The 57,671-nt window shown below is 45.0% G+C and carries 43 protein-coding genes, 1 pseudogene and 1 riboswitch (1 of these 45 running past the window's edge); of the genes and pseudogenes, 13 read left to right on the top strand and 31 right to left on the bottom strand.

The window, feature by feature from the left end; all coding sequences use genetic code 11:
• The 6 genes from HMPREF9944_RS01115 to HMPREF9944_RS01090 form a co-directional block, all read right to left on the bottom strand.
• Positions 1–776, bottom strand: partial view of a YncE family protein gene (locus HMPREF9944_RS01115; protein WP_008563854.1) — the 5' portion only. The gene continues 343 nt to the left of window position 1, outside the view; 776 of the gene's 1,119 nt are visible here — the first part of the coding sequence; the start codon lies at positions 774–776; the stop codon falls past the left edge of the window.
• A gap of 20 nt (positions 777–796) precedes the next feature.
• Positions 797–2,776, bottom strand: a complete 1,980-nt coding sequence (locus HMPREF9944_RS01110; protein ID WP_008563853.1) for a TonB-dependent receptor plug domain-containing protein — start codon at positions 2,774–2,776, stop codon at positions 797–799.
• Between the two features lie 63 nt (positions 2,777–2,839).
• A riboswitch (cobalamin riboswitch) is annotated at positions 2,840–3,026 on the bottom strand.
• A 482-nt stretch (positions 3,027–3,508) separates the two neighbouring features.
• The gene (locus tag HMPREF9944_RS01105) at positions 3,509–3,958 is read right to left on the bottom strand and encodes an HU family DNA-binding protein (protein WP_008563852.1); all 450 of its coding nucleotides are present in this window, start codon (positions 3,956–3,958) and stop codon (positions 3,509–3,511) included.
• A gap of 247 nt (positions 3,959–4,205) precedes the next feature.
• Positions 4,206–5,927 carry a fimbrillin family protein gene (locus HMPREF9944_RS01100; protein WP_008563851.1) on the bottom strand — a complete coding sequence of 574 codons (1,722 nt, stop codon included), beginning with the start codon at positions 5,925–5,927 and terminating at the stop codon, positions 4,206–4,208.
• Between the two features lie 120 nt (positions 5,928–6,047).
• Positions 6,048–6,287 carry a hypothetical protein gene (locus tag HMPREF9944_RS01095; protein ID WP_008563850.1) on the bottom strand — a complete coding sequence of 80 codons (240 nt, stop codon included), beginning with the start codon at positions 6,285–6,287 and terminating at the stop codon, positions 6,048–6,050.
• 632 nt (positions 6,288–6,919) lie between these two features.
• The gene (locus tag HMPREF9944_RS01090) at positions 6,920–7,363 is read right to left on the bottom strand and encodes a hypothetical protein (RefSeq protein ID WP_406674615.1); all 444 of its coding nucleotides are present in this window, start codon (positions 7,361–7,363) and stop codon (positions 6,920–6,922) included.
• 123 nt (positions 7,364–7,486) lie between these two features.
• On the opposite strand from HMPREF9944_RS01090, the gene HMPREF9944_RS01085 reads away from it, so the two are divergent.
• Together HMPREF9944_RS01085 and glgP are read left to right on the top strand one after the other, a co-directional pair.
• Positions 7,487–9,160, top strand: a complete 1,674-nt coding sequence (locus HMPREF9944_RS01085) for a glycogen/starch synthase (RefSeq protein ID WP_044113127.1) — start codon at positions 7,487–7,489, stop codon at positions 9,158–9,160.
• Positions 9,161–9,181: 21 nt separating this feature from the next.
• Complete coding sequence (gene glgP, locus HMPREF9944_RS01080; protein ID WP_008563847.1) at positions 9,182–11,743, top strand: alpha-glucan family phosphorylase; 2,562 nt, start codon at positions 9,182–9,184, stop codon at positions 11,741–11,743.
• Positions 11,744–12,185: 442 nt separating this feature from the next.
• Here glgP and HMPREF9944_RS13545 read toward each other — a convergent pair.
• The 7 genes and pseudogenes from HMPREF9944_RS13545 to HMPREF9944_RS01045 form a co-directional block, all read right to left on the bottom strand.
• Positions 12,186–12,687: pseudogene (locus HMPREF9944_RS13545) on the bottom strand (IS30 family transposase).
• A 200-nt stretch (positions 12,688–12,887) separates the two neighbouring features.
• A complete protein-coding gene (locus HMPREF9944_RS01070; protein ID WP_008563845.1) occupies positions 12,888–13,652 on the bottom strand; it encodes a hypothetical protein in 765 nt (254 codons plus the stop codon).
• 205 nt (positions 13,653–13,857) lie between these two features.
• Positions 13,858–15,912, bottom strand: a complete 2,055-nt coding sequence (gene htpG / locus HMPREF9944_RS01065) for a molecular chaperone HtpG (protein ID WP_008563844.1) — start codon at positions 15,910–15,912, stop codon at positions 13,858–13,860.
• Between the two features lie 411 nt (positions 15,913–16,323).
• On the bottom strand, positions 16,324–16,896 hold the full coding sequence (locus tag HMPREF9944_RS01060; RefSeq protein WP_044113121.1) for a Maf-like protein: 573 nt from the start codon (positions 16,894–16,896) through the stop codon (positions 16,324–16,326).
• 9 nt (positions 16,897–16,905) lie between these two features.
• A complete protein-coding gene (locus HMPREF9944_RS01055; RefSeq protein WP_008563840.1) occupies positions 16,906–17,424 on the bottom strand; it encodes a KdsC family phosphatase in 519 nt (172 codons plus the stop codon).
• A complete protein-coding gene (locus tag HMPREF9944_RS01050) occupies positions 17,417–18,205 on the bottom strand; it encodes a Rossmann-like and DUF2520 domain-containing protein (protein ID WP_008563839.1) in 789 nt (262 codons plus the stop codon). The genes HMPREF9944_RS01055 and HMPREF9944_RS01050 overlap by 8 nt, the downstream gene beginning before the upstream one ends.
• Positions 18,202–18,834, bottom strand: a complete 633-nt coding sequence (locus HMPREF9944_RS01045) for a TetR/AcrR family transcriptional regulator (RefSeq protein WP_008563838.1) — start codon at positions 18,832–18,834, stop codon at positions 18,202–18,204. Before HMPREF9944_RS01045 ends, HMPREF9944_RS01050 begins: the two co-directional genes overlap by 4 nt.
• 147 nt (positions 18,835–18,981) lie before the next feature.
• Here HMPREF9944_RS01045 and HMPREF9944_RS01040 point away from each other — a divergent pair, with 147 nt between their 5' ends.
• On the top strand, positions 18,982–21,267 hold the full coding sequence (locus HMPREF9944_RS01040; RefSeq protein WP_008563837.1) for an NADP-dependent malic enzyme: 2,286 nt from the start codon (positions 18,982–18,984) through the stop codon (positions 21,265–21,267).
• Between the two features lie 202 nt (positions 21,268–21,469).
• Positions 21,470–21,709 (top strand): hypothetical protein, encoded by a 240-nt coding sequence (locus HMPREF9944_RS12900; protein ID WP_008563835.1) that lies wholly within the window; start codon positions 21,470–21,472, stop codon positions 21,707–21,709.
• 326 nt (positions 21,710–22,035) lie between these two features.
• Here the strand turns inward: HMPREF9944_RS12900 and HMPREF9944_RS01035 are convergent, their stop codons facing one another.
• Positions 22,036–24,564, bottom strand: coding sequence for an ATP-dependent Clp protease ATP-binding subunit (locus HMPREF9944_RS01035; protein ID WP_008563832.1), 2,529 nt, complete (start codon positions 24,562–24,564; stop codon positions 22,036–22,038).
• 146 nt (positions 24,565–24,710) lie between these two features.
• Between HMPREF9944_RS01035 and HMPREF9944_RS01030 the strand changes: the two genes are divergently transcribed.
• The 6 genes from HMPREF9944_RS01030 to HMPREF9944_RS01005 all read left to right on the top strand — a co-directional run bounded on the left by HMPREF9944_RS01030 (position 24,711) and on the right by HMPREF9944_RS01005 (position 31,916).
• Complete coding sequence (locus HMPREF9944_RS01030) at positions 24,711–25,382, top strand: DnaJ domain-containing protein (RefSeq protein WP_044113217.1); 672 nt, start codon at positions 24,711–24,713, stop codon at positions 25,380–25,382.
• 841 nt (positions 25,383–26,223) lie between these two features.
• Positions 26,224–26,748 carry a DUF4494 domain-containing protein gene (locus HMPREF9944_RS01025; protein ID WP_008563827.1) on the top strand — a complete coding sequence of 175 codons (525 nt, stop codon included), beginning with the start codon at positions 26,224–26,226 and terminating at the stop codon, positions 26,746–26,748.
• Positions 26,749–26,750: 2 nt separating this feature from the next.
• A complete protein-coding gene (locus HMPREF9944_RS01020) occupies positions 26,751–27,425 on the top strand; it encodes a YggS family pyridoxal phosphate-dependent enzyme (protein WP_008563825.1) in 675 nt (224 codons plus the stop codon).
• A 92-nt stretch (positions 27,426–27,517) separates the two neighbouring features.
• A complete protein-coding gene (locus HMPREF9944_RS01015; RefSeq protein WP_008563823.1) occupies positions 27,518–28,726 on the top strand; it encodes a pyridoxal phosphate-dependent aminotransferase in 1,209 nt (402 codons plus the stop codon).
• Positions 28,727–28,734: 8 nt separating this feature from the next.
• The gene (locus tag HMPREF9944_RS01010; RefSeq protein ID WP_008563822.1) at positions 28,735–29,982 is read left to right on the top strand and encodes an ABC transporter permease; all 1,248 of its coding nucleotides are present in this window, start codon (positions 28,735–28,737) and stop codon (positions 29,980–29,982) included.
• A gap of 266 nt (positions 29,983–30,248) precedes the next feature.
• Positions 30,249–31,916 (top strand): AMP-binding protein, encoded by a 1,668-nt coding sequence (locus HMPREF9944_RS01005; protein WP_008563820.1) that lies wholly within the window; start codon positions 30,249–30,251, stop codon positions 31,914–31,916.
• A 315-nt stretch (positions 31,917–32,231) separates the two neighbouring features.
• On the opposite strand, the gene secA is transcribed toward HMPREF9944_RS01005, so the two are convergent.
• The 3 genes from secA to HMPREF9944_RS00990 form a co-directional block, all read right to left on the bottom strand.
• Positions 32,232–35,558: a preprotein translocase subunit SecA gene (secA, locus tag HMPREF9944_RS01000; protein ID WP_008563819.1), complete on the bottom strand. Its 3,327-nt coding sequence runs from the start codon at positions 35,556–35,558 to the stop codon at positions 32,232–32,234.
• A gap of 124 nt (positions 35,559–35,682) precedes the next feature.
• Positions 35,683–37,068 (bottom strand): alkaline phosphatase family protein, encoded by a 1,386-nt coding sequence (locus HMPREF9944_RS00995; RefSeq protein WP_008563818.1) that lies wholly within the window; start codon positions 37,066–37,068, stop codon positions 35,683–35,685.
• 10 nt (positions 37,069–37,078) lie between these two features.
• Positions 37,079–38,281, bottom strand: a complete 1,203-nt coding sequence (locus tag HMPREF9944_RS00990) for an Lnb N-terminal periplasmic domain-containing protein (protein WP_008563817.1) — start codon at positions 38,279–38,281, stop codon at positions 37,079–37,081.
• A gap of 86 nt (positions 38,282–38,367) precedes the next feature.
• On the opposite strand from HMPREF9944_RS00990, the gene HMPREF9944_RS00985 reads away from it, so the two are divergent.
• The 3 genes from HMPREF9944_RS00985 to HMPREF9944_RS00975 all read left to right on the top strand — a co-directional run bounded on the left by HMPREF9944_RS00985 (position 38,368) and on the right by HMPREF9944_RS00975 (position 41,678).
• On the top strand, positions 38,368–39,672 hold the full coding sequence (locus tag HMPREF9944_RS00985; RefSeq protein WP_008563816.1) for a hypothetical protein: 1,305 nt from the start codon (positions 38,368–38,370) through the stop codon (positions 39,670–39,672).
• Positions 39,673–39,741: 69 nt separating this feature from the next.
• Positions 39,742–40,386 (top strand): LptA/OstA family protein, encoded by a 645-nt coding sequence (locus HMPREF9944_RS00980; RefSeq protein ID WP_008563814.1) that lies wholly within the window; start codon positions 39,742–39,744, stop codon positions 40,384–40,386.
• Between the two features lie 17 nt (positions 40,387–40,403).
• Positions 40,404–41,678 carry a hemolysin family protein gene (locus HMPREF9944_RS00975; protein WP_008563813.1) on the top strand — a complete coding sequence of 425 codons (1,275 nt, stop codon included), beginning with the start codon at positions 40,404–40,406 and terminating at the stop codon, positions 41,676–41,678.
• A 210-nt stretch (positions 41,679–41,888) separates the two neighbouring features.
• Here HMPREF9944_RS00975 and HMPREF9944_RS00970 read toward each other — a convergent pair whose 3' ends face one another.
• The 14 genes from HMPREF9944_RS00970 to rpsF form a co-directional block, all read right to left on the bottom strand.
• Positions 41,889–43,793, bottom strand: a complete 1,905-nt coding sequence (locus HMPREF9944_RS00970; RefSeq protein WP_008563812.1) for a RecQ family ATP-dependent DNA helicase — start codon at positions 43,791–43,793, stop codon at positions 41,889–41,891.
• 8 nt (positions 43,794–43,801) lie between these two features.
• A complete protein-coding gene (gene recJ / locus HMPREF9944_RS00965; protein WP_008563811.1) occupies positions 43,802–45,556 on the bottom strand; it encodes a single-stranded-DNA-specific exonuclease RecJ in 1,755 nt (584 codons plus the stop codon).
• A 172-nt stretch (positions 45,557–45,728) separates the two neighbouring features.
• Positions 45,729–46,934 carry a C1 family peptidase gene (locus HMPREF9944_RS00960; RefSeq protein ID WP_008563810.1) on the bottom strand — a complete coding sequence of 402 codons (1,206 nt, stop codon included), beginning with the start codon at positions 46,932–46,934 and terminating at the stop codon, positions 45,729–45,731.
• A gap of 58 nt (positions 46,935–46,992) precedes the next feature.
• Positions 46,993–48,396, bottom strand: coding sequence for an aminopeptidase P family protein (locus HMPREF9944_RS00955; RefSeq protein ID WP_008563809.1), 1,404 nt, complete (start codon positions 48,394–48,396; stop codon positions 46,993–46,995).
• A 462-nt stretch (positions 48,397–48,858) separates the two neighbouring features.
• Positions 48,859–49,200: a hypothetical protein gene (locus HMPREF9944_RS00950; protein WP_044113117.1), complete on the bottom strand. Its 342-nt coding sequence runs from the start codon at positions 49,198–49,200 to the stop codon at positions 48,859–48,861.
• Positions 49,201–49,275: 75 nt separating this feature from the next.
• Entirely contained in the window at positions 49,276–49,569 is a 294-nt protein-coding gene (locus HMPREF9944_RS00945) for a winged helix-turn-helix domain-containing protein (RefSeq protein ID WP_008563807.1), read from the bottom strand.
• A gap of 165 nt (positions 49,570–49,734) precedes the next feature.
• Entirely contained in the window at positions 49,735–51,492 is a 1,758-nt protein-coding gene (gene aspS / locus HMPREF9944_RS00940) for an aspartate--tRNA ligase (RefSeq protein WP_008563806.1), read from the bottom strand.
• 72 nt (positions 51,493–51,564) lie between these two features.
• Positions 51,565–52,134: a pyridoxal 5'-phosphate synthase glutaminase subunit PdxT gene (gene pdxT, locus HMPREF9944_RS00935; protein ID WP_008563805.1), complete on the bottom strand. Its 570-nt coding sequence runs from the start codon at positions 52,132–52,134 to the stop codon at positions 51,565–51,567.
• Entirely contained in the window at positions 52,131–53,012 is an 882-nt protein-coding gene (gene pdxS / locus HMPREF9944_RS00930; RefSeq protein ID WP_008563804.1) for a pyridoxal 5'-phosphate synthase lyase subunit PdxS, read from the bottom strand. The genes pdxT and pdxS overlap by 4 nt, the downstream gene beginning before the upstream one ends.
• Before the next feature lie 307 nt (positions 53,013–53,319).
• Positions 53,320–55,458 carry an alpha-amylase family glycosyl hydrolase gene (locus HMPREF9944_RS00925; RefSeq protein ID WP_008563803.1) on the bottom strand — a complete coding sequence of 713 codons (2,139 nt, stop codon included), beginning with the start codon at positions 55,456–55,458 and terminating at the stop codon, positions 53,320–53,322.
• Positions 55,458–56,345, bottom strand: a complete 888-nt coding sequence (fabD, locus tag HMPREF9944_RS00920) for an ACP S-malonyltransferase (RefSeq protein WP_008563802.1) — start codon at positions 56,343–56,345, stop codon at positions 55,458–55,460. The genes HMPREF9944_RS00925 and fabD overlap by 1 nt, the downstream gene beginning before the upstream one ends.
• A gap of 149 nt (positions 56,346–56,494) precedes the next feature.
• Positions 56,495–57,001: a 50S ribosomal protein L9 gene (gene rplI, locus HMPREF9944_RS00915; protein WP_008563798.1), complete on the bottom strand. Its 507-nt coding sequence runs from the start codon at positions 56,999–57,001 to the stop codon at positions 56,495–56,497.
• A 19-nt stretch (positions 57,002–57,020) separates the two neighbouring features.
• Entirely contained in the window at positions 57,021–57,293 is a 273-nt protein-coding gene (gene rpsR, locus HMPREF9944_RS00910; RefSeq protein WP_008563797.1) for a 30S ribosomal protein S18, read from the bottom strand.
• A gap of 2 nt (positions 57,294–57,295) precedes the next feature.
• Positions 57,296–57,640: a 30S ribosomal protein S6 gene (gene rpsF, locus HMPREF9944_RS00905; protein WP_019967117.1), complete on the bottom strand. Its 345-nt coding sequence runs from the start codon at positions 57,638–57,640 to the stop codon at positions 57,296–57,298.
• Positions 57,641–57,671: the final 31 nt, after the last annotated feature.

The raw sequence follows: 57,671 nt of genomic DNA, 5'->3' as shown, positions 1-57,671 counted from the left end.
TTGACAACGTCTTTGGCAACAGGCTTACCATTCTCTTCAGTAAGGATTTTCAAGCCTGCGCCAATCTGATTATACTTAGCATCATAACCACCCCAATCCAACACATAGAGACGATTGTTGACAATATAAATCTCTTGTGGGTTCTTTATGCCTTCTATCTTATGGTCGTCAACCTTTCCTGTGGTCAAGTTGATTACAGAGATGGTGCCATTGCCTTTGCCATAATCAGAGTTGGCCACGAACAAATTGTTGCCGCTACCGGCCAGACCTTCGGGATAGGAACCCACCTTATAGCTTTTACGCAACTTAAAAGTAGCCGTATCTACAACTGCAACATAGCCACCATAGGTAGTCACCCAGATAGCACCAGCACCGGCAATGATATGACGGGGCTGATTACCTTCCTTTTTACCCAAAAGATCAGTCGTCTTGATTTGTTTCACCGACTTCAGATTCTTGTCCATGACCTCAATGGTATGCTCTCCCGTCACAACGAGATAGACCTTGCTGCCATAAACAATACCGTCATTGGGCGTATCGCCGAGCCCTCGACCATTTGCTGTGATGAATGCATCATTGGTCATCTTGCCTTTCTTGTAATCCAAGTAGCTTATGGAGCCACCTATCTTACCACTCATATTTCCTGTACACACAACGAATGCGCCATTGCTGGTCGTAACAAGATGCAACTGCGGCGTATCCTCTTCATTATCACACGACGTAAACGAAACTGCGCCCACGAGCAGGACGGCTAAACTTAATAAATACTTTTTCATCTTTCTATTGTATTAATGTATTAAAAATTATAACTGATTACTAACTGATAACTGATGCCCGGCATAGGATAGTTGCCCACGATTTCATATTGCCGGTTAAGCAGATTCTTAACATCTCCGCGCAAGAACAGTACACCTTTATATATAGGAAAGCTTCGGCTGAACGTAAGCCCCATATCCCAATAGCCGTCCAACTTTGTTCCTTTGTGATGCTCATTATTGGGCCATCGGCTGCTGACACCTGTCCCATGCACCACGACATCTACCCACGGATTGCCCCACTTCAAAGAAGCCGACGCCGTATGCAACGGGATATAGGCTATCTGCTTCCCGTAATACGGAGACTCACGGTCGGTATGATTGCTCACTTGCTGATAGCTGTAACTACCGGCAAAAGAAAGATATTGTTTTGCACTGACGCGATAATCTCCTTGCAAAGAACCTTCAATACCTTTCATTTCTACCTTACCAACATTCACATTTGTCCAAATAAACATATTGTAGGGCACAGCAACTATCTTGTCCCTGACATGATTGAGATAGCCATCTATCGTCAGCTGCACCCCTACTCTATTCTCCCATCGTTTCTCCCATGCCAACCCGAGATTATACTGGTCGGTCAGTTCGGGATTCAGTTCCGTACTGCCATAATGGAAGAAATAGCTTTCGTTGAACGTCGGTGCACGGAATATGTTCTTATAGGAAGCCCTAATGTAGAAGTGTTCCGCAGAGAACGGTTGATAAGACACCGACAGCGAGGGCGACCATCTTCGCATGTCCTTGGCAGAAGCCCCTACCCTTGCACGGTTTATATAGTCTGAATACAACAACCTACCCAGCAACGTGATGCGGGAGAAGACATATTTTGCCGACAGTGTTTGCAGCACGGTATGTCTGAAAGGATGCACGTCTGTCTTCAGACTGCTGTTTAAGTTGTTGAAGCTATAATCGGCGGCATAGCTGACCAGCCATTCCTCTGCCGGTCTGAACAACACGGCCACGGAGCCATAGGCCTCGCGCTGCCAATAGTCGGCATCCATCACGCCACCGGGATAATAGGCATCGCGATAGCTTGACGAAGCCCAATTAAACTTCCCCTTCGCCTTCCAACTCCACACTCCCGACGGGCTATGTGCCTGCCAGTTCAGTTGCACAAAAGCATTCCTGTCATGCAGTGTCTCGCCACTGAGGTTCGTATAATACTTCACGATGCCCGGCAATTGTCGGTCGTTATCGTAATAATAGAGTTTACCGTCCAATCGCCCCCTACTGCGCGTCTGCAAATAGAGGTTCACCTCGCCATGCCCGCTGTTCATCCTGCTGTTGGCACGACGCTCACGAGTCTTGTAAATCCCGTTGCGCAGCGTGAAAGGATAATCATTCTCTGCATAAACATATTCTCCCAAAGCCGAAACTGTCACACGCTCGCTCAACGCTTGGACATAACGTACAAACGGACTCACATAGCCGAACGAACCTTGTTTGAGCTGTGCTGTCATATGTGCTCGCTTGTCCTTTGGCACATCTCGCAATGTCTCTATGGAGAATACGGCGACCGAAGCTGCCTCACGGGCCGAGACGAACACATCGCTGCTCCCGCCTACCGCCAACAGCAACGAAGCCACGTTGTCCAACGAATAGCGCGACACGTCGATTGCACCGCTTTGGCAGTCGCTCAACAGCACACCGTCGTAGCTAACCCCCGTGTGCTGCGCACCGAAGCCCCGCACACCGATGGTCTTCATGCCGCCTGCACCGCCATAATCGCGCAGGTTCACACCCGGCATGCGATGCAGTGCATCTGCAATGTCAGTGATGCCCATATCAAGCATGTCTCGCCGCGTAACCTGCCTCACGGGTACTGTCCCCATGGTCTCGCGCCGAGCCGACACCTCTACGCCTCGAAGCTCATGCACATGCAAGCTGTCTGCCGACTGCTGGGCAGAGAGCATGCAACAAGCCATCGGCTGAAGCCACAAGCAAATCGCAATTCTTGCCATGCGATTATCCATTATTTGTCAAACCCTATTCATTACGCTTCCGTCACTCTCCTCGAAGCAACCAAGCATCAACTTGCAACGGCAGGTCTTCTGACTTCACGACTCACGAAGAAACACCTTCCCGACACAACAACCGTCAGTGGCCTTTCGTTTCTTCCAAAACATCGTTCACAGCAGCGGGACTGTCAGGGATTTCCACCCTGTTCCCTTTTAATCAATCACACATTGAACCGATTGCAACCGCGAAATTACGATAAAAACTTCAAACGGCCAAAATAAAAGAAGAAAAAAAGCCCTACCAAAAGCCTCCCCCGAGGGAGGGGAGTAGAAGCCTCTCCCCCAGCCCCTCTCCCAAGGAGAGGGGAGTAATATGCAAATAGACCTTGCGAACACTTTAGTTCACAAGGTCTATTTTGTTTATCATGCATTTTTCATCATTGCCTGCAAGCATGGCCTCTCCCTCCTTCGGAGGGGGTTGGGGGGAGGCTTTTCTTTAAACGGGGAGGGCACACAGACAAGCGAGTTAATCATAAGGTGAATTTTGATTTTGATTAAATACAGGTAAGTCGTGCGCCCTCCCCAAAGGAGCCTCCCCCAACCCCCGGAAACCTCCCCCGCCCCCTCCGAAGGAGGGGAGACCGAGCTTGCACCAAATTAGTTTGCACGCTGTTCGCTCTCCCCTCCCTTCGGGAGGGGTCGGGGGTGAGTGTTAGGGTGTTTGTTGGTGGGCTCTCAATTCCCGTGCTGCCCTATTCCCCCTTCCTCTTTTTTCTTCTTCTTCTTTTCTTCCTTCCGTTTCTCGTTATCCACCTCCACTTCTATCTTCTTCAGTGCCTGACGGATAGAATCCTTCCACGTCACGATGACACGGGGCTTTTTCAGCGAAGTGGCGCACACGTCCTCCTCCTTGGCTTCCATCTTCGAGGGTATTGCAGTACGAATGGAAAAAATGTCGCCGAGGTCGAGCGAGGCACCCAACTTGATGACCTCGATGAAGATGTTGCGCAGCGTGACGAGCACGTTACGCACGTCGCCCTCGCTCAATGACGTTTCGCGCACGATGCGTTCCACGAGCCAGTTGGCCGAGAACTTAGTAATCGACTTGGGTTCGGCATAATATGCCCGCTGCCCTTTTTTCGGCCCGATGCCGAGCACTCTTGATACAACTTTGAAGTTAATCATAATTCATTGTATTTAATTGATTAATAAAAGGTTATTTTCTTATTTCGTCTGTCTTCCCGATGCTCCCCTGTCATCTGTTTTGGAGAGATACTATCTGTCCTTTCCTACACATACTATCTCTCCTCGAGGACATATACTATCTCTCCTCCCCTACACATACTATCTCTCCTCAAGGACATATACTATCTGTCCGAAACGACACATTCCATATATTGCGCAAGGGAGTAACAGCATCGCATATCCGAACTTAAAAATTGACAAATGACCGGACACCAATCTTCAGCCCTGGATATGGGATTTGATTTTTCTGATATCCCATATTGATACGATAGCCTTTTTTTACCAAACCTACAACCCATGCATGTTTGGTATCATACTCCGATGAACTCCAATAAGCATAGAATTCATGATCCCACTGACCACCGGGAAAGGGGCCGGGGTAAGGATGGAAAACAGTATTTCCGCTTTGCAGGGGAGTTCCTCCCACCTGCGTGAAGGCTACGTTTGCCAGCTTTATCTCCCAATTGTTGAGGTCTGTCGGATAAGGTTGCGTGGCAATACCCGTATTCAGCACTTGCAGAGCGGTGCTCCATTGGCCTAACGTGGGCAGATACCATTTGCTGACGTTTGCCCCTGTGACGGTTGTTCCGGGGTCGTAAGTACCTGCAATATAGAAAGCCGGATAGTTCGTCTGGTCGCTTCCCTTGATGATACCGTCTGTGCTGCATGCCGTAGTCCATGTTTCCTCGTAACCATTCATGCGGACATATTGTGTCAGCGTGTTATTATCCATGTTTGTCGAGGTTTGCATATTCGTCTTTCCCCATTGCAGTACATTGTTTCCGCCATTGGCATCTTTCAGCGCGATAGCGAATCTCTTGCTTTGGCTTGCCACCAAGGCGATGGGCGTCTTTGCCGTTGCTGCCGTTGCACCGCCATAGACAGTTTCAGTAATATACCCTATGGTGCCGTCGCTAAACAGGTAGAGGAAATTATACAGCAGCTTGATGTTGAGCACGTAGGCACCGTTTGGGTCCAGCTTCATCGCTTTGAGATTTGCCATATTGCCGGACATGTTTTGTTGATAGATGGTGCCACTGTTGAAGCGGAAGTCCATATAGCCTACTTCTGCCTTCGGCGTGAAATAGACTTCCTCATTGCTTGTTGAAACATAAGTATCGGTTGCTGCTGTGGCAGCATTGAAAGTGAAGGGGATATTTTCTGTTGCATGCTGCGCTGCTTGCCAAGTTGCAGTCGATGCATCATAGGTGGAGCCTGTAATAAATCCCAGGGGGGCTTTCGGAGTCAATACCGCAGTAACTGCCGGGAAGTCCATGTAGCCTGTCAGCTTGAATTTTACCTTTGCAGCCGCATGCTTCATTGTGAAAGGCACCAGCTGATGATAGGGAGTTGCTGTGATGGCTTGTGTGGTGCGGCCGATGAATGCATCGCTGGCGTTAGCACGGGTCACGTTCAGGGAGTTCCCGTTGCGTTGTAGCTTGCTGTTGAAGAGCACGAAGTCATACGTGCCGGGTTCCAACTCTATGGCCTTGTCGCCTGAATAGCTGAACACGCCGCCTGTTATCGTCCCCGTCACTTCGCCTTTGAAAGCATGGGTAGTGTGGTCGTAGGCCAGCATGGTGTAGGTATCGTTAGGCAGCGTACGTGTAGTTGCCGGCTTTGCTTGCTTGGTTGTGTCGCGTTGCAGGGTGCATAGTGCCAGAATACCGTTACCAAGGTTCACGGTCTGCTGCTGAAGCACAGCTCCATTGCTGTTTGTGCGGGTCATGTCTGTCTCGCCATTGTCATTGTAATCGGCAAAGTCGACCTTGAACTCCACAGCCTTGGTCACGTCTACCTTGCCGTTTCGCGTTCCGTTGTTATCTTCGTTGTCATCGTTGCTGCTGCATGCCGCCAGCATTCCCGCCACGAGCAACAGACTTGCTTTAAAAAATATCTTTCTTTTCATTTCCTTTAGTTCTTAATTCGTAATACATTTTTCTTAATTAGCCCTCAAGCTCACGCTCCCTCCCTTTAGGAGGGCCGGGGTGGGTATTCTCCCCTCCTTTGGAGGGGCCGGGGGGAGGCTCTACTCTTCTTCTTCCTCGTCCCACAAACTATTATGCTGCTTTGCCGGTGCCACCGTACTCTTGTCTCCAAAGAGTGCGGTTCCCACGTCGTGCTCGCCCTTGTCTTCGTAACCGGTCTCTACAGTAGAGGCGTTGCCGTTGGGAAGGACGGAATTGCAGATAAAGTTGTCCTCTTCCATAGGAATAACCTTGCAGTGCGGAGCAACATAAGGTAATCTTTCTTTCTCTTCTTTGTTCATAATCTCTAATTTATAGGGTAAATATTCTTTTGCTTTGTTTTCTTTGTCTCGTTGCGTGCATGGTGCATGTAGGGACGCACGGCTCGTGCGTCCGCTCCAACAACTTACTAACTGCCAACTCGTCAACCGTGGTGAGCGGACGCACGAGCCGTGCGTCCCTACATTTTGCTCCCTTATTTCGTTCATTTTTTGCTCGTAAAGGGACACGAAAATGTGAACAAAGGGAACGCTGAGAAGCCCTTTGTTTATTAGTGTTACGCGCTCTTCGCGCGCGCGTACGTGAAGACGTTTAAACGCCAGGTGCGCTAAGTGTGTGTGTGTGTGTTAGCAAATTATTTGGATTAACCAAATAATAAGCGTTAAAAGATGCAGAGAAATCAAAGTTTCTTTGCATCAGGCTCACACCTTCATAATATATAGGATTACTTTTTATCATCGCGTGCAAAGGTAAGGCTAATTCTGCAAATTACCAAACTTTTCTTTGACTTTTGAACATTGGACCTTATGATTAGCCTATTATCAGTCCGCAAGTTCGCACTCCCTCCTTGGATAATTTGGAGAAAATTCTTCTTCTCCCACGATATACCTTTATCTTTACAACAGGTTATTCGAGTTATGCAAAGCACGGTCTGCTATTTCGGTCCGGTAATAGGCGTTACAGACGCACGGAACTGTAGTCGCTTAGGTATCTTCACCCATTTCCGGTTCACGGCAATCTTGATGGTGCTACCATCGTTTTGCTGCAATTCAAAACTACCGTCGGGAAGTCTCCTAAGTACAGCCTCAAGGTCTTCACTACCATAGTCGTTGGTAATCGTAAGCTTAGCCGTAATGGAATCTTTTAGTTCTGCGGTAACAAACAACCATTTGCGTCCGTCGCGTTTAGAGCCGAAATATCCCGGAAGCTCACCGAAGATTTCCTGTCCCGGAACTTTTATGTTATTCCGATAGAAGTCCATGTTGATATAAACCTGATATTCGTCGTTATAAAGATAACCCTTGAAGACGCTCATATGTTGTACTTCTATTGAAAGGACGACCGAAAGGAGGAATGTCATCACCAAAGTTCTTTTCATCATTCGTTTTGTTTTTGTCGGTTGCAAAGATAAGCTATTTCAAAGAACTAAAAGAAAATATAACTGGTAAACTTTGCTTTTTGGAATATTTATATTATCTTTGCGCCGAATATATATTTTTGTATGGGAAGAGATTTGATTGTTCCGGATTACATTTTTGAATCAAGTTGGGAGGTTTGCAATAAGGTCGGTGGTATTTATACGGTACTGTCATCCAGAGCAAAAACACTACAAAATAATATGAAAGACCGAGTGATTTTTATTGGTCCTAACTGTTGGGAGCAATCCGACTGCCCATACTTCATAGAAGATTTAGCTCTGTTTCCCGATTGGTGTATTAAAGCTGAAAAAGAGGATAACCTCAAGGTGAAGGTCGGACGTTGGAATGTTCCCGGGCAACCAATAGCCATCTTGGTGGATCTCAAACCTTTTTTTGCTATCAAAGATCAAATCTATGGTCGGTTATGGGAAGACTTTAAGGTAGACAGCCTCCATGCCTATGGCGATTACGATGAGGCCAGCATGTTCTCCTATGCTGCCGCCAAGGTTGTCGAGAGTTTCTACCATTACAATATAGACCGTAAGGCCAAGGTTATCTATCATGGTAATGAGTGGATGACATGTTTGGGGTTGCTCTACATTCAGAAAGCAGTTCCGGAGATAGCCACTATTTTTACAACCCACGCAACCAGTATTGGGCGCAGCATTGCCGGCAATAACAAACCACTTTATGAATACCTTTGGGCATACAATGGGGATCAAATGGCCGGCGAACTCAACATGCAAAGCAAGCATTCTGTCGAAAAACAGGCGGCATGGCATGTGGATTGCTTTACGACCGTAAGCGATATAACGGCTCAAGAATGCAGGGAACTGCTCGACAAACCGGTCGATTATGTTCTGCCCAATGGTTTTGAAAATAACTTTGTACCCAAGGGAGCCTCTTTCACGGCAAAGAGAAAGCAGGCTCGCAAAGCATTGTTGCAGGTGGCTAATGCACTGACCGGTGACAAGTTTGATAATAATACATTGATTGTTTCGACCAGTGGGCGCTATGAATTCCGTAATAAAGGCATTGATGTCTTTATTGAGGCAATGAACCAGTTGCGCTTCTGTGACAGCTTTCATAAAAAGGTCGTTGCCTTTATCGAGGTGCCTGGGTGGGTGGCAGGCCCGCGTGAAGACCTTCAAGAACGATTAAATAGCGGCAAGAGTTTTGAAACGTCACTCTGCAATCCTACTTATACACATTGGCTCCACGATGCAGACCACGACAATGTGTTGTGCATGATGAAACATCTTGGTATGCATAACCTGCCTAACGACCGTGTTAAGGTCATATTCATTCCTTGTTATCTCACGGGGGAAGATGGTATCCTCAATCTTCCATATTATGATATGGTGCTGGGCAACGACCTATGCGTGTATCCTTCTTATTATGAACCATGGGGATACACGCCGCTTGAGGCCATAGCTTTCAAAGTGCCTTGCATCACGACTGATCTTGCTGGCTTTGGCCTATGGGCCAATACCGTAAAGGGAGCTAATTGTGAGATAGAAGACGGAGTGAAGGTAATTCATCGCACGGATTATAATTATCAAGAGGTGGCAATAGCCATCAAAGAAACCATCTACAAATATGCCACATTCACTGACAGCCAAGTGAAAGCTTGTCGTAGCAATGCTGATAAATTGTCAAAGAAAGCCTTGTGGAATAAATTTATTATTTATTATCAAGAGGCTTATGATTTTGCTTTGCGTAAAGCAGAAGCAAGAAACAATAAAATGAACTTATGAGATTAAAATAAATTGTGATTTATGAAAATTAAAGCTGATTACGTAAATACTCCTCAATGGAAGGAGTTGACTGTGAAGTCCAGACTTCCCGAACAGTTGAAATGTCTCGATGAGCTGGCACACAATCTTTGGTGGGCTTGGACTTACGAGGCAAGAGATCTCTTCAAGAGTCTTGATGAAAGTCTTTATGAAGAGGTGGGCCACAATCCGGTTGTTCTTCTTGAGCGTTTGAGTTACGAGCGCAAGGAAGCCATCGTGAAGGATAAGACCATTATGAAGAATGTGAAGGACGTCTATGCCAAGTTCCGTGCCTACATGGACGTAAAACCCGACAGCAGTCGTCCTTCCGTTGCCTATTTCTGTATGGAATTTGGACTTAGCCAAGTTCTCAAGATTTATTCCGGCGGTTTGGGTATGCTTGCCGGCGACTATCTGAAAGAGGCATCTGACAGCAATGTCAATATGTGTGCCGTAGGTTTTCTTTATCGCTACGGTTATTTCACGCAAAGTTTAAGTATCGATGGACAGCAAATTGCAAAATACGATGCCCAGAACTTCAACTCGCTTCCCATTGAACACGTGCTCGATGAGAACGGAAATCCTGTCGTCGTTGATGTTCCTTATATGAATTATCAGGTCCATGCCTATGTTTGGCGTGCCAATGTCGGTCGTATCAGTCTTTATCTGCTTGATACCGACAACGACTTGAACTCCGAGTTCGACAGACCTATCACTCATAGTCTCTATGGTGGTGATTGGGAGAATCGGCTGAAGCAGGAAATCCTTCTCGGCATCGGCGGTATTTTGGCATTGAAAAAGCTTGGTATTCAGAAGGATATCTATCATTGCAATGAAGGTCATGCGGCGCTTTGCAATCTTCAACGTCTTTGCGACTATGTCGAGAGCGGGCTTACTTTCAATCAGGCCATGGAACTTGTGCGCGCATCTTCACTCTATACGGTCCATACCCCGGTTCCGGCTGGTCATGACTATTTTGACGAGGCTCTTTTCGGTAAGTACATGGGCGGCTATCCTGCCAAACTCGGCATTTCTTGGGAGGAATTTATCGGCATGGGCCGTGAGAATCCTGACGACCATAGTGAGCGTTTCTGTATGAGTACCTTTGCCTGCAACACCTGCCAGGAGGTAAACGGTGTAAGCAAACTCCACGGATGGGTCAGCCAAAAGATGTTTGCTCCGTTGTGGAATGGCTACTTCCCCGAAGAAAACCACGTGGGCTATGTAACCAATGGCGTGCACTTCCCGACATGGGCTGCATCGGAATGGCGCCATATCTATGACAAGTACTTCGACAAGAACTTCATGAACGACCAAAGCAACGAGGAAATTTGGCATGCCATCAATACCGTTTCTGATGAGGAAATCTGGAAGACACGCATGACCCTGAAGCAGAAACTCGTTGATTATATCCGCGAGAAGTTCACCGAGTCGTGGCTCCGTAACCAAGGCGACCCCGCACGTGTGGTTTCATTGCTTCAGCGCATCAACCCCAACGCACTGATGATTGGCTTCTGCCGTCGCTTTGCAACCTACAAGCGTGCGCATCTCCTCTTTACGGATATTGAACGTTTAGCAAAGATTGTCAATGATCCTGAGCACCCAGTTTTGTTCTTCTTCTCCGGCAAGGCTCACCCGGCCGATGGTGCCGGCCAGGGACTGATCAAGAAGATTTATGAAATCAGTCAGCGTCCCGAATTCCTTGGAAAGATTATCTTCCTTGAAGACTATGACATGCAGCTTGCACGCCGCTTGGTTTCAGGCGTTGATATTTGGATGAACACGCCGACCCGTCCGCTTGAGGCTTCTGGGACATCTGGTGAGAAAGCAGAGATGAATGGTGTTGTCAACCTTTCCGTACTTGATGGCTGGTGGGTCGAAGGCTATCGTGAAGGTGCCGGCTGGGCATTGCCCGAGAAGCGCACCTATGAGAACCAGTCTTATCAGGACCAACTTGATGCCGCCACGATTTACGGCCTGCTGGAGAACGACATCATCCCATTATATTATAATCACAACAAGAAAGGCTATAGTGAGGATTGGATAAGAGTGGTCAAGAATTCCATCTCTACCATTGCACCTCATTACACCATGAAGCGTCAACTTGACGACTACTATGACAAGTTCTATAACAGACAAGCGCTTCGTTTCAAGAAGTTGGCAGAGAACGATTCCCGTCTGGCCAAGGAAATAGCACAGTGGAAGGAAGCTGTGGCCGAACGTTGGGATGCGATTCATGTGGTCAGTAAGGATACCTCGTTTATTGACAACGGCGGTGAAACCGGTATGAAATACACAATGACCTATGTCATCGATGAGCAAGGGTTGAAAGACGCCGTCGGACTGGAACTCGTCACGCTGAAGAACAATCTTGGTGGTGACGACCGCGAGGTTTACCGTATCCACCCCTTCAAGATCAAGGCGCACGAAGGCAACCTATATACTTTCGAAGCCATCATCGAGCCTGATGAAGCCGGTGCGTTCCGCAGTTGCGTGCGTATGTATCCAAAGAATGCCAATCTTCCCCACCGTCAGGACTTCTGCTATGTGAAGTGGCTTGATTGACATGTCCTCGTATTTATGATGACACAGATAATAAATGGGAACCGCCTTTTGGTCGGTTCCCATTTTTATAAGCTATTCACTCCCGGCTAACAAACAATTTATTTCATTCCTTAGGGAGGAAAAGATATTTTCATACCACGCTACGGAAGCATATTTGTAAAAGAAACATCAAGGGCATCAAACAGATGTTTATCATCAATTATCGATACGTCAGTTCGGGATAAGAATATTTAGACGGAAACCTCGAAGAGGCGGCAGAACACAGGCGAGGGCGAGTGATGTGCGTAGCTCCCACTGTCGTGACCGGAGCGGCAGGAACCTTGAAGAGGTGACGGAACGAAGCAGGAGTTGTTTCCGCTGGTCCGTCATCCCATCGGAGGTCCCGCCGACACATTTTTTAATTTTTAACGGCGGATGGTGGATTCCATAAGCAAGTGCAAAGTTAGGCAATTTTGTCGTTAATCATACCTGCTGGCTTTGAAAATCCATTTTTCTTTCTGGGTCTGTTGTTGAGTTTCTCTACAATTTTCCTGACGTACCCCCTTGAAATCTCCCTGAGGTCTGTCCTTTTAGGGATATATTGCCTGACAAGCCCATTCATATTCTCTATGGCGCCCTTTTCCCAAGAGCAATATGGATGTGTGAAGTAAACCGTGGTGTTCAATCTCTTTACGATGATTTCATGTGCTGCAAACTCCGTCCCGTTGTCCGTGGTTATGGTCCTTACGGGCAGCCCGCTCCCTTTGAGTAGCCTTGCAACGTCTGACTTTCAACGTTGCCTGACGGCCGTCATACACTCCCTGTACATTGGAGTTGCGCCTTTTCTCCCGCGAAACCGTGCTTACACAAATACCAATGGTCTTGGCGATGAAACTACGTGAGCATTTCTTTTGCAGCAACACACTAATTGTGTACCTTTGTTCCGAGGTTAATTGTTTATACATATGCAATACAAAATTAATTAATCCTAGGGAGGGGAACGAATGTTCTCCTCCTTTTTGCATTGCTTAGGTCTTTCGCCGGGCTCTTCGGGGGCTTCAGGCACCCGGACGCAAGGCAAGCCTCCGTGGTGTTTTTCATGGTGTCAAACACCACCAAGATTTTGCACTTCTATTTGGAAAGAGCTCATGGCCTATATTTCGTCTTAATATCTCATATTCCTGTTCAAATAATTGGAAACAATATAATGTGCCCACGTTGAATTGTGAGGTTTCAAATGCTTTACAAGTTTCTCTATTGCCTTCCGACCAATCTTCTTATCCACCTGATTGAGTACTTCTATGCACGAAACGAAATCATAATAATACTTAGGGTACCATTTTCTTTCATTCAGTTGTCGAAGATACTTTAAAGGACTTTTTGGTAGCATCGGGTCAGGCTGAGCTGTAGAATGCCGTCTTGATTTTGAACCAACCAAAGGTTTCTGTGCCTTATTGCAATATTCAAACGCTACGGAAGCCTCTTCCCATGTGGCCTGATCATAGGTTGCAATCTTATATCTATACCAATCATGTAATGCGATATTGTAGAGATAATAGTCATAAGTTATGGTAACTGTACTGCCATGTGGCTCACGAAATGCCCTGACAATAATCCCGGGATGAGGAGAAAAATAACTCAATTCTCCACCAATGACCGCATCCAACGACTCTGAATCTGTGAAATGCAATGTCTTTCTGTTTCCAAGAACAAGCTTCCCCTCAACAGTTATCTCCGAGAAATACCATGTTTTCGGATCTTCCTCACCTTTTTCATAGTGTGTTTTACAGACCACCGTGAGCCAATCTTCCCGTTTGTCGTTGTCAAAATCACCCTTTATGGTCTGCCTTGATACCTCTATCCGTTGGGAATGACAAGCTACAGCGATACCGATTAACATGGAGCATAAGCAGTATAATCTCTTTTCCATCACATTATTTTAATCGTTTCTGTCTCCCCTTTTATATAGTTTTATCTGCAATATTAAGCGTTTTTATTGAAATATACAAGTAATACATAAAGGAATTACACGTAACAAAAAACCTGCTTGCATTCTTCTTTTAAAGAAAAATACAACAGGCCTTTCGCTTATTCATTTCCATAGGACAAAGTGTCCCTAAGTCTTGTTTCCCTATTTATTTTATCATATCTATCGAACGTTTGAGGAAGACATCGAGTGCCTGTCCTTTCAGCATGCCATTTTGCAACAGTGCAAGGTCAATCAATTGGTGAATGACATCATTACCTTTGGCATAGCCATCAAGCACTTCGGTCTTTTTACTCTTTTGCTCATTGATAGCCTTTTCCGTATTTTGCAAATCGTCTTTCTCTTCCTGTGTCAATTCCTCCGGTTTCTTCTTGTCCTGACTTTGATGCAAAGCCGAAAGACGAGCTTGTAGTCCTTTTAGTTCGCTCAAGATGGGCTTCAATGTCTCGGCAGTGTTGCTGTTACAGTCGGCAAGCACCTGCTTTACAAGTGCATGATCGCTGTTGAGCACCATCGTATAGCTGTCGGGCATCTGCTGATAGAAGCTCATTCCGGGCTGGAACTGACTCATTTGTTTCATACGACGCATGTATTCATTCTGCGTAATAACAACCGGTTGGCCGTTCTCTCCCAAGGCTTGCACCTCTACGTTGAACTCGGTTTTATCGAGTTTCGGCATTTGTGAGCGGAACACCTGACTTAGGTTCTCACGGTCTTCAGCAGCTATTTCGTTCTCTTTGTGGTCATCTTTCATGATGAGTCGCTCCACAATATCGGCGTCAACACGTGTAAAACGAGACTTTTCGAACTTTTGTTCAAGCATGCTTACAATTGGTGTGTCAAGCTGGCCGTCAAGCAATAGCACGTTATAGCCCTTATTCTTGGCCGCTTCAATATAGGTATATTGCTCCTCGGTGTTGTTGGCATAGAGATAAATCAAGGTGCCATCCTTGTCTGTCTGCTCTTCCTTGATGAGGGTTTTGTACTCATCAAAGGTGAAATACTTGCCATCAACATCCTTGAACAAGGCAAAATCCTTGGCACGGTCGTAGAAATCGTCTTGCGAAAGCATGCCGTAGTTGATGAATATCTTGAGATTGTCCCACTTTTCCTCGTATGCTTTGCGGTCTTCCTTGAAGATGTTTTGCAGACGGTCAGCCACTTTCTTTGTGATGTAGCTTGATATCTTCTTCACGTTTGCATCGCTCTGCAAATAGCTGCGACTCACGTTCAGCGGAATATCGGGCGAGTCGATGACACCATGTAGCAGTGTCAGGAATTCAGGAACAATGCCCTCTACTTGGTCGGTGACGAAAACTTGGTTGCAATAGAGCTGTATCTTGTTGCGCTGTAAATCGATATTGTTCTTGATGCGTGGGAAATAAAGGATACCCGTGAGGTTGAATGGATAATCCACATTCAGGTGAATCCAAAACAATGGTTCGTCCTGCATCGGATAAAGTTCCTGATAGAACTTCTTATAGTCTTCATCTTTCAATGTTGACGGAGCCTTGATCCACAACGGTTCTACATGATTGATGACATTATCTTCGTCGGTATCGACCATCTTCCCGTCCTTCCACTCTTGCTTTTTGCCGAAGATGACAGGTACAGCCATGAACTTACAGTACTTATTAAGCAGCTCTTCAATCTTCTGTTTATTGAGGAATTCCTTGCAATCCTCGCTAATGTGGAGCACGATGTCACTTCCACGGCCCTCTTTCTCCACTTCGCTGATTTCATAAGCGGGTGTTCCGTCACACGTCCACTTCACGGCTTTGGCATCATCATGATAAGAACGCGTGATGATATCCACCCGATCGCTCACCATGAAGCTTGAATAAAAACCTAATCCGAAGTGCCCGATAATGGCATTTGCGTTGTCTTTATATTTATCCAAGAAGTCACTGACGCCCGAAAAAGCAATCTGATTGATATATTTCTCAATCTCTTCCTCGGTCATTCCGATACCGTTATCACTGATAGTAATGGTTTTGGCCTTTTCGTCAAGTTTCACGTTGACCTTAAGTTCGCCAAGTTCACCTTTGAAATCACCCTTTTCTGCCAGTGTTTTTAGCTTTTGTGTGGCATCGACAGCGTTACTTATCATTTCACGAAGAAAGATTTCGTGGTCTGAATAGAGAAACTTTTTGATGACAGGGAAGATATTCTCAGTCGTAACCCCGATGTTTCCTTTTTGCATAATCTGTTGTTTTTAGAATTTTTATCCCTCATTAAGCAAACTCCATGCCAACTTTTTGCATTGCAATCTCAGCGATATTGCCGTATAATTTCAGCCATTTCACCGCGTAATATGGCTGACTTTGCCGCGCAATATAGCTGAGATTGCACGGTGAAATAGCTAAGATTGAAAGAAAAGGCATAAGTCGTTGATTATTAATATAGAAGGCGTACGGAATAGATTAAATGTATGTGGTGACATACGGCTCGTGCAGCCGTTCAAACGATCGTGTATTTGTGTCTCATTCACCTTGAGTGGACACAGGAGCCCTGCGTCCCCTACCCTCCTTTCCCGGCCATTTTGTTGGTAATATGGTTGAGGCTACTCTGCTCTTAGCAAAGGGTAAAGACAGAGGACCGCATACATTGGAGTTTAGAATTTCATCAGTTCTTCGTAAATGCGTTGGACAGGAAGGCCCATCACATTGAAATAGCTTCCTCGTAACGATGTTACACCTACATAGCCAATCCACTCTTGTATGCCATAGGCACCCGCTTTGTCGAAAGGCTTATAGTGGTTTACATAATAAGAGATTTCATCTTGAGACAAAGTTTTGAAAGTAACCGCCGTTGATACCTTGAAACTACGCTGCTTACGCAAGGTTGTCAGGCTTACTCCGGTTACTACATGATGCTCACGACCACTCAACAGCCGTAGCATTCTGCAGGCGTCGTCTTCGTCTTTCGGCTTTCCCAAAATCTGCTGACCGACAATAACCACCGTATCGGCTGTTAAAATCAATTCGTTTTCGGTCATGGAGTCAAGATAGGCTGCTGCTTTCAGGCGTGAAAGAAAGAGTGGAACCTCGTCTGAGGGCAGATTGTCTGGATAGGTTTCATTGATTCCTTGTTTCAATCTGACTGTAAAAGGAATATCCAGCCCTGCAAGAAGTTCCTTTCTGCGGGGAGAATTACTGGCCAAAACGATGTTGTATTTCATCTTCATTCTTTATTTTTACCAGCCGAAAGCCTTGGCATCACTAAGCCATTTTCCTTGGGCGCGCAACACTTGCTCGATGATATCACGGCCACAACCATGTCCTCCGGCTTTAGAACTGACATAAAGAGAAATATTCTTAATGTCCGGGGCGGCATCGGCAGGGCAACAAGGGCATCCGCAATGGCACATCACTTCATAATCCGGAATGTCATCTCCTACATAGAGCACTTGTTCATCACCGATTTTCAAGCGTTCTAAAAGTGCTTCGTAAGCTTTTATCTTCACAGAGCAGCCCATCAAAACTTCTTGCACACCAAGATTTTCATAGCGTAACCGTACAGCTTCGGTTTTTCCACCAGTAAGAATAGCTATCTGTAGGCCCATTTTGACTGCCAACTGAATGGCATAGCCGTCCTTGATGTTTATCGTACGCAGCGGTTCCCCATGTTCTGACAGCAAAATGGTCTCTGCTGAAAGCACACCATCAACATCAAAGACTACAGCCTTTATCTTTGTCAAATCATAATTAATCATGTTCTCTTTTTGTCGTTGCTGTTTGATGAATAGAAGCAGTCATTTGCTTATAGATATTCGCCCAAGATGGCTCGTCGGAAAGCAGGGCCTTCTGCCGTTCAATCACGTTTTCGTCGTAACGAACGGCTGGTCCAGTCTGTGCATCTGAAGGCAAAAGCGAATGCACCTTACGTGCAGTTTCATCTATCAAGGGCAGCATTACACTGAAAGGTATATGATGTCGGGCCAGTAATTCCGATGAAATCGCATAGCAATGGTTTACAAAATTACAAGAAAAAACTGCCGCAAGATGGAGATATTGCCTATCGGCAGAAGAGAGTGGGTAGACCTTTGTCGTGATAGAGCGAGAAAGAGCTTGCAACAAGTCTCTTGTCGGTGCATCACAAGCCTCGATAAAGCAAGGAATGGCTTTGAAATCGACCAACCTTTCTTTTGAGAATGTCTGCATTGGATAGAACACACCGTAATGAACTGCGAAACCTGCGAATACGTCCATTGGCAGACTGCCGGCCGTATGGAGAAAAATCTTGTCGGATTTTCCCTTGCATAATGTCGGAAGAATGTTCTGGAGCACACTGTCCTTCAGCGATAAGATATAAACATCCGCATTATCGCTGACTTGTTCTATTTGATGGGTGGGAACAGCCCCCAAACGCGTAGCCAATTCATGGGCATGTTCCATCGTTCGGCTATAGACTTGGACAATCTGATGACCGGCATTCTTCAATGCCACACCTAAATTGGTTGCCAAGTTCCCTGAACCAATAAGAACGATTCTCATTTGATAGACTTCATTTTCTCGTCTAACATCACCAATCCTTTCTCTGTACAGAAACCACGCATAAAGAGAAAGATGATATTATACAGGATATGGTCCATACTATAAAAGCGATAGAGCTGATGCTCCATAACATATTGCATGGAAGCCTCGCTGATTTGTACTATCAGGTCATAGTCCACATCATCGCGAAAGACCCCCTCCTCTACTCCACATTGAAAAAAGAGTTTGCCTTTTTCCTTACGTTCCTTGTGTATCGTATTCAGATAAGACGTAATGCGGGTGTATTTTCGAAGCTCAAAGAAGAAAAGAGGTGAAGTAGACTGGAACATCTTCACTTGCAAACGATAGTACTCGGCCAAGATATCCATCACTGATTGTGCATGTTTGGATTGGAATTCATTGAGATGACGCTCATAATTCATCTCTCCATCCTTAATACCCTCGAATAGCAGTTCCTCCTTATTGCCATATATCTCATATAAGGTACGCTTGGATATACCCAACTTTCGAGCGATATCATCCATCTTTACTTGTTTGATACCGTTCGTCAGAAACTCTTGCATGGCAGTTTTGAGGATACGCTCCTTCAACTGTTCGCGATACTCTGTTGGTGCGTTTGGTCTATGCATAAAAAATCAAAAGAAACTGACTGAATATTCTTTTGCAAAGTTACAAAAAATAACAAAAAAACCATTCCTTATTCAAACGTTTTTTGCTAACTTTGCACATAAAGTGAGGAAAATAAAGAGATGATTTGAACAAAATAAACAATTGAAATGGTAAAAGTTACTAAAGAAGCAGCCTTGGCATATCACGAGAATGGACGCCCGGGCAAGATTGAAGTAAAGCCGACAAAGCCTTACCACACGCAAACGGATTTGAGTTTGGCCTATTCACCGGGCGTAGCATTTCCATGTCTTGAGATACAAGCTGACCCCGATAATGCCTATAAGTATACGGACAAAGGCAATCTTGTGGCTGTTATCAGCAACGGCACGGCCGTATTGGGACTGGGTGACATCGGTGCAATGAGTGGAAAGCCTGTCATGGAAGGTAAGGGGCTTCTTTTCAAGATTTATGGTGGCGTTGATGTCTTCGATATTGAGGTGAATGAGAAAGATCCTGAGAAGTTTTGTGAAGCCGTTGAGAAGATTGCGCCTTCTTTTGGCGGTATCAATCTTGAAGATATCAAGGCACCTGAGTGTTTCTATATCGAAGAACGGCTGAAGAAGACTCTTGACATTCCCGTGATGCATGATGACCAACATGGCACGGCTATCATTTCTTCTGCGGGTCTGATTAATGCGCTCGAGGTTGCTGGTAAGGATATCAGCAAAGTAAAGATTGTTGTCAACGGTGCCGGAGCTGCAGCCATCAGTTGTACTAAGCTGTATGTTGCCCTTGGAGCAAAGACCGAAAATATCATTATGCTTGATTCTAAGGGGGTCATTACTGTAGACCGTGAGAAAATCACTGCGCAGAAAGCTATCTTTGCTACCAAACGCAAGGGCGTTCACACGCTGGAAGAGGCCATTAAAGGCGCCGACGTGTTCTTAGGACTGAGCAAAGGAAATATACTCACACAAGACATGATTCGCAGTATGGCAGACAATCCTATCGTTTTTGCCTTAGCCAATCCCGTTCCGGAAATTTCTTATGAAGACGCGGTTGCGAGCCGTCCTGACGTATTGATGAGCACGGGACGGAGTGATTACCCCAATCAAATCAACAATGTCATCGGCTTTCCCTATATTTTCCGTGGTGCACTCGATGTCCACGCAAAAGCCATTAATGAAGAAATGAAGTTGGCTGCCGTCAAGGCTATCGCCGAACTTGCCAAGCAGCCTGTGCCTGATGTCGTAAATGAGGTTTATCATGTGACCGACCTTACATTCGGCCCGAAATACTTCATTCCAAAACCTGTCGACCCGCGGCTCATTACCGAGGTCAGTGCAGCTGTGGCCAAGGCCGCCATGGAAAGTGGCGTCGCACGTACGCCGATTACAGACTGGGAAACCTACAAAAAAGGACTGCGCCAACTGCTCGGCCAAGAGACTGCGCTCACCCGCAAGCTCCACGACACCGCCCGCTTGCACCCACAGAAAGTGGTGTTTGCCGAGGGCGGACATGCCACCATGATGAAAGCTGCCGTACAAGCCAAGCAGGAAGGCTTCTGCGAACCGATTCTTTTGGGCAACCCCGACAGATTGAACCGACTGGCCAACCGTCTGAAACTCGACCTGACCGGTGTCGAAATCATCGACATGCGTGCCGATCAAGAGCAAGGGCGCCGCGCCATGTTCGCCAAACATCTGGCCGAGAAGCGTGCACGGCAGGGATACACGTTCGAGGAAGCCTACGACAAGATGTACGAACGCAACTATTTCGGAATGAGTTTAGTCGAAAACGGCTATGCCGACGCATTCATCACCGGTCTTTATACGAAATATAGCAACACGATTAAGGTGGCCAAGGAAGTCATCGGTGTCAGGCCCGAATTCAAAACTTTCGGAACGATGCATATTCTCAACACCAAGAAAGGCATCTATTACATGGCCGACACGCTCATCAATCGTCACCCCGACGAGAACATTCTGGCCGACATAGCCAAGCTCAGCGCCCACACGGTGAAGTTCTTTAATGAAGAACCCGTCATCGCCATGCTGAGCTATTCAAACTTCGGTTCTGACGAAGTCGGAAGCCCGCAGAAAGTGCACAATGCCGTCGGGCAGATACAGAAGGAATATCCCGATTTGGCCATTGACGGCGAGATGCAAGTGAACTTTGCCCTCGACAAGGAATTGCGCGATGACAAGTTTCCGTTCAGCCGTCTGAAAGGTAAAGACGTAAATACACTGGTCTTTCCGAACATGAGCAGTGCCAATTGCAGTTATAAACTGCTTCAAGCACTCAATCCCGACAGCGAAATCATTGGCCCCATTCAAATGGGATTGAATAAAGCCATCCACTTCACTGATTTCGAAAGTTCTGTTAACGACGTGGTCAACATAACTGCCATCGCCGTCATCGACGCGTATATTGAGAAGTTGAAGAACAAATAAACTAATTTCACACGATGGAAAACAGCCGATAGGTCTTTTCCTTTCGTGTAATACGATCTAAGACCGGACTGTTTTTGCAGTTCGGCTTTTTTTGTTGTGTCTCGTGTCCGGTAAAAACTCTTGGGGAAAGTGCACATTTTTTTTCGGAAAGTCGGCGTATGGGCAGCTAATAAAATCACTTGACCGTAATAAAATTATTGAGATGAGCCGCAGAAATGTTGCTCTGCACGGCCAGTTCGGGATAACGCCTCATTACCTTTTCCACCTCGCCGGCTGCAGCCTGCACGTCAGCCGCACGGCGATGCTTGGCCGCCCGCACCGTGAATTGCAGGACACGATACGACTCGTCGCAGACAGCGTCGAGCTACCGTATCTCGGTGATATTTCTTATTTTCGTTGTCATATTCCATGGAAGACGAATGCTTTTTGTTTCTTTTTTTAATGTCTTCCATGGAAGAAAAGGGTTATTTCTTACTTTTATTGTCATCTTCCATGGAAGAAAAGAGGTGATTGTTAAAAAAAACTTTATCTTCCATGGAAGACGACCATTCTTTTTACATATTTTTATTTCTCCCGTGGAAGAAAATATTTTCTGTTAAAATATCCTTCATCTTCCATGGAAGACGAGCGTCTTTTTTACATTTTTTTATTTCTTCCATGGAAGACGTGCGTTTTTTCTCTGTTCAACCCCTTTCCACCATGGTGGAAGCCCCGCGCCCCTTTGATTTCCTTATTTCGGGGGGCGCGCGGTTGGCGTTTTACGCCTCTTTATTTGAAAAGCAGTTCTTCCTTACCGGGAGCTTTGCTCACGCTAATCGTGTCACCCTCTCGGAGCGTGTTGGAGAGAATCTTTTCGCATACGCCATCTTCGATATAGTTTTGAATGGCGCGTTTCAGCGGCCGTGCACCAAACTGTACGTCATATCCTTTCGTTGCAACGAATTCTTTGGCCGTGTCCGTGATTGACAGCTGATAGCCCAACCCCTTGATGCGCTTGTAAAGCTCTTTTAGTTCGATGTCAATGATTTTTTTGATGGCCCCGAGGTCGAGTTGGTCGAAAGTGATGATTTCGTCAAGACGATTCAGGAATTCGGGCGCAAACTGCTTACTGAGACTTTTTTGAATAATGCTGCGTGCATATTCTTTGTCCTTGTCGCCCAGGCTAAGCCCGATGCTTCCACTGGCATTGAACCCTACACCGTGTCCGAACTCTTTCAGCTGGCGCGTTCCGGCATTTGAGGTCATAATGATTACCGTGTTACGGAAATCAATGAGCCGCCCGTTGCCATCAGTGAGCCTTCCCTCGTCGAGTACCTGAAGTAGCATGCTGAAGATGTTGCCGTGTGCCTTTTCAATTTCGTCGAGCAGAATGATAGAGTAAGGATGACGCCTCACCTTTTCTGTGAGCTGCCCCCCTTCTTCATAGCCGACATATCCCGGAGGAGCACCGATTAGTCGCGATGTGTTGAAGCTTTCTGAATACTCGCTCATGTCTATCCGTATCAGTGCCTCATCGGAACCGAACATATACTCGGCCAGCTTCTTAGCTAAATAGGTTTTACCGACTCCAGTGGGGCCTAGAAACATGAACACGCCGATTGGATGGTTGGGGGCTTTGATACCTACACGGTTGCGTTGGATAGCTTTCACCATCTTTTCGATGGCGTTGTCTTGGGCTATTACCTGCTCTTTCAAAACCTTGCCCATATTCTTCAACTTTACGTTTTCAGCCTCGGCAATGCGTTGCACGGGGACACCTGCCATCATTGAGACTACATCTGCCACTTCATCGTCGGTGACAACGTGTCGGTTGGCATCTTCTCCCGAAGCCCATCTACGGTTCAATTCGTCGATTTCTTTTTCAAGGGAAGTCTGATGGTCGCGATAGCCCGCAGCAAGTTCAAAGTTCTGGTTTCTCACCGCTTGTTTCTTTTTCAAGATTGTTTCCTCCAGTTCTTTCTGCTTGTCGGATAATTCCGTAGGCATTTCGGTGTTCTGTAGATGTACTCGGGCTCCAACCTCGTCAAGTGCATCAATAGCTTTATCCGGGAAATAACGATCGGAAATATAACGTTCTGTCAGATTGACACACGCTTTGAGTGCCTCGGCTGTATAGCTGACATGATGATGTTGTTCGTATCTGTCCTTGATATTGTGGAGAATGGTCAGTGTCTGTTCGGCCGTGGTCGGCTCAACCATCACATTTTGGAAGCGGCGTTCCAAAGCACCGTCTTTCTCTATACTTTTGCGATATTCGTCGACAGTGGTCGCGCCAATGCATTGAATAATGCCACGTGCCAAGGCCGGTTTCATGATATTGGCGGCGTCCATACTGCCCGGAGTGCTCCCGGCACCAATCATCGTGTGGATTTCATCAATGAAGACAATGACTTCCGGGGCCCGCTCTAATTCATTAATCAAGGACCGGATACGTTCTTCAAATTGTCCTCGATATTTAGTTCCAGCTACAACGGCTGTCAGATCAAGACTTACAACACGTTTATTGAACAGAACGGGCGAGGTCTTGTGCTGCACGATTAATTGTGCCAAGCCTTCGACGATGGCACTTTTCCCTACTCCGGGCTCACCAATAAGAATCGGGTTGTTCTTTTTGCGCCTGCAGAGTATTTCTATGACACGCTGAATTTCTTGTTCTCGACCGACAACCATATCCAGTTTCCCATCGAAGGCAGCCTGCGTAAGGTCTGTCGAGAAATTATCTAATACGGGAGTCTTGCTCTTTGCTTCCCCATTAGCCGTCTTAGTGTAAGTCTGCTTTTTATTACCCGTTGGCATGGCCTCATCTTCTTCCTCCTCATCGGGCATCCCATAACCGTCGGTCGCAGTCTGATTACTGCTCATCTGGGTTTTCAGATAGGAAAGCGTATCTTCGTAGTTCATATTGTTGTATTCCAAGATTTCCTTGGCCCCATTGTTTATTTGGTCATGTAGGATGGCTAAAATAAGGTGCTGTACATCTACCAGTTGAGTGTGTTGTATACGTGCTTCCAGAACAGCAAGTTTCAAGATGTTACTTGCCTGCTCATTAAGCACGAGTTCAGATGTAATGATAGATTCTACAACTTCATCTTTCTTTACTTTCGATTCTAATTCCGACTTTACATTCTTCTCGTCAATATTCATGCGTTGGAAGAGATTACTGAGCAAACTATTTTTCTCACGTAAAATACCCAAGACGATGTGCTCGGGCCCTACTGAGCAACTGGCTAATCGGTAGGCTTCCTCTCTGCTGAAAGCTAATATCTCTGAGACCTTGTGTGAAAACTGACTTGTCATATATTTTGCCTCCTTATATTATTGCTGCTGCAAAAGTAATAAATTTATGGGCAATAAAAGCAAAGGATATGCCAAAAAACAGGTCGGGCATGCTTTTTGCTATGTCAAAAGCTGAAAATGATTCATGTATTAAATTAAAAAAGATTATGGCATTTGTTGATTATTATAAGATACTGGGTGTTGACCGTAACATTCCGCAGAAAGATGTCAGGGACGCATATCGTAAGAGAGCCAAGCTCTTCCATCCGGATTTGCATCCGAACGACCCGAAGGCCAAGGCTAAGTTTCAGGCTCTGAACGAAGCTTACGATGTGATAAACGACCCGGAGAAGCGCGCAAAGTATGACAAATACGGTGAACAGTGGCGAGAGGCCGACGCTTTCCAAGGCAATGCTTCGGGAAGCCACGCCGAAGGCAATCCTTTCGAGGGTTTCGACTTCAGCAATTTCAGTAGCAGCGGCGGTGGCTTCTCGAGCTTCTTTCAAGACTTGTTCGGAGGAGGAGGATTCCATACCTCGGGCTTTGAAGGCGGGACGCGGCCACGTCAAGACAATGGGCAGATGGAAGCCAAAGTCAATATCGACATGTATACGGCGTTGCTCGGTGGCGAAGTCATCATTCAACTCAGCAACGGGAAGAAGATAAAACTGAAGGTGAAACCCGAAACGCAGAACGGGACGAAAGTCCGTGTCCGCGGTAAAGGCTACAGTCGCGGGAACGGCGTCTATGGCGATTTGATTATCGTTTATAACGTCAAGTTGCCCACCGGATTGAGCGAACGGCAGAAAACACTGTTGCGTGAGATGCAAGCCGGCTAAAAATCCCGAGAAAGTTTTATTGCTTTTCCAAGAAAATCCAACCCCGAAGGTTCAAGAAAAGGCGAAATGGAGTGAATGATTGGAGAAAATCGCCTCCCAATGGTCCCATCTGGTCAATAAGAAAGCGAGTCTTTTTATCAGTGGCTCAAACAGAACTTTCCTCTGTCCTTCTATGGTGACAGTGTAAATGTCATTTAAAGTTATTGACAATTGGCGAAGAACATCTGTTTGACACCCTTGATATTTCTTTTACAAACACACGCTCATAGCTCGCTTTTTCTCAACCAAGACCTACTTTTGGCTGAAATACGCGAGTTTTAGGCCTCTTTTTGCAAGCTGCTGTGAACCAAAAGGTTACATCGTTTTTGGCAAAAAGTACGGTAATTTTGGCTGAAAAGTATATACGTTTTAATCAAAAGGCATATACTTTTTGCTTAAAACGTATATACTTTTCTGAGAAAAAGTACGTTCCTTTCGGATAAAACCCAGTAAAACGACCGAAAAAAAGTAATTTTCCGTACTTTGTTTTTCTATTTGATGATGTTTGGAGGTATGGATATATTACAAATTATTTTGACATTCAATGCCCTTTTTCTTAGGATTGGGCGTGCGATGTCTCTGGCCAGGAATCGTCATGCCTGGTCTCTCGAGCATTGGGACGGGTGGTTGGAAAATATAAATATTCAAAATAGAAGTGCAATTTCTTAATGGGTGTGTGATCGTAAGAGTTGACGCTTTAATGTAGTTTTTGTTATCTTTCTGTGGTTTGATTCTGAATAAATTCTTTGTGGGATTCGGATTAAATTCGTAATTTTGCCCGACAATCAAAAAACGAAGAAGTATGAGAAGCAGGACCGCAGTTTGGTTTGAGACCAAAATACGTTATGAGAAGACAATTGACGACGGCATGCAGAAGAAAGTGTCGGAGAGTTATGTGGTAGATGCCTTGAGTTTCACCGAGGCCGAGAATACGATTATTGAAGAGATGCGTGTCTATATCACGGGAGATTTCAAGGTGACCGACCTGAAGCAGGCTGCCTATGGTGAAATATTTTTCAGTGATGCCGACACCGACGACAAATGGTACAAGTGTAAATTGCAGTTCATCACCATTGACGAAAAGACGGAGAAAGAGAAACGTTCCACGGTGACCTATCTGGTACAGGCAGGAAGTCTGCCCGCTGCCGTCAAGCATGTGAACGAGGTCATGGGTGGAACCATGATAGATTATGTCATTGTGGGCATTCAGGAAACCCAAATAATGGACGTGTTCGAACATAACGGAGCCAAGAAGGACGCCATATCACACAATGACGCGCCTGAATATGAAACGGCAGAACAAACTGAGCAAGTTAATGCAGAATAAAAATGACCGTTGATGTAGCAAAGAATTTACATGAGGTGCTGGGCAATCTGCCTCAAGATATCAGATTGGTTGCCATCAGCAAATATCACCCCGATGAATATATCCGAGCAGCCTATGCCGAAGGTCAGCGTGTCTTTGGCGAAAGCCATGAACAGGAGCTGAGCCATAAGGTAGAGATACTGCCCAAGGATATCGAATGGCATTTCATCGGACATCTGCAGACCAATAAAGTAAAATATATTGCGCCTTATATTTCAATGATAGAAGCTGTAGACAGTCTTAAGCTATTGAAAGAAATCGATAAGCAGGCCGCCAAGCACGATCGTATAATCAACGTTCTTTTGGAACTTCATATAGCCAAAGAGGAAACCAAATACGGGTTGACGCTTGATGCCTGCCGTGAACTGTTGAAAGACGGAACGTGGCGAACACTCGGCCATATCCGGATTTGTGGCCTGATGATGATGGCCAGCAATACAGATGACCAAAAACAGATTGCCGCTGAGTTTGATACGGCTACTCGTTTCTTCGAAGAACTCAAGGTATGCTATTTCGCAGATAGCGAAGCATTCAAAGAGCGTTCATGGGGCATGAGCCACGACTATCTGACAGCTATTGCGCACGGTTCGACAATGGTTCGCGTGGGAACAACCATTTTTGGTCCGCGTGTTTATTAAATTCAGTGAAGACATTACGGTTCCAAATATTTTATTACCTTTGCAAGCATGATAACAGATGGTAGGTAATACCATCGCAATTCAAACAAAAGATGCCGGAAATATCAGTTCGCGGATTAGAGATGCCGGAGTCGCCTATCAGAAAGTTGGCCCCTCTTGCTGCAGCCGCAAAGAAGCGTGGGACGAAAGTCTACCACTTAAATATCGGTCAGCCAGACTTGCCTACACCGCAATGTGGGCTTGATGCACTGAAGAAAATAGACCGAAAGATATTGGAGTACTCACCAAGTCAAGGTTATCTGAGTTATCGGGAGAAACTTGTTGACTACTATAAGAAATACAATATCAACGTCGATGCCGATGACATTATCATTACATCCGGTGGAAGTGAAGCCGTGTTGTTTGCCTTTATGAGTTGTCTGAACCCGGGAGATGAGATCATCATTCCGGAACCCGCATACGCCAATTACATGGCATTCGCCATCAGCGCCGGGGCCACTATCAAGACTATTGCAACCACTATCGAGGAGGGTTTCTCTCTGCCTAAAGTAGAGAAGTTCGAAGAACTCATCAATGAGCACACCCGTGCCATCATGATTTGCAATCCAAATAATCCAACCGGCTACCTCTACACGCGTCGTGAAATGAAACAAATTCGTGATCTTGTCAAGAAGTACGATCTTTATTTGTTCTCTGATGAGGTATATCGCGAGTATATCTATACCGGATCACCTTACATTAGCGCCTGCCATTTAGAAGGAATTGAAAATAATGTTATCCTGATAGATTCTGTTTCAAAGCGATATTCCGAATGTGGAATCCGCATCGGCGCATTGATTACAAAGAATGCAGAAGTAAGAAAGGCCGTCATGAAATTTTGTCAGGCTCGACTTTCTCCCCCACTTATCGGACAGATTGTCGCTGAGGCATCTCTTAACGCTCCTGAAGAATATTATCGTGATGTCTATGATGAATATGTAGAACGTAGAAAGTGCCTTATCGACGGGCTAAATCGTATTCCCGGGGTATATTCACCCATACCTATGGGAGCATTTTATACCGTAGCCAAGCTCCCTGTTGACAATAGTGAGAAGTTCTGTCGTTGGTGTCTTGAGGAGTTTGAGTATGAAAGCGAGACCGTGATGATGGCACCTGCCGCTGGTTTCTATACCACGCCGAATGCGGGAATCGATCAAGTACGTATCGCATATGTGTTGAAGAAGAAAGATCTAGAGCGTGCATTATTCGTGTTGAGAAAGGCCCTCGAAGCATATCCGGGGCATATTACCAAAGAACAATAATCCAAATCTTGAATTTACCTCTTTTCATAGCAAGAAAAATCTATGGTGGTAAGACCGATAGTAAACAGGTATCACGGCCAGCCATCAGAATAGCTACGGCTGGTGTGGCTATAGGACTTGCCGTAATGCTGATTTCAGTAAGTGTCGTTCTGGGTTTCAAGCATACGATTCGTGATAAGGTTATCGGATTTGGAAGTCATATTCAGGTGGCAAACTTCATGACCATGCAGACCGGAGACTCTTATCCCATACAAATGGGCGACTCCATGATTACGGTATTGAAATCAACTCCGGGCGTAAAGCATGTACAACGTTATGCCATGAAACAAGGAATTCTTAAAACCGACCATGACTTTTTAGGTGTCGTTTTCAAAGGTATAGGCCCCGAATACGACACAACATTTTTACATCAAAATATAAAGCAAGGAATAATTCCCCGCTTCAGGGATGATAGTAATGGCAATAAGATTTTGATTTCACAAAGCATTGCAGATAAACTGGGCGTAAAATCAAACGATAAGATTTATAGTTATTTCATTGATCAGAACGGCGTACGCACGCGCAGATTCATTATAGCAGGTATCTATCAGACGAATCTCTCACAATATGATGATTTTACGTGCTTTACCGATCTTAATACTATCGTAAAACTTAACGGTTGGGATCATGATCAGGCTACCGGTGCAGAACTAATCGTCAAAGATTTCGACAAGGTTGACGATGTTGAAAGCGGTTTGGTGGCAAAAGTGAACCGTACACTTGACCGTTATGGCGAAACCTACTCATCAAAAACAATTCGTGATTTATGCCCGCAGATATTCTCATGGCTTGGGTTATTAGACCTCAATGTATGGATAATCCTAACTCTGATGATTGCTGTTGCAGGCGTTACGATGATTTCCGGACTGTTAATCATTATTCTTGAACGAACCGTAATGATTGGTATTCTAAAGGCCATCGGTGCACGCAATAAAACAATACGGCACACTTTCATGTGGTTCGCAGCTTTTATTATTTGCAAAGGAATGCTCATAGGAAACCTTATTGGGCTTGGATTGATTACGTTACAAAGATTTATAGGATTTGTAAAGCTCGATCCACAAACCTATTACGTCAATACAGTCCCTGTTGAATACAACTTGCCATTATTCATTATCCTGAATGTATCGACATTGCTTATTTGTTTGTTCGTTCTTATCGCACCAAGCTATTTGATTTCACACATACACCCTGCCAAATCAATGCGCTACGAATAACCAAAATCTGTATTTAGAAAAGAAATAATGCACATAAAGTTTTGAAATGTGCAGATAAAGACCTACCTTTGCACAAAGTTTCTAAAATTGTGCAATGAATTCCGTATTGAACTTCAATAGATTTATAGGACAAGGCATCATTAATAATTGGAATAAAGATGCCGCTTTAACAGATGATTGCAAGAAGAAGAGTACCAAACACCGTCTTCGTCAAGATGCAATCTAAACGGATATTTAATATTCTAAAAATGTAAATACAACACATTATGGAACAAATACCAAGTTTTAATAGCCTGATACAAAAGTCTATCATTGATAATTGGAACAGAGATGCACTGACAGACTTCAAAGGTGAAACGCTACAATATCATGATGTGGCCCGCAAGATAGAAAAGCTGCACATCATGTTTGAAAGTAGCGGAGTGGTAAAAGGTGACAAAATAGCGTTGGCCGGTCGCAATAGTGCCAATTGGGCCGTGGCATTTTTGGCCACGCTCACTTACGGTTGTATAGCCGTTCCCATTCTACATGAGTTCACGCCGGACCAAATGCACAACATTGTCAACCACAGCGAAGCGAGACTGCTCTTTGTTGGTGATGTCGTTGCCACTCAGATTGATGCAACCAAGATGCCGGCATTAGAAGGTATCATCTATATTCCAGACTATTCTCTCGTGCTTTCACGTACTGACAAGCTAACTTACGCCCGCGAACATCTTAATGAGATGTTTGGTAGGAAGTTTCCCAAGTTCTTTCGCAAAGAACATGTCGGTTATTATGTAGATAAGAACCCCGAAGAATTGGCACTGATCAATTACACCAGCGGGACAACCGGGTTCTCTAAAGGTGTCATGCTCCCCTATCGCGCACTTTGGAGCAATGTTTATTTTGCAGAACAAGTATTAGGTACGCATCTAAATGCTGGTGACAACATCATCAGTATTCTGCCAATGGCTCATATGTATGGCATGTCTTTCGAGTTCATCTTTGAATTTATCAAAGGCTGCCACATCTATTATCTTACGCGGATACCGAGTCCTGCAATCATTGCACAGGCTTTCAGTGAAGTAAAACCTAAGGTCATCATCAGCGTACCGCTCGTTATTGAAAAAATCATTAGGAAAAAGGTTTTCCCGAAGATACAGAATAACCGCATGCGCATGCTGCTCCACATGCCGGTAGTAGCCAAAAAAGTTCGTGAAAAGATTTGTGAACAGGTCTCAAATGCCTTTGGTGGCGATTTCTATGAGGTCATTATAGGCGGAGCGGCGTTCAATCAGGAGATAGAACAGTTCATGCATCGGATTGGTTTCAAATATACGGTCGGATATGGTGCCACAGAATGTGCGCCTATCATCTGTTATTCCGACTATAAAGACTATGTCCCGGGAAGCTGCGGCCGCTCTGTCGTCAACATGAAAGTGAAGATTGACAGTGCAGACCCGGAACATATCCCCGGAGAAATCCTTGCTAAAGGGCTCAACGTCATGCTTGGCTACTATAAAAACGAAGAAGCTACCCGCCAGACAATCGATGCCGACGGTTGGTATCACACAGGTGACCTTGGAACAATGGACGCCGACGGGAACGTTTTCATCAAAGGACGGTCAAAAAACATGCTTTTGGGCGCCAGCGGACAGAATATCTATCCCGAAGAGATAGAAGACAAGCTTAATTCATTGGCGCTTGTCAGCGAAAGTCTTGTCATTCAAGAGGGCGACAAGCTGATCGGCTTGGTTCATCCCGACTATGATGAGGCTCAAAACATGGGATTTACCAATGAAGATTTGGAAAACATCATGGAGCAAAACCGCAATGAGCTCAATCAGTCGCAGCCTGCCTACTGCAAATTAGCGGCTATACGTATCCATGAAGAGGAGTTTGAAAAGACACCTAAGAAGAGTATCAAACGCTATCTCTATCAAAACAACTGAGATTAAGGCGGATAAGTTTCGCCATCTCAGCCATTTTGCAACCTGAAATCAGCCATTTTACCGTGTAATCTCAGCCATATTACGCGGTAAAATGGCTGAAACAATTTTGCCATGAAAGGCAGTCTTTGATTGCACCTTGCTTTTCGCTCTTTCTAAGAGATAACAATGCGATGGTCCTCTACTCTTTTGCATCGCCATACGACTGTAAATGGGAGGAGATTTCGCCTTTCTTTCTTCGGTCTGACGGAAAAACGAGAAAAGAAAAGCCCATTCACACATCTTGTATGAATGGGCTTTATGGATTAAATCCGTGGACTACAGGTTCTTTCCATGGCAGTTTTTGAACTTTTTACCACTGCCACAAGGACAAGGATCATTTGGACGTGGCAGACGATCAGCTATATAAGGCGTGTGATTTACCCTATCTGCACCCTCACGGGTATCATGATTGGCCACTGCACGCTGTGTTGCCTGAGCGTCAATGTCATCTTTACGTTCGTTATACCGCTGTGCGCGTTGTTCGGGCGCAGCCTCTTGGACCTCTTGAACCACCGGAATCTGGCAGCGCATCAACACGCTTGCAATGCGGTTGTTCATGTCGTCAATCATGTTGTCCCAGAGTTTGACGCTCTCAAGTTTGAATATCAACAGCGGATCTTTCTGCTCGTAAGATGCATTCTGCACACTGTGTCGTAATTCATCAAGCTGACGAAGGTTCTCTTTCCAGTTATCATCGATGATACGGAGCATGATAGTCTTCTCAAATTCTTTCACTACGCTTGCAGCCTCACTCTTATAAGCAAGTTGCAAGTCTGCCGGAATTTGATAAACATTGCGTCCATCGGTGATAGGAACAAGAATACGTTCATACATTGCACCTTGTTCTTCTTGCACTTTCTTGATAACGGGATAGGCATCAGCCTGAATACGGTCCGTATGGCGCTTGAATGATGCGATAGCATCTTGGAAAGCGCGTTCTTCAAGTTCAGACTTCACACCGTTATCGAATTCATCTTGAGTGAAAGGCATCTCCATTGCCAGAACCTTCATGAATTCTTCTCGGGCACCATCGTAGTCATTTCTCTCAATGATATTGACAATGCGATCCCAAATAACATTGGTTATATCCATGCCGATGCGCTCGCCCATGAGTGCATGACGCCGCTTTTCATAGATGACAGTGCGTTGTTTGTTCATTACATCATCATATTCGAGCAGGTGTTTACGGATACCGAAGTTGTTTTCTTCGACTTTCTTCTGGGCACGTTCGATACTCTTTGAGATCATCGGACTTTCTATACGTTCGCCATCCTCAAAACCTAAACGGTCCATTACCTTGGCAATGCGCTCAGAAGCAAACAAACGCATCAGTTTATCTTCCAAGGAAACATAGAAAACCGAAGAACCCGGGTCGCCTTGACGGCCGGCACGACCACGCAACTGGCGGTCTACGCGGCGGCTTTCATGGCGTTCGGTACCGATGATGGCCAAACCTCCGGCGGCTTTCACCTCATCGGTCAGTTTAATATCCGTACCACGACCGGCCATGTTGGTTGCAATCGTCACGGCACCCAAGCCATTCTCCGAACGACCAGCCTCTGCTACGATTTGAGCTTCGCGCTGATGGAGCTTTGCGTTCAGTACATTGTGAGGTATCCGCCGCATCTTCAGCATCTTACTCAACAGTTCGCTGATTTCAACAGAGGTCGTACCAACCAAAACCGGGCGTCCGGCATTACGCATGGTCTCAATCTCATCGATGACAGCCGCATACTTTTCTCGTGCAGTTTTGTAGACCCGGTCGTCCATATCATGGCGGGCAATCGGTCGGTTGGTCGGAATTTCAACGACATCGAGCTTGTATATGTCCCAAAACTCGCCGGCCTCCGTGCTTGCCGTACCGGTCATACCCGACAGCTTGTGATACATTCGGAAATAGTTTTGCAAAGTGATGGTTGCAAATGTCTGTGTGGCAGCCTCTACCTTTACATGCTCCTTGGCCTCGATGGCCTGATGAAGTCCGTCGCTCCAGCGTCGGCCTTCCATGATACGGCCGGTCTGCTCGTCGACAATCTTTACTTCACCATCCATAACAACATATTCGTCATCCTTATTGAACATGGTATAGGCTTTCAGCAACTGCTGAAGCGTATGCACACGTTCACTTTGCACTCCATAATGCGTCATCAACTCATCTTTCTTGTCAATCCTTTCTTGATCAGAGAGTCCGGTTTGACTTTCAAGTTCAGAGAGTTCAGAAGTGATATCAGGAAGAACAAACAAATCTTCACGCCCGGTTTGGCTTGCAAGCCAACCCGTTCCCTTGTCTGTAAGGTCTGCACTGTTCAGTTTTTCGTCAACAACAAAATAGAGAGGTTCGATGGCCTTAGGCATCTCTCTGTTGTTATTGGCCATGTAAATTTCTTCAGTTGCCAACATTCCGGCTTTGATTCCATCTTCCGAAAGATACTTGATTAATGGTTTGTTCTTCGGAAGAGCCTTGTAAGAACGGTAGAGGGCGAGGAAGCCTTCCTCTAACATTTGCTTGTCGTTCTTTTCCTGTCCGGCCGTGATCTTTTGTTTAGCTTCGGCCAACAGTTCCGTAGCTTGCTTACGCTGTACCTCATAAAGGCGTTCAACCAAAGGCTGATATTCTTCAAACATCTGGTCGTCACCCTTTGGAATTGGGCCGGAAATAATCAGAGGCGTACGTGCATCATCAATCAAAACAGAGTCGACCTCGTCGACAATGGCATAATTATGCTTGCGCTGAACAAGGTCGCTGGGATTCAAAGCCATGTTGTCACGCAAATAATCGAAGCCGAATTCATTATTAGTACCAAAGGTAATATCTGCCTGATAAGCCTTGCGTCGTGCTTCGGAATTTGGCTGGTGCTTATCAATACAGTCAACAGAGAGTCCATTGAACATGTATAAAGGTCCCATCCATTCGGAGTCACGTTTAGCCAAGTAGTCATTCACCGTGACCATGTGGACACCGTTACCGGTGAGAGCATTGAGGAAAACAGGGAGTGTTGCCACAAGTGTTTTACCTTCACCTGTTGCCATTTCTGCAATCTTACCTTGGTGAAGGGCTATACCACCAAACAATTGAACATCATAATGAATCATGTTCCACTGTATCTTATTTCCTCCGGCTGTCCACTCATTGTGATAGATGGCTTTATCTCCGTCAATGGTAATAAAGTCATTAGTCGGTTGGGCAGCCAACTCACGGTCGAACTCTGTCGCCGTAACGATGGTTTCTTCATTCTCTGCAAATCGACGGGCGGTATCTTTGATGATATTGAAAGCTGTTGGCATCACTTCGTCCAAGGCTTTCTCATAGATATCAAGAACCTCTTTTTCCAATTTATCAATCTGATTGAATATTTCTTCACGCTCATCGATGGGAGTTTCTTCAATCTTTGCCTTTAATTCTTCTATCTGTTTCTTTTGCTCGTCGGCAGAGCTTTGTACATAGTGCTGAAGTTCTTTTGTCTTCGCACGTAATTCATCATTAGTCAGTGCCTTGATTTTCGGATATTCTGCCTTGACTTTCTCAACAAGAGGTTGAATCAGCTTCATATCACGACTTGATTTATCACCGAATAGTGATTTCAAAAAGTTATTGAAATTCATTTTATTGTTTATTTTATTTCTCAAAATGACATATATCGTGCAAATTTACGAATTATATTCTTAAATCTCCACTTAAATAAAGCAAAACTTTGCACCGAAGGTAAGGATATCAAACTTTTATATCCTAAAATAACGGTACCGAAGAACACGCATTCGGTGCCCTAATATGAATGCTTTTACAAAGGGTAGGTGCAATTCTATCAACTGTGACCGGAGTGGATATTTGTTCTGCCTTGATGCCAGCACCATAAAATATGATTGGGAATTGCACTAAAGTAGAACGGCTTGTATAGCTTTCTTGGGTATCTTCATTGACCAGTTTCCAACCGGGAACAACATGAATGATGATATCACCGCTAATTGAAGGGTTATAACCTTGGAGAATCTTTTGTATATTGTCATTGCCGGAGAATAGGCGTTCACTGGTATAGACATCGCTGACACCAGAACTCTGAAGCAATAATTCTTGACAGCGTGTCAGTATCTCATGCATACTAAGACGCTTTTGCTCAATAATTTTATGATTTAGGTATATCTGATTTCCCCAAGCTGCATCAATATAGGTTCCTTGTCCGTATATGGCATTCAGATACACATTCAGTATTTTCGCAGTACGATTGATATAAAAGACACCTGTAGGAACCCTATAAAGGCTATAGTCATTATCAGTATTATCTATGGTCCCTGTTCCGGTAACAACAAAGAGAACATTGTTCTTGCCAATCTCTCGCTCAATACCTCCAATTAACTTACTAATAGTCTTATCTATATTGGTATATATATGCCGTGAAGCATCTTGGACATTACGGAATTGCTCATTATCATCTATAGAAGCAGATAGAATGACAGAAAGCATATCGGGAACTTCATCTCTTCCCATCCTACTCTGAATGACAATATCCATAGCTTTCTCTCCGATAGCCTCATTGTTAATGGTTCGAGGAGCTAAAGGAGTATTGAGCCATTGGGGAGATGCACCGTAATAAGCGGTTGTTTTCCAACCTTTTTGGGACTGATCATACCATATTGCGTTATCTGCGGCATGCCCGGCAGCCAAAATGGCAGAGCTACGACCTGCAGCTATGCTATAAACAACACTTTTACCATGGGTTGAAATCTTCATCTCGTCACTAACGGTGGAAGCTCTAAGATGGCTTGGCCCATACCCATATTGATTTCCATCAACACAATATACTTGACGTAAGGTTGAACGGTCTATCCAATGTTTCGATATAATACCATGATAAAAAGGAGTTGTGCCGGTAGCTATAGTTGCAATGGAAGATGGTGTCGTTACCGGTGTAAAAGAACATGATGCCGTTTCATACACACGACCACTTTGCATCATCTTCTTCAATCCGTTTTCTTCAAATAAAGATGCAAATGCATCAAGGCAATCTGTATTCAATTGGTCAATGGTGATATTCACAATTAACCGCGGTACAAGTTCTGATGCTTGTATTTCTGCTGACGTCAATGCTGCAATTAGTATGGCAATATACTTGTTCACAATGATCTTATTAATAATTTGTACCGTTTTTCCATGAAAATTTCAAAGAAAACAAATTCGTTATCAGCAAAACGAATGCCAGAAGTTGAATTCCATCAGCATAGGTTTGTAAAAAACTTCCTACGCAACCCAATGCATAGCATGTAATCATTACATATTGGAAATTCCTGTTATTTTGGAACTTTGGGAAAAGTAATAATAGATTGAGAGGATTTAGAATGAATATTTGAAGATTGAAACTTACGGTAGGATGCTGGCTGAATATCATAGCTGTAAGAATAATCCCACAAAAACCGGTGACAGTCCATAACAAATAGTGAGGCAATAAATAATATAATTTACACTTTTTTTGTAGCAAAAAAGATGTTATGATAATGACAATAATACATATCATCACTATATTTGGTGATAAATTTGACAAGAAACCATTATCAATATCTTTTGTTTGTACCGGAGGGATGATATATAATGAATTACTGACTAATTTCTTTATTTTCCCATGAGCATAACTAACAGTTGCATGTTGAAAGTCTTTGCTTAATGAATCAGGAATAAATTGTCTTTCTTCATTTGAAATCAACTTGTCAGCTTGCAGTCCAAGAAGTAGATCATTTCCCCATCTTGCCCATGGATGCTGTGTATTCCATTGGTGAACTTCGTCTCTATAAGTTGTTATAAGCTGCTGATTATAATGATAATCAACAAATCCGTTTATATTATTTATTAAAATATCTCTTGCACGTGTGGTACAGTTATCGTAGAAATAATTATAACGATATATTCTATTCTCTGGTATATAGTTTTTATCTATAGCTATTGCAATGTTCTGTTTATCCTCTGAAGACAAGTTCAGTATTTGTTCTTTTACCCATCTTCCTTCACTTCTGTATTCTTCATAGAATAACTGATAAGGTATAATCCCCATTTCGTAATCAGTTAGCCCAAAGATAAATCGCAATATGAAATTTTTTTGTTTAAAAGAGAATATTCCATAGTTGATAATGAGGTCTTGATGGTTCCTCAAATCTTGAAATCTGATAGCAGTATGTCCATATAATGAGTAAACTTCATGCCCGGGACTACAAGTAAGTAAGCTGATTTTCATGGAATCGCCATAAATATCAGGCGAAGCTTGCGCTGCTTTAATCGAATGTGTTAAAGACAATAAAAAAACAAGCAGGGTACTTTTGAAAATATATTGAAAACGTTTCACGATGCAAAAATAATTTATATTTCTGACTTAACGTGCATTTGTTTCTGTTTTTTTTGATAAATTTGCATGCAATTATTTAGCAATTTATGAATAAAGTAATATTAAGTGCTGCTCTGTCGGCCGCAATATCAGCAACGGCACTGGCTCAAAGTGGAACTAATTCTCCATATAGTCAATATGATTTGGGATTGCTATCAGCCAATGGTTCCGGTTTCAACAGAGGCATGAATGGATTAGGATTGGGATTTCATAGCCACAATCAAGTTAATTATATGAACCCAGCGTCCTATTCTTCTTTAGATTCTTTGTCTTTCATTTTTGATGCAGGTCTTTCAGGACAGATAACGAACTTCCAAGAAAACAGTGTCAGAAAGAATGCAAAGAATGGTGTCTTCGACTATGTCGTGGCTGGGTTTAGAATAGCAAAGCATGTAGGTGTTAGTTTTGGAGTTCTACCTTATTCGACGATAGGCTATAATTATTCTTCAACAAAGAATTTAAATGATAGAGATGCTTTTCCGTCAACGGAAGTAGGAACCAGCACTTATGAGGGAAAAGGAGGTTTACATCAAGTATATCTTGGTGCAGGCTGGGAACCAATAAAAGGTTTGGCGATAGGTGCCAATATAGGTTATCTGTGGGGAAATTATAATCGTTCTATTGTAACATCGTTTAGTAATGGCACAAACAGCCTGTCAAGATATTATAAAGCAACTATTAATAATTATAAATTAGATATTGGCGCACAATATACCATTAAGGTATCTCAAAAGAACGAACTCTCATTGGGTGTTACTTATGGGTACGGTCATCGGTTAGGAGCAAATCCTCAGTGTGAGGTTATCAGCAGCGACAGACAGACCGGAGTCGCAGACACCACTTTATATGAGATATCCAACGGTTTAAGTATTCCGACATCGTATGGTGCAGGCTTGATGTTTAACCATAACAATAAGTTGAAAATAGGTTTTGACTATTCGTTGATGCAATATGCAAAGTTAGGTTATCCCAAATTAAACAGAAACAACAATATCTTACAGTATGGTTTGGTTGACGGAGTCTATAACGATCGTCAGAAGTTCACAGCAGGCGTAGAGTTCTGTCCAAATGATGCAGGACGTAAACTTGCTGAACGGATTCGCTATCGCATTGGAGCTTCTTATGCAACATCATATTATAAAGTCAACGGTATCGACGGACCTAAGGAGTACAGTGTAAGCGCTGGCTTCGGGATCCCTGTAGTCAATGAGTGGAACAATCGTTCCGTTCTTAATATCAGTGGTTCTTGGGTACATCAGGAAGTCAAAGGGCTAATAAAGGAAAATACTTTTCGCATCAATATAGGCTTTACTTTCAATGAACGTTGGTTCGCAAAGTGGAAGGTTGATTAATACAAATCTCCTTATACTCAAGTTCTCTCTGTGGTGAAACGAAAAAGATATTTCCTTTATATTGTTATTATGGTTGTGATGTTGTTCACAGCTTGTGATGAACAACATGAACATACCGCCCCAGCAATCCGAGAGCGCGACTCCGTTGCCGTGATGACAAGTTATGGAGTAAATACACTGATTTCCGATTCGGGGATTGCCAAGTATCGTATTGTGACCGAGGAATGGGAAGTCAATGCAAACGTGAAGCCATCAAGGTGGCTGTTCAAGAAAGGAATATTCTTAGAGCAATTTGATGAGCGGTTTCATGTTCAAGCATATATACAATGTGACACAGCTTATTATTATGACCAAACACGACTTTGGGAACTGCGCTCTCGCGTTCGTATACTGACAAAAGACGGTCTGCGCTTTTCCAGTGAACAATTGTTTTGGGATGAAGACAGACATGAACTTTATTCAAATGTCTTTTCTAAGTTAGTGACCCCTGAGCGTACACTTCAAGGAAGTTACTTTCGAAGTGATGAGAAGATGACAAAGTATTATGTATCCAACACAAAAGGTTCTTTTGTCAAGGGTGACTTTGATAATGAAAGTACGGAAAATACGAATACGACGGATTCTGCACACCGTGCACAAGACTCTATAGCGAAGTCCCTGCACCCGATTGCCACACCGCAACGTAAGATTACGTCAATACCCTTGATGCATTGAAATTTTTATTAAAGTAGATGAGCGAGAACATAGATATATCTTTAGTAATTGGCATCTTGATAACGATGGCCTTTTCTGCATTCTTCTCCGGAATGGAGATTGCTTTCGTTTCCAGTAACCGAATGCTCTTTGAGATGGATAAAGAGAAAAACGGCTTAGCCACCCGTCTTATCAATTTCTTCTACCGCCATCCCTATGATTTCGTGAGCACGATGTTGGTTGGTAACAACATTGTGCTTGTCATTTATGGCATCTTGATTGCCCGTTTCTTCGATCATTCGATTTTTTGGGGATTGGATCCTGCCTTCACTGTCCCTGCCGACACGATACTTTCGACGCTTATCGTACTGTTCACGGGAGAATTTCTGCCCAAAACGCTTTTCAAAAGCAATCCAAACGGACTGATAACCATATTTTCTCCGTTGGCATATCTCTTCTATATTGTTCTTTGGCCTATCAGTCGGTTTGCTACATTCATGTCAAAAGTGTTGTTGAAAGTAGTGGGAGTTAAAATCGTCAAGGAAGATAATGACGAAGAGTTCTCCAAGATTGACCTTGATTATCTTGTGCAATCGAGTATTGACAACGCGAGGTCGGCCGAAGAAATCGGCGATGAAGTCAAGATTTTTCAAAATGCTTTGGAATTCTCAGACACTAAGGTACGCGACTGTATGATCCCACGTACGGAAATCAATGCCGTAGAATATAACAGCACCGTCTCCGAACTGATGCAGAAGTTTGTTGAAAGCGGTAACAGTAAAATCATCGTTTACCACGGAGACATAGACCACATCAAAGGCTATATCCACTCTTCGGAGATGTTCAGAATATCAGGAAACGATTGGCATGACTCCATTCGCACGATGCCTTTTATCCCGGAGACCATGGCCGCTCAAAAGTTGATGAGGACTTTCTTGCAAAGCAAAAAGAGTTTAGGCGTGGTTGTGGACGAATTCGGGGGAACGAGCGGCATCGTTTCATTGGAAGATATCGTGGAAGAGATTTTCGGGGATATCGAAGACGAGCACGATAGCAATAAATATGTTGCAAAAAAGACTGGCGATAACGAATATCTGCTATCGGCACGCTTGGAGATAGACAAGGTGAACGATATGTTTGGGCTGGATTTACCTGAAGATGACGATTACAAGACTGTCGGCGGTTTTATCTTGAATAGCTATCAGAGTCTTCCGAAACTGAATGAAGTTATCAATATCGATCATTACAGCTTTAAGATTATCAAAAGTACAATGACAAAGATTGAGTTGGTCAAGTTGACCGTCCTGCAATAAAATGGTGTGTCACCCATTGTGTTTTCTCATATTTCCTTTCTGCATTTGTTATTCCAGCCATTTTGCCCTGCAATCTCAGCCATTTTACCGCCTAATATAGCTGAGATTACACGACGAAATGGCTGAGATTGAAGTAAATAAAAGAGGAAATAGGTGCCTTGTTCCTGCACGATGAGCAAAACATATTGATTTTTTGACCGTTCGGGAAAATCAATTCTCCTTTCCTATCCAGACGTAACTTCCCTCCATGCGTATAATCTCCTCGTTGAGAAGATACTCAAGTGCCTCGTCCAACTGTCGTTCGGGCAGATTGAATGCATTGAGTTCGGTGATGAGATGCCGTTTGCCATCATTAAGAAGCTTGAGAATGGCGGCCCGACAGGACTCACCAAGGGACTTTTCGGCCAGCTGTGTATTTTTTTCGAGGCAAACATCGCAATGTAGACAATCCTCGGTTTTCTTTTCTCCAAAGTAATAGAGAAGTTGTCTGCTACGGCATATCTTATCATTCTCTGCATAAGTAATGACCGTCTGGATACGTTTTTCAAATTCCTTTTTTCTATCTTCATAAACTTCATGTGTGATATCAAGCTTATCACCATCAATTCGGTCACGTAGAAAACTCACATAAGGCATTTTGCGCTGTGGAATGAAATGCAGAATATGGCGGGCACTGAGATTCTTTAATATCATGTAAACCTGCTGATGAGTCAGTCCTGCTTTATGAGCAATAAGTTGTTCGTCGATATAAGTGTAGTCGTTGAACAGTCCGCCATAGAGACGAAGCAACGCATCGATTGCAGCCTCTTCCTTGGGACTTAGGTTATCGAGAAGATAGAGCTGACTGCGCGAAAGCAGAAACATCAGGCGTGCACTATTATTTGGCTCATTTTCATAGACGATGTATCCCAGTCGTTCGATGATGTGCAATGAAGCATCGGCCCATGTCATGGAGAGATGATAGACACGACAGAATTTAATGATATCAAAAGTAAATGTATGTCCAGTCCCACTGCCTACACCTATCTGATAATAATAGGCCAAGGAATCATACACTTTCCTCACATAGTCTTTCTCGGGAAAGTTATCTGCAATGCGTTTGTTGAGTTTTCGTGCATCTGACGGATTATAAAGCAGAACCGCATAAGCTTTCTGCCCGTCTCTTCCACCTCGTCCGGCCTCTTGAAAGTAAGCTTCAAGAGAATCGGGGCAGTCCATATGGATCACGATACGCACGTCAGACTTGTCTATTCCCATGCCGAACGCATTCGTTGCCACCATGACGCGCGTGTCACCGACTTGCCATTCCTTTTGACGGATATCTTTTGTGAAGTGTTCAAGCCCTGCATGATAAAATGTAGCCTTGATGTGGTTATGGTTAAGTAATTGAGTTATCTCTTTGGTTCGCTTGCGACTTCGGGTATAGACAATGGCACTTCCTTTCACAACATTGAGGATATGTAGCAATTCCCTATCTTTATCCGAAGCCTGCCTAACGACATAGCAGAGGTTCTTCCGCTCGAAACTCATGCGAAAGACATTCTTCTCCTTGAAATTTAAACGTTCTTGAATATCATCTACCACGGGTAATGTAGCCGTGGCTGTCAGGGCAAGCACCGGCACCGTAGGCTTAAGACGTCTGAGTTCAGAAATATGCAAATAGGATGGCCGGAAATCATATCCCCACTGACTGATACAGTGTGCCTCGTCAACAGTAATGAAACTCACCGTCATGTGGTGCAGCTTGGCAAGAAACAGTTCGGAAGAAAGTCGTTCAGGCGATATATACAATAGTTTCAAACCGCCAAACACCGCATTTTCAAGCGTTTTAATGATTTCCTGACGTGTCATGCCCGAATAAATGGCCCCCGCTCTTATGCCACGTTCGGCCAAATGGTCCACTTGGTCTTTCATTAGGGAGATAAGTGGCGTGACAACAATACAGACTCCAGTCATGGTCAGGGCCGGAACCTGAAAGGTAATCGATTTACCTCCACCAGTGGGCATCAGACCAAGCGTATCCTGTCCATCGATGATACTTCGGATAATATCTTCCTGAATACCTCGAAAGTCGGGATACCCCCAATATTGCCGTAATATCTGACGATATTCCATGCCTTACTTCATTCTTTGGTCATCGGAAAGCCCTTGTCATGTCGGTCTTCTTCCGGTCGGATATCTTCTATCTGCAATTGAAGTCGGTGATGTTTGAACACATTGGCCTCGATGGTATAGGCTATATCGAATGCACGTTTGCTCTTAATATAGCGTGCAGAAGCACTCTGACCAAAAGCAATTCCATTGACGACATCATTGGATTTAGAGTCAACCAATTCAAGTTTGATGTGTTCTTGCTCGCGCCCCACAACCTTACTCGTGCCATAGTCATAAACAGCCTGCGTGAAAAAAAGCGGTTTACTGCACCCCGGCCCGAAGGGAGCGAAGCGTTTCAAGTCGTTATAAAGCTTCTTGGTGATATCCTTAAAATCGAGTTGTGCGTCAAGATGCAGCGTAGCCTCGGTCTGTTCTGGTGCAATATGGTCTTCAACATACTGTTGGAACCTTTTAATGAACAATGGAATATCAGCCCAACGAAGTGTTAAACCGGCTGCATAAGTGTGACCTCCGAAGTTCATTAGCAGGTCACGACAACTCTTAATGGCTGCATAGACATCGAAACCAGTGACACTGCGAGCCGAACCTGTTCCAAATTCGCCATCACGTGTCAGCACAACCGTTGGACGAAAGTAAAGTTCCGTAAGACGTGAGGCCACAATACCAATGACACCTTTCTTCCAGTTCTCGTCATAAAGAACAATACTGGAATAATGCTTCTGGCTTTCTATCTTAGCAACGATTTGATTTGCCTCTTCTGTCATTTGCTTATCGATGTCCTTGCGTTGCTCGTTATATTCATCTATATGCTTGGCCTTTTGAAGTGCGCAGTTATAATCCTTCTCTATTAACAGGTCTACACTTTCCTTGCCACTCTCCATTCGGCCGGAAGCATTGATGCGTGGCCCAATCTTGAAGACAATATCGCTCATCGACAGTTCACGTCCATTCAAACCGCAGATATCAATAATTGCTTTCAGCCCGATATTGGGGTTCTGATTAAGTTGTTTAAGCCCATGAAAAGCAAGAATCCTATTTTCTTCGGTCACAGGAACAATATCGGCAGCTATGGCAACCGCACAGAAATCAAGCAACGGTATCAGACGTGAAAAAGGTATCCCATTGTTTTTGGCCCAACCTTGCATAAATTTGAACCCCACACCACAACCACAAAGATGTTTAAAAGGAAAATGATCATCTGGCTGTTTCGGGTTCAGTATAGCCACAGCCGGCGGTATTTCTTCATCAGGGACATGATGGTCGCAGATTATAAAATCTATACCAAGTGTCTTGGCATATTCTATTTCCCTGATTGCCTTAATGCCACAATCAAGGATAATAATGAGTTTCACCCCCGTTCGCTTCGCATATTCGATTCCTTTATCGCTCACTCCGTATCCCTCATCATAGCGATCAGGGATATAATAATCGATGTTTGAATAGAATTGTTGAAGGAACTTATACACCAAGGCAACAGCCGTACAACCGTCTACATCATAGTCTCCATAAACCAATATCCGCTCCTTACGTCCCATGGCATCATTCAATCGATCCACAGCAACGTCCATATCTTTCATCAGAAACGGATTGATGAGATCGGCTAATTGCGGACGAAAGAAACGTTTGGCAGCCGATTCTGTCGTAATTCCTCTTCGAATAAGAAGTTGTGCAAGTATGGGACTCATTGCCAACTTGTCGCCAAGTTCATTGGCTGCTTGCTTTTCTTCTGGTGTAGGTGGTTCGTAATTCCATTTAAAATGCATTTATGTCTTTTTTATTTTATTCTATGTTCATGCATACGAAGATGTGTATGCCTGCGGATTTTCCATGCATGACAACGATAATCCGTGTTCAAAGATACAAAATAAAAACAAGAACAAGGGCACAATCAGAATGTTTTTTCTCATTGTGCCCACATTTTAAGAGAATTAAAACTTAGATACCCAGCTTCTTACGAATGTCTTTTGGAACGGCATTTTTGTTGACAATGAAGTCCATTGTATTATTGGCAATGAAGTTCTTGGTCATATACCAAATGCCTTTATAGTCGCCGGTCTCTCCCCAAGAGTTCTTGACCATATAATACTCCTTACCATATTGGTCTTTTGCAATGCCATAAATCAGCATTCCATGGTCATCGGTGAGTTCCCAATTGTCAAAACGCTCCTGACGAAGCTTTTGTGTAGCTGTAATCTCTGGTACCTTGCAGCCCAAAGAGTCAAGAACATTCTTCTTCTCGGCTTTGGTGAGTTTCAGCCAACGTGCCATATCACTTCCGCTAAGGCTCTGTGTTTTCTTTGAATCAATGGAATAGGCCAAGCCCATGCGCGTAAATCCGTCTTCAGAGACATCGCCACCCCATGCAATCGTATAGCCATTCATGACTGCATTATCGATAATGCGCATCATATCGTCAAGCGGAACGTTCCAAGAGTGCGGATTACGCCAGTTATCTTGCACTTCAACGGCAAAAGAAGTCCAAAACGGATGATGTGTATAACTTGTGAAACTGACATAATCATCAGCATCAATACCAAGGCTTTGCGCAAAGGTTTGTGGCGTATAGCTCTTTCCTTGATAGTTGAATTTCTCAGGACACGTTCCAAGATAAGCATCAAGTATGCCTTGCAGGGCAACTTTCCATTGTGTGGATAGCTTATCGGTTTTCGATTTGGCTATAGCTTGCACATAAGGTGTCATTACATCAAAGAACTCATTGAAGTTATTGAGCGAGTCACCATAGAGTGTTCCCGGTAACGGCATCGCATCTTCAGGGCAGATGCCATAGTGCTTGAGGCAGTAAATCGGGTCGTATGCACTACCACCTTGCGCAAACTGGCAATCACCATGCAGGCGAACCACCTGAATTGCGCGGTCGAGATAGGTCTTGTTTGCGACAAAAGCCTCACATAAGTCATAGGTCTTACCTGTCTTTTTCAGTATCTCAGACTCTAAGAAACTCAGCGTCGAGTAATCCCAGCAAGTGCCACTGCGATTTTGATTCTTTATACTTGTAATCTTGTTTTCCTTAATTGTGGTGAACACCGGTTTGTTCACGTTGCTTTTGTTCTCTTTCTTCTCTTCTGCATTTACACCCAATGCTACCAAAGCAAGGAGTGTCATCATTAAAAATTTTCTCATTTACGTTGATTATATTATTCATTACTGTTTTTACATTTATCGCATTCCAGTCTCATTCTTACTGATTGGCGGCCATGAATGCCTCGATATCTTTAGGATGATAAGGGATTCTGTCTTTTCCAATGAAGCGACAACCGTCTTTTGTTATCAAAAGATCGTCTTCAATACGAATGCCTCCAAAGTCCTTATAGGCTTCAAGCTTATCGAAATTCAGGAAATCCTTACAATGCCCCTTAGCTTTCCACGCATCAATCAGAGCCGGAATAAAATAGATACCCGGTTCATCTGTCACAACAAAACCAGCTTCCAAACGGCGTCCCATGCGCAAACAATTTGTCCCAAACTGCTCCAAATTAGGTCTTGTTTCTTCATCAAAGCCTACATTTATCTGGTCAAGATTTTCCATATCATGCACATCCATACCCATCATATGCCCCAATCCGTGAGGCAGAAAAATAGCATGAGCACCGGCCTTGACAGCTTCTTCCGTATCACCTTTGGCCAACCCCAGTTCTTTCAGACGGTCAAACATCAGGCGACAAACGGCAAAATGCACGTCAGCATACTTCATTCCGGGCTTTGCAATCTTCAATGCGTAGTCATGGCAGGCCTCAACAATACTATAAATCTCCAGTTGTTGCTGCGTGAACTTGCCATTTACTGGCATTGTACGCGTGTTATCACTGCAATAGTTGTTGATGGTTTCCGCACCGGCATCACAAAGAACCAAACGCCCCTCTTCCAATATATTCATGGAAGGTGCACCATGAAGTATCTCACCATGCTGCGTATAGATGGTTGGAAAGCTGACCATTGAACCGTAAGAATGGGCAATACCGTCGACTTGCCCGCTGACGAACTTCTCCGTTACGCCCGGTTTTGTCAGTCGCATGGCAGTAGTGTGCATCTTATAACCTATGACTGCCGCACGCTCCAACTCCTCGATTTCCTGCTCTTCTTTTGTCGAACGCATTTTAACGACAGCTTTGATGAGGTCCATTCCAGCTGCATCTTTCTGCTGACCGGGGTGAATACCCAGCAAATCAAATATCAGGATTTTGATATCATGCCGATAAGGAGGCAGAAAATGGATTTTGCGATGCTTTCCCAAAGCCTCGTTACAAATCGTCTTTAAGGCTTTCATGGGCATTGTTTCATGGGCACCGCAACGCTGCCTCATCTCATCCATGCTTTCCACCGAGCCATACCAAACGATATCTTCAATGTCGATATCATTGCCAATCAGTATATCTCTGTCATTATCAATGTCGATTACGCCCACAAGACCGTCGCGTTGAAGTCCAAAGTAATAAAGAAAGGACGAATCTTGGCGGAAAGGATAGTACCCATTATTTGGAAAATTAGCCGGAGACTCATTATTTCCGAAAAGAAGTATAATGCCTTCTTTAACAAGTTTCTTGAGTTCGTTGCGTCGTCTGATGTAAGTTGCTGTATCAAACATAGCTGTTCATTATTTTATGATTTGTCTACAAAGTTACATACTTTTGACAAATAAACGTTAGCTTTGCAAGATAAATAAGCAAATTGATGAAAATTTATCAGTAAAACATAAAATTTAACAGCAAAATGAGACTTATGTTTGCAGGCGGGGAAGTGTCATATGGCCTATAGAGTAAGCCATCTCTCAATCGCAAATCATAAGTTTATCAATCGTAAACTATAAGTTTACGCCCCAAAAGTGATAAGGTTTTGAAAGGCATGTCAGCAGGTGCTGATTATCAACGTTTTGTAATCAATCCGCAATATAGGTCATATTGACGTGTAATATCAGCCATATCATGCGGTAATATCAGCCATTCCGCACGGTGAAATAAGCCATATTGCAAGGCGACATAAGTAGGGTTCACATTGATGAAACCGGCACATGGTAATTTAACTTAGGAAAGAACCAAATCAAAAACATTCACACATCACCAAATAACTCAAGTGATTGGTCGGTGACTACCTTGGCAGTAGGCTCTGTCTCATCGTCTTCCTGAAACTGTAACATCAACTGCTGTGAGTCTTTACTGTCAAGATTGATACGATAGACCCCACGTGTTCCGGCTCTTTCTATGATAGACTCTAGACTCTTTGAATTACTTTTCAAATAAAACGATACATAGTTATAGACATCTTCAAAGCTGACTGTTGCAAAGAACGTGTTACACGCATTGTGTACATGGCGTGCAACTTTCTTGACAGACAATCCCTCGTTGCCAGCCTCCATCAATATCCTCAGTATTTCCTTATTATAAGTCAACATTGCCAATGATAAAAGAAGGGAACTGAACGTGTTGTCAGCTCCCCTCTCTTTAGCAAATATTCTTCAATCCGAATATTATGCCAGTGCAATCAATTTGTTCTCACCTTTAACTTTGCCCTCTTTGAAGAGCCAGCCAATGCCAAGATAAGCTTCTTCTGCGCTGATTCTTGCAGCCTTTGCAATCTCTGCGACAGACAATGCTTTCTCTGCTGCTGCCAATGCCTGATAAACATCGCCGGCACGGAAGCCCACACTCTCTGCATTGATAAACAACCCGGCATCTTTCGTTGCAGCCTTCTTGGGCGCAGTGGCTTTCTTCGTTACAGCTTTCTTTGCCGTTGCAGCCGTTGTTACTTTCTTTTCTGCCATAAACTAACAAACTAAATTAATTTTATCAAGGTTATGGTCAACGTGTTTGACCCTTAATTTGACGATACAAAATTACTTATATTTTTTTAATTCGTGCAGAATGGCAGAAGAAAAGTTACAAATTAGCACATTGTTGTATTATTTTCTTGATTTACATCAATTGTTTCAAGCCTTGAGGTCGAGCTTTATCTGAAGTTCTTCGAGCTGCTTCACGTCCAATTCTCCGGGGGCATCGAGCATGACATCGCGCCCACTGTTGTTCTTGGGGAACGCAATGCAGTCGCGGATAGAGTCCAATCCGGCCAAAATGCTCACAAAGCGGTCAAGCCCGAACGCAAGACCTGCATGGGGCGGTGCACCATATTTAAAGGCATTCATCAGGAAGCCGAACTGGGCTTCGGCGCGCTCTTTCGTAAAGCCAAGCACTTCGAACATGCGCTCTTGCAACTGCGTGTCGTGAATACGCAGTGAGCCTCCGCCTACCTCGATACCGTTGCAAACAAAGTCGTAGGCCTTGGCACGCACCTGCTCTGGATGCGCATCTAGCAGCGGTACATCGTCGGGATTAGGCATCGTGAACGGATGGTGAGTAGCCATGAGTCGCTGTTCCTCTTCGCTCCATTCGAACAATGGGAAATCTACAATCCAAAGGCATTTGAAGACATTTTTATCGCGCAGACCAAGACGGTCGCCCATCTCCAAGCGAAGCGAACAAAGTTGAATGCGGGTCTTATTGGCATTGTCTCCGCTAAGAATCAGCACCAAATCGCCGTCATTCGCACCCATGACCGCCTTGATTTCCTTCAGTTCGGCCTCGCTATAGAACTTATCAATGGAACTTTTGACTGTTCCGTCAGCATTATACTTGATATAAACCAACCCTTTGGCCCCTACCTGCGGCCGCTTAACGAAGTCGGTCAGCTCGTCGAGTTGCTTACGACTGTAGCCAGCACAGCCCGGCACACAGATACCGCCGATATAGGCTGCATCGTCGAACACAGAGAAGCTTCCCTTGCCCGCGAAAGCAGCCTTCAATTCCACGAACTCCATGCCAAAACGCAAGTCGGGCTTGTCACTTCCGAAACGTTTCATGGCCTCGTGCCAAGTCATTTGCTCTAACTTTGGAAGTTCAACCCCTCGGATTTCTTTGAACAACCGGCGACATAGTTCCTCAAACAGATTGATGACATCGTCTTGATCGACAAAACTCATCTCGCAGTCAATCTGCGTGAACTCAGGTTGTCGGTCTGCGCGCAGGTCTTCGTCACGGAAACACTTCGCAATCTGGAAGTAACGGTCGAAGCCGGCTACCATCAGCAACTGCTTCAAGGTCTGCGGACTCTGCGGCAAAGCGTAGAACTGTCCGGGGTTCATGCGACTCGGCACAACGAAGTCGCGTGCTCCTTCGGGCGTACTGCCAATCAGAAGCGGCGTTTCTACCTCAATAAAGTCCTGACTGTCGAGAAAGTTGCGGATAATAATGGTCATGCGGTGACGCAATTCCATATTCTTGCGGACGGCGGTGCGGCGCAAATCAAGATAGCGATACTTCATCCGAATGTCGTCGCCGCCGTCGGTATTGTCTTCGATGGTGAAAGGAGGCGTCAAAGCGGGCGACAGCACGTTCAGTTCCTTAGCAAGAAGCTCGATGTCGCCTGTTGCTATCTTCGGGTTCTTGCTCTCGCGCTCGCTCACCATGCCCTTGACCTGAATGCAATATTCGCGCCCGAGCCTGTTGGCCTCGTCGCAGAGCGTTTTGTCGTCGGCCTCGTTGAAGACAAGCTGCGTGATGCCGTAGCGGTCGCGCAGGTCGACAAACGTCATGCCTCCCATCTTTCGCGTTCGCTGCACCCAACCGGCCAAGACAACTTCCTTGCCGGTATCCGAGAGACGAAGCTCCCCACATGTGTTCGTTCTATACATCGTATGTATGTGTTAAATGTTCTGTTTTCTGACGTGCAAAGTTACAAAATAATATTGAATATGCAAACAAAATCAGAGGGCACGCTTCACCAGCTGCATGAAATAAGAATGCACCGTTGTATCGCTGGTCAGTTCGGGGTGGAAAGCCGTCACGAGCTGCGAACCTTCACGCGCAGCGACAATCTTTCCGCCAACTTCGGCCAGCACCTCTACCCCATCGCCCACTTTATATATATAAGGTGCGCGGATAAAAGGCATCGGGATAGGCTTCCCGGCAAAGCGGTCCTTGACAAAAAAGCTGCCCGACTGCCTGCCATAGGCGTTACGCCTAACCACGATGTCCATCGTAGAAATGCGCATATGCGCCTCGCCCTCTACCTGTTTGGCCAACAAAATCAAACCGGCGCAGGTACCGAAGACGGGCAGTCCGCCCGCAATGGCTTCGCGCACTGGCTCAAGCAAGTTCAAATCGCGGAGCAGTTTCAACTGCACCGTACTCTCTCCACCAGGAATAATCAGCCCGTCCTTAGGTCGACACCAATCCGATGCTTGGCGCACTTCAAAGCTGTCTACACCCATGCGCTGGAGCATCTGCCGATGTTCGGCAAACGCTCCCTGCAAAGCCAATACCGCGATGTTCATTTTCCCCTTTCGGCCATGAGGAGTTGTATCTCACTCTCGTTGATACCCACCATCGCTTCGCCGAGGTCTTCGCTAAGTTCGGCAAGTCGCTTGGCATCTTGATAGTTCGTCACGGCCTGCACAATGGCCGCAGCCCGCTTAGCCGGATTTCCACTCTTGAAGATGCCGCTGCCTACGAAGACGCCCTCAGCGCCCAACTGCATCATCAGGGCAGCGTCGGCTGGCGTGGCCACACCGCCCGCAGCAAAGTTCACTACCGGAAGCCGGCCGTTATCGTGTACATATTTTACTAAGTCGTAAGGCGCCTGCAGTTGCTTGGCAGCCTCGAAGAGTTCATCTTCACTCATACCGACCAAGCGACGGATTTCGCTCTGCATCATGCGCATGTGGGTGACGGCCTGTACCACATCGCCCGTCCCCGGCTCACCTTTCGTGCGAATCATCGTCGCACCCTCGGCAATCCTACGCAGCGCCTCGCCCAAATTCTTGGCCCCGCAGACAAAAGGAACGCTGAACTGGGTCTTGTCGATATGGTAAACGTCGTCGGCCGGCGAAAGCACCTCACTCTCGTCGATATAATCGATGTCGATGGCCTGCAGTATCTGTGCCTCGGCAAAGTGCCCGATGCGGCATTTGGCCATGACGGGAATGGTCACGGCCTCCTGTATGCCCTTGATCATTCGTGGGTCGCTCATTCTTGACACACCGCCTGCCGCGCGAATGTCGGCAGGGATTCTCTCCAAAGCCATCACGGCGCAAGCACCAGCCGCCTCGGCAATCTTTGCCTGTTCGGGCGTTGTCACGTCCATGATGACACCGCCCTTCAGCATCTGTGCAAGGTTACGGTTCAACTCTTGTCGATTCTCTGTTTTTTCCATAATTCCTCTTTTTATTTTTGATTTTTATTTCAACGCCCTTTTCCCGCTTCCGGAATTAGCCCCCGGTGCTCCACGTTCAAAAAGCATTATGATTAATTTTTTACAATATAGAAGCAACTTCAAATTCCCTGCGCATTCTTTTCAAATTCCCCTATAAGACAATTTAAATTCTCTTATAAGGGAATTTTGGCTCTCTGCAAAGGGTTGATTATCAATGAGTTATAGAAGCGATTTTTTAGTGCGAAAAGAATGCGAAAAAACTTTACTTTTCAATCAAAATAACCCACTTCGAAACGCAGGCGGTGCACTATTGCACCACCTTGAAACGTATTCGGAATGTATGCTTCATCTCGTCCCAGTTCGTCCCCAACAATTCGAAACGCCCGATTTGCGCCGTCGACCGCACATGCCTGCCCAAGCACGGACAGATGTCGAAGTCGCCAATGCGAACGAGCCGCAACATCTCCGAGGCCTCGTCGGGTAGTCGGTCGAGATCGATTCCTTCGGGAACATGCGCTCTGTCAACAAGCTCGTAGCTGACGGGTAGGTCTTGCTCTATGAGTTCGTTCATGCGCCGCTCGATTTCCTTTTCTTCTTGACGCGTCGGCTTACGCTCAAGCGTGTAGCTCATTTTGCTCTTCTTCCGCTCGATGTGCGCATTGCGGCTCCGCTCGCAGCCAAACATCTGCATCATCAGCCGGTTGAGCAGGTGCTCTGCCGTGTGGGCCGGCGGGAACTCGTCCTTATGATGCTCATTGAACACGTAATCTTTCATCTTCAGATTGAACTTAAAAATACCACAGCCGTAGGCCGGAACCACTACGCGCACGGAGGCGTCTCTCCTCAAAGCAAACGTCGTCAGTTTGCCTGACAAGAGCTCGCGAGCCACAAAGTTCGCCTCGGGGATTTTCCAAAAATCAAAAGCGTGCGCAGGGATAATGATGTCCGAAGTCTTGTCGTGCTCCGCGAAGTTCGCCACGACCAGCACGATTACGTCGTCTTTCTTCCGCAAGAAAGCATACTCCCTGTCGGGATTGAAATCCTGTCGAGAGGGGTTGGCATAAGTCAGGTCGAAGAACTCGCCGTCGTAGATTGCAGCCTCGCGATGGGCTATCCGCAAGAGTCGCCGATACGCCTCGACCAGTGTCTTTTCTTCGTCAGATAACAACTGCTTGTCTGTAAAAGCGCGCCGCAGCGTTGAGACCGACCAATAGTCGAAGATTGACGTCCGACCGTCACGACCGCTGAAACCTTCGCAGTCCATTCCCTTTTCGCCGAACTCCTGCCCGCTGTAGAGCATAAAAGGATTGGTGCGCAGCAGAATTGCAATGGCTGCCGCAGGAATAGCCTTGCGCCCAGCGCCAGCAAAGAAATCGCTCGCAATGCGCTGCTCGTCGTGGTTCTCGAGAAAGTAGAGCATGTGCTCGTGAATGTCGTCAGTGGCCTGCCACTCGCGGGTAATCTCGTGCGCGCCGCGCATGCCACTAATGACGCCACGCATACAGTCATACATGCCCACCTTGTCGTAGAGATAGTCAAAGCCGTTGGCGATATAGGTGCGATAGAGCGAGGTGTTATAAACTTCGCCGATAAAAAGTATGTGTGGAAAACGCTTTCTTACCTTATTGGTGGCGTAGTTCCAAAACTCTACGGGCACCATCTCTGCCATGTCGCATCTGAAAGCATCGATACCCTTCGCGGCCCAGAACAGAAGTATGTCCGTCATCTTGCGCCATGTGCTCGGTATCGGATCGAAGTGAGAACTTCTGCCATCGGTATTGCAGTAATCAATGCCGTAATTCAACTTCACGGTTTCATACCAGTCGTTTATTCCGGGGTGCGCATCGAAATGGTCATTGCCCGTGGCCTTGGCCGGCGTTTCTTCGTAACTTGTACCCGATGCAATTGCACTGAGGTCAAGCGGTTCGCCCCAGCAATAATAAAAGTCATTGCGTGGCGAGAAATGCAAGGCCGTGTCGTCGTCCTCCCCCAAATCGCGCACTCCCGTTGGTTTGCAGACTGACCCGTATTCGCGTGCAACATGATTGGGCACAAAATCCAAGACAACCTTCATCCCTGCCACATGGGTCCTTTCTATCAATTGCTCCCATTCCGCCATGCGTTCCGAAACCTTGTCGGCCAAATCCGGATCTACGTCATAATAATCCGTGATGGCATAGGGAGAGCCCGCCTTTCCCTTCACGATTTCAGGATGCTGCTTTGGAATCCCATAAGCAGAATAATCCGTCTGCGTGGCATGACGTATGACTCCGGTATACCATACATGCGTGATACCCATATCGTGGAGTTCTTTCAGCGTTTTGTCATCAAAGGCGGAGAACTTGCCACAACCATTTTCGGCAATCGTGCCGGACTCGATGAGAGTCTCATTACGATTGCCGAAAAGTCTGGGTAACACTTGATATATTACTATCTTGTCTTTCATTATGCGATGCCGTGAGCACTAACACTCTTGTCTATTCTACCAATCATTCCCTGCAATGCCGTTCCCGGACCGCATTCGGTGAAATCGTTGGCACCGGCAGCAATCATGGCCTGAACACTTGCCGTCCAACGGACAGAACTTGTAAGTTGCGCTATCAGATTGCTCTTGATTTCAGTAGCGTCTGTATGTGCTTTGGCATCGACATTCTGATAGACAGGACATTTCGGCATCTTGAAAGTCGTTTTTTCTATGGCTGCCTGCAATTCATCCTTGGCCGGCTGCATCAGCGGGGAGTGGAAAGCCCCACCGACCTTCAACGGAAGTGCACGCTTCGCACCAGCTTCTTTCATTTTCTCACAAGCCTTGTTAACGGCATCGATATTGCCCGAAATAACCAACTGCCCCGGACAATTGTAATTTGCTGCCACAACGATATTATTATTGGTGGATACCGATGCACATACTTCTTCAACTTTTTCATCCGACAAACCGATAATGGCTGCCATCGTTCCGGGATTTGCCTCGCAAGCTTTCTGCATTGCATTCGCACGGGCTGCCACAAGCTTGAGACCATCTTCAAAACTCAACGCTCCGGAAGCTACGAGCGCGGAAAACTCTCCCAATGAATGACCTGCGACCATATCCGGATTGAAAGCTTCGCCAAGGCACAGTGCTTGAATGACACTATGAAGGAACACGGCCGGTTGCGTCACTTTGGTCTCTTTCAACTGTTCATCGGTTCCGGCAAACATAATATCAGTAATCTTAAAGCCGAGAATTTCATCAGCCTTATCAAAAAGCTCCTTTGCAAGAGCATTACTTTCATATAGGTCTTTGCCCATACCGACAAACTGGGCTCCTTGCCCCGGGAATACAAATGCTTTCATTGTTTTTTCTAATTAAAATTCATTTGCCTGCAAAAATACAAAAAAAAATGCAGAACGACGCATATAAAATAAAAAATCCCGAGAACCAACAAGTAGTCATCGGGATTTATATAGATTTGCTTTACACTGCAATCATTAATGTACTATGATCATTCCGCAGGAGTAACTTCTTCTTCAACTTTGGGAGCCTCAACTGCAGGAGCTTCGACTGGCGCATTCTCTGCAATGACAGTCACAGGGACCTTAACTTCTACTTCCTTGTGGAAGTGAACAGTTGCCTCGAACTCACCAACTTTCTTGATATCGTGCATGGTAATAATCTTGCGATCTACCTCTATACCTTTCTTTGCAAGTTCCTCTGCAACAATAGCTGCATTTACAGAACCATAAAGAGCACCAGTAGCACTAACTTTTGCCGTAATCGTGAGTGTAATGCCATCCAATGCAGCGCCTTTCTTTTCTGCTTCAGCCTTAAGCATTGCCAGCTTATGAGTCTGCTGCTTCAAGTTTTCTGCAAGCACTTTCTTCGCAGAAGGAGAAGCAATAACACCCTTACCTTTCGGTATCAGATAGTTACGACCGTAACCATTCTTTACATTCACAATATCATTCTTGTATCCAAGTCCGATAATATCTTCTTTCAGTATGATTTCCATATTGCTAATTCCTCCTTAATTACTTCATCAAATCGGTTACGTATGGAAGCAGTGCAATCTGGCGGGCACGCTTTATAGCCTGTGCCACGCGGCGCTGATACTTCAAAGAGGTACCTGTGATGCGGCGAGGCAAAATCTTGCCTTGTTCATTCAAAAACTTCTTCAAGAATTCAGGATCTTTGTAGTCTATATACTTAATCCCACTTTTCTTGAAACGACAATACTTCTTCCTGCGAGTATCAATTGAAGGAGCTGTCAAATAACGGATTTCTGATTTTTTCTGCTCTGCCATAATTAAGCCTCCTCTTTTTTACCAAGTTTGTTTCTACGCTTTTCAGCATACTCTACAGCATACTTGTCAAGACGTACTGTCATGTAACGAATAACTTTCTCATCACGGCGATAGCCTGTTTCGAGTGTGTTAACGATGGATGGCTCACCCTTGAACTCAACCAAACAGTAGAAGCCTGTCGATTTCTTTTCGATAGCGTAAGCCATCTTTTTCAGTCCCCAAGCCTCTTCATTCAGAATCTCTGCACCGTTATCGGTAAGAAGTTTTCTGAATTTAGCGACCGTTTCCTTCATCTGATCATCAGACAAAACGGGAGTCAAAATGAAAACGGTTTCGTATTGATTCATACTAAATAAAATTGAAAAATAATTATTATTA

This window comes from Segatella maculosa OT 289 (assembly GCF_000243015.1).
Classification (GTDB): Bacteria; Bacteroidota; Bacteroidia; order Bacteroidales; family Bacteroidaceae; genus Prevotella; species Prevotella maculosa.
This window is presented reverse-complemented; position numbering and strand designations above follow the sequence as displayed.

Excerpts from the sequence above, each read along its gene's own strand:
- HMPREF9944_RS01110 (WP_008563853.1), bottom strand. The coding sequence starts at position 2,776 with ATGGCAAGAATTGCGATTTGCTTGTGGCTTCAGCCGATGGCTTGTTGC.
- HMPREF9944_RS01105 (WP_008563852.1), bottom strand. The coding sequence starts at position 3,958 with ATGATTAACTTCAAAGTTGTATCAAGAGTGCTCGGCATCGGGCCGAAA.
- HMPREF9944_RS01100 (WP_008563851.1), bottom strand. The coding sequence starts at position 5,927 with ATGAAAAGAAAGATATTTTTTAAAGCAAGTCTGTTGCTCGTGGCGGGA.
- HMPREF9944_RS01095 (WP_008563850.1), bottom strand. The coding sequence starts at position 6,287 with ATGAACAAAGAAGAGAAAGAAAGATTACCTTATGTTGCTCCGCACTGC.
- HMPREF9944_RS01090 (WP_406674615.1), bottom strand. The coding sequence starts at position 7,363 with ATGAAAAGAACTTTGGTGATGACATTCCTCCTTTCGGTCGTCCTTTCA.
- HMPREF9944_RS01085 (WP_044113127.1), top strand. The coding sequence starts at position 7,487 with ATGGGAAGAGATTTGATTGTTCCGGATTACATTTTTGAATCAAGTTGG.
- glgP (WP_008563847.1), top strand. The coding sequence starts at position 9,182 with ATGAAAATTAAAGCTGATTACGTAAATACTCCTCAATGGAAGGAGTTG.
- HMPREF9944_RS01070 (WP_008563845.1), bottom strand. The coding sequence starts at position 13,652 with ATGGAAAAGAGATTATACTGCTTATGCTCCATGTTAATCGGTATCGCT.
- htpG (WP_008563844.1), bottom strand. The coding sequence starts at position 15,912 with ATGCAAAAAGGAAACATCGGGGTTACGACTGAGAATATCTTCCCTGTC.
- HMPREF9944_RS01060 (WP_044113121.1), bottom strand. The coding sequence starts at position 16,896 with ATGAAGATGAAATACAACATCGTTTTGGCCAGTAATTCTCCCCGCAGA.
- HMPREF9944_RS01055 (WP_008563840.1), bottom strand. The coding sequence starts at position 17,424 with ATGATTAATTATGATTTGACAAAGATAAAGGCTGTAGTCTTTGATGTT.
- HMPREF9944_RS01050 (WP_008563839.1), bottom strand. The coding sequence starts at position 18,205 with ATGAGAATCGTTCTTATTGGTTCAGGGAACTTGGCAACCAATTTAGGT.
- HMPREF9944_RS01045 (WP_008563838.1), bottom strand. The coding sequence starts at position 18,834 with ATGCATAGACCAAACGCACCAACAGAGTATCGCGAACAGTTGAAGGAG.
- HMPREF9944_RS01040 (WP_008563837.1), top strand. The coding sequence starts at position 18,982 with ATGGTAAAAGTTACTAAAGAAGCAGCCTTGGCATATCACGAGAATGGA.
- HMPREF9944_RS12900 (WP_008563835.1), top strand. The coding sequence starts at position 21,470 with ATGAGCCGCAGAAATGTTGCTCTGCACGGCCAGTTCGGGATAACGCCT.
- HMPREF9944_RS01035 (WP_008563832.1), bottom strand. The coding sequence starts at position 24,564 with ATGACAAGTCAGTTTTCACACAAGGTCTCAGAGATATTAGCTTTCAGC.
- HMPREF9944_RS01030 (WP_044113217.1), top strand. The coding sequence starts at position 24,711 with ATGGCATTTGTTGATTATTATAAGATACTGGGTGTTGACCGTAACATT.
- HMPREF9944_RS01025 (WP_008563827.1), top strand. The coding sequence starts at position 26,224 with ATGAGAAGCAGGACCGCAGTTTGGTTTGAGACCAAAATACGTTATGAG.
- HMPREF9944_RS01020 (WP_008563825.1), top strand. The coding sequence starts at position 26,751 with ATGACCGTTGATGTAGCAAAGAATTTACATGAGGTGCTGGGCAATCTG.
- HMPREF9944_RS01015 (WP_008563823.1), top strand. The coding sequence starts at position 27,518 with ATGCCGGAAATATCAGTTCGCGGATTAGAGATGCCGGAGTCGCCTATC.
- HMPREF9944_RS01005 (WP_008563820.1), top strand. The coding sequence starts at position 30,249 with ATGGAACAAATACCAAGTTTTAATAGCCTGATACAAAAGTCTATCATT.
- secA (WP_008563819.1), bottom strand. The coding sequence starts at position 35,558 with ATGAATTTCAATAACTTTTTGAAATCACTATTCGGTGATAAATCAAGT.
- HMPREF9944_RS00985 (WP_008563816.1), top strand. The coding sequence starts at position 38,368 with ATGAATAAAGTAATATTAAGTGCTGCTCTGTCGGCCGCAATATCAGCA.
- HMPREF9944_RS00980 (WP_008563814.1), top strand. The coding sequence starts at position 39,742 with ATGGTTGTGATGTTGTTCACAGCTTGTGATGAACAACATGAACATACC.
- HMPREF9944_RS00975 (WP_008563813.1), top strand. The coding sequence starts at position 40,404 with ATGAGCGAGAACATAGATATATCTTTAGTAATTGGCATCTTGATAACG.
- HMPREF9944_RS00970 (WP_008563812.1), bottom strand. The coding sequence starts at position 43,793 with ATGGAATATCGTCAGATATTACGGCAATATTGGGGGTATCCCGACTTT.
- recJ (WP_008563811.1), bottom strand. The coding sequence starts at position 45,556 with ATGCATTTTAAATGGAATTACGAACCACCTACACCAGAAGAAAAGCAA.
- HMPREF9944_RS00960 (WP_008563810.1), bottom strand. The coding sequence starts at position 46,934 with ATGAGAAAATTTTTAATGATGACACTCCTTGCTTTGGTAGCATTGGGT.
- HMPREF9944_RS00955 (WP_008563809.1), bottom strand. The coding sequence starts at position 48,396 with ATGTTTGATACAGCAACTTACATCAGACGACGCAACGAACTCAAGAAA.
- HMPREF9944_RS00950 (WP_044113117.1), bottom strand. The coding sequence starts at position 49,200 with ATGTTGACTTATAATAAGGAAATACTGAGGATATTGATGGAGGCTGGC.
- HMPREF9944_RS00945 (WP_008563807.1), bottom strand. The coding sequence starts at position 49,569 with ATGGCAGAAAAGAAAGTAACAACGGCTGCAACGGCAAAGAAAGCTGTA.
- aspS (WP_008563806.1), bottom strand. The coding sequence starts at position 51,492 with ATGTATAGAACGAACACATGTGGGGAGCTTCGTCTCTCGGATACCGGC.
- pdxT (WP_008563805.1), bottom strand. The coding sequence starts at position 52,134 with ATGAACATCGCGGTATTGGCTTTGCAGGGAGCGTTTGCCGAACATCGG.
- pdxS (WP_008563804.1), bottom strand. The coding sequence starts at position 53,012 with ATGGAAAAAACAGAGAATCGACAAGAGTTGAACCGTAACCTTGCACAG.
- HMPREF9944_RS00925 (WP_008563803.1), bottom strand. The coding sequence starts at position 55,458 with ATGAAAGACAAGATAGTAATATATCAAGTGTTACCCAGACTTTTCGGC.
- fabD (WP_008563802.1), bottom strand. The coding sequence starts at position 56,345 with ATGAAAGCATTTGTATTCCCGGGGCAAGGAGCCCAGTTTGTCGGTATG.
- rplI (WP_008563798.1), bottom strand. The coding sequence starts at position 57,001 with ATGGAAATCATACTGAAAGAAGATATTATCGGACTTGGATACAAGAAT.
- rpsR (WP_008563797.1), bottom strand. The coding sequence starts at position 57,293 with ATGGCAGAGCAGAAAAAATCAGAAATCCGTTATTTGACAGCTCCTTCA.
- rpsF (WP_019967117.1), bottom strand. The coding sequence starts at position 57,640 with ATGAATCAATACGAAACCGTTTTCATTTTGACTCCCGTTTTGTCTGAT.